This window comes from Paenimyroides marinum (assembly GCF_900108395.1).
In the GTDB taxonomy this organism is placed as follows: domain Bacteria; phylum Bacteroidota; class Bacteroidia; order Flavobacteriales; family Flavobacteriaceae; genus Flavobacterium; species Flavobacterium marinum.
This window is the reverse complement of sequence record NZ_FNXE01000015.1, coordinates 9,791-63,990: the sequence shown is the minus strand read 5'-3', so window position 1 is coordinate 63,990 and position 54,200 is coordinate 9,791. Positions and strand designations below refer to the sequence as shown.

The 54,200-nt window shown below is 34.1% G+C and carries 47 protein-coding genes and 2 pseudogenes; 18 read left to right on the top strand and 31 right to left on the bottom strand.

Going from position 1 to position 54,200, the window contains the following annotated elements; genetic code table 11:
• Together BLW20_RS14570 and BLW20_RS06715 are read right to left on the bottom strand one after the other, a co-directional pair.
• Positions 1-199, bottom strand: a pseudogene (locus BLW20_RS14570) (IS5/IS1182 family transposase); the annotation flags it as partial.
• Positions 200-298: 99 nt separating this feature from the next.
• Positions 299-1,489, bottom strand: coding sequence for a pyridoxal phosphate-dependent aminotransferase (locus BLW20_RS06715; protein WP_091097915.1), 1,191 nt, complete (start codon positions 1,487-1,489; stop codon positions 299-301).
• Between the two features lie 150 nt (positions 1,490-1,639).
• Here BLW20_RS06715 and ccsA point away from each other — a divergent pair, with 150 nt between their 5' ends.
• Both ccsA and BLW20_RS06700 read left to right on the top strand, forming a co-directional pair.
• Positions 1,640-4,807: a cytochrome c biogenesis protein CcsA gene (gene ccsA, locus BLW20_RS06705; RefSeq protein WP_245725286.1), complete on the top strand. Its 3,168-nt coding sequence runs from the start codon at positions 1,640-1,642 to the stop codon at positions 4,805-4,807.
• Positions 4,808-4,983: 176 nt separating this feature from the next.
• A complete protein-coding gene (locus tag BLW20_RS06700; RefSeq protein ID WP_245725287.1) occupies positions 4,984-5,475 on the top strand; it encodes a glutathione peroxidase in 492 nt (163 codons plus the stop codon).
• 157 nt (positions 5,476-5,632) lie between these two features.
• Here BLW20_RS06700 and BLW20_RS06695 read toward each other — a convergent pair whose 3' ends face one another.
• On the bottom strand, positions 5,633-7,372 hold the full coding sequence (locus BLW20_RS06695) for a TonB-dependent receptor (protein WP_091097903.1): 1,740 nt from the start codon (positions 7,370-7,372) through the stop codon (positions 5,633-5,635).
• 99 nt (positions 7,373-7,471) lie between these two features.
• Positions 7,472-10,480: a tetratricopeptide repeat protein gene (locus tag BLW20_RS06690; RefSeq protein ID WP_091097899.1), complete on the bottom strand. Its 3,009-nt coding sequence runs from the start codon at positions 10,478-10,480 to the stop codon at positions 7,472-7,474.
• A gap of 210 nt (positions 10,481-10,690) precedes the next feature.
• Here BLW20_RS06690 and BLW20_RS06685 point away from each other — a divergent pair, with 210 nt between their 5' ends.
• Positions 10,691-10,954, top strand: coding sequence for a putative signal transducing protein (locus BLW20_RS06685; RefSeq protein WP_091097896.1), 264 nt, complete (start codon positions 10,691-10,693; stop codon positions 10,952-10,954).
• Positions 10,955-11,014: 60 nt separating this feature from the next.
• On the opposite strand, the gene BLW20_RS06680 is transcribed toward BLW20_RS06685, so the two are convergent.
• Positions 11,015-12,067 carry an endonuclease gene (locus BLW20_RS06680; protein ID WP_177165044.1) on the bottom strand — a complete coding sequence of 351 codons (1,053 nt, stop codon included), beginning with the start codon at positions 12,065-12,067 and terminating at the stop codon, positions 11,015-11,017.
• A 7-nt stretch (positions 12,068-12,074) separates the two neighbouring features.
• The gene (locus BLW20_RS06675; RefSeq protein ID WP_091097892.1) at positions 12,075-13,289 is read right to left on the bottom strand and encodes an RsmB/NOP family class I SAM-dependent RNA methyltransferase; all 1,215 of its coding nucleotides are present in this window, start codon (positions 13,287-13,289) and stop codon (positions 12,075-12,077) included.
• A gap of 100 nt (positions 13,290-13,389) precedes the next feature.
• Between BLW20_RS06675 and BLW20_RS06670 the strand changes: the two genes are divergently transcribed.
• The 4 genes from BLW20_RS06670 to BLW20_RS06655 all read left to right on the top strand — a co-directional run bounded on the left by BLW20_RS06670 (position 13,390) and on the right by BLW20_RS06655 (position 15,605).
• Positions 13,390-14,046: an HAD family hydrolase gene (locus tag BLW20_RS06670; RefSeq protein WP_091097889.1), complete on the top strand. Its 657-nt coding sequence runs from the start codon at positions 13,390-13,392 to the stop codon at positions 14,044-14,046.
• A 291-nt stretch (positions 14,047-14,337) separates the two neighbouring features.
• The gene (locus BLW20_RS06665) at positions 14,338-14,844 is read left to right on the top strand and encodes a GbsR/MarR family transcriptional regulator (RefSeq protein WP_091097885.1); all 507 of its coding nucleotides are present in this window, start codon (positions 14,338-14,340) and stop codon (positions 14,842-14,844) included.
• Complete coding sequence (locus BLW20_RS06660; protein ID WP_091097881.1) at positions 14,844-15,203, top strand: hypothetical protein; 360 nt, start codon at positions 14,844-14,846, stop codon at positions 15,201-15,203. The genes BLW20_RS06665 and BLW20_RS06660 overlap by 1 nt, the downstream gene beginning before the upstream one ends.
• Before the next feature lie 12 nt (positions 15,204-15,215).
• On the top strand, positions 15,216-15,605 hold the full coding sequence (locus BLW20_RS06655; RefSeq protein ID WP_091097877.1) for a hypothetical protein: 390 nt from the start codon (positions 15,216-15,218) through the stop codon (positions 15,603-15,605).
• Positions 15,606-15,706: 101 nt separating this feature from the next.
• Here the strand turns inward: BLW20_RS06655 and acs are convergent, their stop codons facing one another.
• The 24 genes from acs to gyrA form a co-directional block, all read right to left on the bottom strand.
• Positions 15,707-17,614: an acetate--CoA ligase gene (gene acs / locus BLW20_RS06650; protein WP_091097871.1), complete on the bottom strand. Its 1,908-nt coding sequence runs from the start codon at positions 17,612-17,614 to the stop codon at positions 15,707-15,709.
• A gap of 89 nt (positions 17,615-17,703) precedes the next feature.
• The gene (locus tag BLW20_RS06645; protein WP_091097868.1) at positions 17,704-18,642 is read right to left on the bottom strand and encodes an NAD(P)H-dependent flavin oxidoreductase; all 939 of its coding nucleotides are present in this window, start codon (positions 18,640-18,642) and stop codon (positions 17,704-17,706) included.
• Between the two features lie 12 nt (positions 18,643-18,654).
• Positions 18,655-19,074, bottom strand: a complete 420-nt coding sequence (locus BLW20_RS06640) for a hypothetical protein (protein WP_091097865.1) — start codon at positions 19,072-19,074, stop codon at positions 18,655-18,657.
• Between the two features lie 66 nt (positions 19,075-19,140).
• Positions 19,141-20,337, bottom strand: coding sequence for a tRNA 2-thiouridine(34) synthase MnmA (gene mnmA / locus BLW20_RS06635; RefSeq protein WP_091097862.1), 1,197 nt, complete (start codon positions 20,335-20,337; stop codon positions 19,141-19,143).
• A 48-nt stretch (positions 20,338-20,385) separates the two neighbouring features.
• Complete coding sequence (locus BLW20_RS06630) at positions 20,386-21,018, bottom strand: toxin-antitoxin system YwqK family antitoxin (protein ID WP_091097858.1); 633 nt, start codon at positions 21,016-21,018, stop codon at positions 20,386-20,388.
• Between the two features lie 82 nt (positions 21,019-21,100).
• Positions 21,101-21,625 (bottom strand): hypothetical protein, encoded by a 525-nt coding sequence (locus BLW20_RS06625; protein ID WP_091097855.1) that lies wholly within the window; start codon positions 21,623-21,625, stop codon positions 21,101-21,103.
• Between the two features lie 59 nt (positions 21,626-21,684).
• Positions 21,685-23,559 (bottom strand): membrane protein insertase YidC, encoded by a 1,875-nt coding sequence (gene yidC / locus BLW20_RS06620; RefSeq protein WP_091097851.1) that lies wholly within the window; start codon positions 23,557-23,559, stop codon positions 21,685-21,687.
• A 40-nt stretch (positions 23,560-23,599) separates the two neighbouring features.
• Positions 23,600-25,216, bottom strand: a complete 1,617-nt coding sequence (locus tag BLW20_RS06615) for a CTP synthase (protein WP_091097848.1) — start codon at positions 25,214-25,216, stop codon at positions 23,600-23,602.
• Positions 25,217-25,453: 237 nt separating this feature from the next.
• A complete protein-coding gene (locus BLW20_RS06610) occupies positions 25,454-26,407 on the bottom strand; it encodes a T9SS type A sorting domain-containing protein (protein WP_091097845.1) in 954 nt (317 codons plus the stop codon).
• 187 nt (positions 26,408-26,594) lie between these two features.
• A complete protein-coding gene (locus BLW20_RS06605; RefSeq protein WP_091097842.1) occupies positions 26,595-26,825 on the bottom strand; it encodes a DUF3820 family protein in 231 nt (76 codons plus the stop codon).
• Between the two features lie 71 nt (positions 26,826-26,896).
• On the bottom strand, positions 26,897-27,301 hold the full coding sequence (locus tag BLW20_RS06600) for an OsmC family protein (RefSeq protein ID WP_091097838.1): 405 nt from the start codon (positions 27,299-27,301) through the stop codon (positions 26,897-26,899).
• Positions 27,301-29,178 carry a LysM peptidoglycan-binding domain-containing protein gene (locus BLW20_RS06595; RefSeq protein WP_091097834.1) on the bottom strand — a complete coding sequence of 626 codons (1,878 nt, stop codon included), beginning with the start codon at positions 29,176-29,178 and terminating at the stop codon, positions 27,301-27,303. Before BLW20_RS06595 ends, BLW20_RS06600 begins: the two co-directional genes overlap by 1 nt.
• A gap of 30 nt (positions 29,179-29,208) precedes the next feature.
• Complete coding sequence (rlmF, locus tag BLW20_RS06590; RefSeq protein ID WP_091097830.1) at positions 29,209-30,087, bottom strand: 23S rRNA (adenine(1618)-N(6))-methyltransferase RlmF; 879 nt, start codon at positions 30,085-30,087, stop codon at positions 29,209-29,211.
• A complete protein-coding gene (locus BLW20_RS14960; RefSeq protein ID WP_091097827.1) occupies positions 30,084-30,494 on the bottom strand; it encodes a cbb3-type cytochrome c oxidase subunit I in 411 nt (136 codons plus the stop codon). Before BLW20_RS14960 ends, rlmF begins: the two co-directional genes overlap by 4 nt.
• Positions 30,495-30,511: 17 nt before the next feature.
• The gene (locus BLW20_RS06580) at positions 30,512-31,570 is read right to left on the bottom strand and encodes an o-succinylbenzoate synthase (protein ID WP_091097823.1); all 1,059 of its coding nucleotides are present in this window, start codon (positions 31,568-31,570) and stop codon (positions 30,512-30,514) included.
• A 24-nt stretch (positions 31,571-31,594) separates the two neighbouring features.
• Positions 31,595-31,993, bottom strand: coding sequence for a hypothetical protein (locus BLW20_RS06575; protein ID WP_091097819.1), 399 nt, complete (start codon positions 31,991-31,993; stop codon positions 31,595-31,597).
• Between the two features lie 38 nt (positions 31,994-32,031).
• A complete protein-coding gene (locus BLW20_RS06570; RefSeq protein WP_091097816.1) occupies positions 32,032-32,679 on the bottom strand; it encodes an SH3 domain-containing protein in 648 nt (215 codons plus the stop codon).
• A 213-nt stretch (positions 32,680-32,892) separates the two neighbouring features.
• Entirely contained in the window at positions 32,893-33,570 is a 678-nt protein-coding gene (locus tag BLW20_RS06565; RefSeq protein WP_091097813.1) for a metal-dependent hydrolase, read from the bottom strand.
• A gap of 6 nt (positions 33,571-33,576) precedes the next feature.
• Positions 33,577-34,482, bottom strand: a complete 906-nt coding sequence (locus BLW20_RS06560; protein WP_091097810.1) for a 1,4-dihydroxy-2-naphthoate polyprenyltransferase — start codon at positions 34,480-34,482, stop codon at positions 33,577-33,579.
• Between the two features lie 101 nt (positions 34,483-34,583).
• Positions 34,584-35,360 carry an alpha/beta fold hydrolase gene (locus BLW20_RS06555; RefSeq protein ID WP_091097807.1) on the bottom strand — a complete coding sequence of 259 codons (777 nt, stop codon included), beginning with the start codon at positions 35,358-35,360 and terminating at the stop codon, positions 34,584-34,586.
• Positions 35,351-36,856: a PH domain-containing protein gene (locus tag BLW20_RS06550; protein WP_091097804.1), complete on the bottom strand. Its 1,506-nt coding sequence runs from the start codon at positions 36,854-36,856 to the stop codon at positions 35,351-35,353. The genes BLW20_RS06555 and BLW20_RS06550 overlap by 10 nt, the downstream gene beginning before the upstream one ends.
• Positions 36,837-37,358: a PH domain-containing protein gene (locus tag BLW20_RS06545; protein ID WP_091097800.1), complete on the bottom strand. Its 522-nt coding sequence runs from the start codon at positions 37,356-37,358 to the stop codon at positions 36,837-36,839. The genes BLW20_RS06550 and BLW20_RS06545 overlap by 20 nt, the downstream gene beginning before the upstream one ends.
• A 107-nt stretch (positions 37,359-37,465) precedes the next feature.
• Positions 37,466-38,704, bottom strand: coding sequence for a tetratricopeptide repeat protein (locus BLW20_RS06540; RefSeq protein WP_091097797.1), 1,239 nt, complete (start codon positions 38,702-38,704; stop codon positions 37,466-37,468).
• Complete coding sequence (gene gyrA / locus BLW20_RS06535) at positions 38,694-41,276, bottom strand: DNA gyrase subunit A (RefSeq protein ID WP_091097919.1); 2,583 nt, start codon at positions 41,274-41,276, stop codon at positions 38,694-38,696. The genes BLW20_RS06540 and gyrA overlap by 11 nt, the downstream gene beginning before the upstream one ends.
• Before the next feature lie 244 nt (positions 41,277-41,520).
• Between gyrA and BLW20_RS06530 the strand changes: the two genes are divergently transcribed.
• The 3 genes from BLW20_RS06530 to BLW20_RS06520 are packed head-to-tail and all read left to right on the top strand — an operon-like array spanning position 41,521 to position 43,753.
• Positions 41,521-42,771, top strand: coding sequence for a dihydroorotase (locus tag BLW20_RS06530; RefSeq protein WP_091097793.1), 1,251 nt, complete (start codon positions 41,521-41,523; stop codon positions 42,769-42,771).
• Positions 42,771-43,106 carry a hypothetical protein gene (locus BLW20_RS06525; protein WP_091097790.1) on the top strand — a complete coding sequence of 112 codons (336 nt, stop codon included), beginning with the start codon at positions 42,771-42,773 and terminating at the stop codon, positions 43,104-43,106. Before BLW20_RS06530 ends, BLW20_RS06525 begins: the two co-directional genes overlap by 1 nt.
• Positions 43,106-43,753: an alpha/beta hydrolase gene (locus tag BLW20_RS06520; protein ID WP_091097786.1), complete on the top strand. Its 648-nt coding sequence runs from the start codon at positions 43,106-43,108 to the stop codon at positions 43,751-43,753. The genes BLW20_RS06525 and BLW20_RS06520 overlap by 1 nt, the downstream gene beginning before the upstream one ends.
• A gap of 34 nt (positions 43,754-43,787) precedes the next feature.
• Here BLW20_RS06520 and BLW20_RS06515 read toward each other — a convergent pair whose 3' ends face one another.
• Entirely contained in the window at positions 43,788-44,636 is an 849-nt protein-coding gene (locus BLW20_RS06515) for a universal stress protein (RefSeq protein ID WP_091097783.1), read from the bottom strand.
• A gap of 177 nt (positions 44,637-44,813) precedes the next feature.
• On the opposite strand from BLW20_RS06515, the gene mnmE reads away from it, so the two are divergent.
• The 8 genes and pseudogenes from mnmE to BLW20_RS14670 all read left to right on the top strand — a co-directional run.
• Positions 44,814-46,241, top strand: coding sequence for a tRNA uridine-5-carboxymethylaminomethyl(34) synthesis GTPase MnmE (gene mnmE, locus BLW20_RS06510; protein WP_091097779.1), 1,428 nt, complete (start codon positions 44,814-44,816; stop codon positions 46,239-46,241).
• Between the two features lie 57 nt (positions 46,242-46,298).
• Positions 46,299-46,697: a Fic family protein gene (locus tag BLW20_RS06505; protein WP_091097775.1), complete on the top strand. Its 399-nt coding sequence runs from the start codon at positions 46,299-46,301 to the stop codon at positions 46,695-46,697.
• Between the two features lie 200 nt (positions 46,698-46,897).
• Complete coding sequence (locus BLW20_RS06500; RefSeq protein ID WP_091097771.1) at positions 46,898-48,457, top strand: type I restriction-modification system subunit M; 1,560 nt, start codon at positions 46,898-46,900, stop codon at positions 48,455-48,457.
• The gene (locus BLW20_RS06495) at positions 48,447-49,688 is read left to right on the top strand and encodes a restriction endonuclease subunit S (RefSeq protein ID WP_091097767.1); all 1,242 of its coding nucleotides are present in this window, start codon (positions 48,447-48,449) and stop codon (positions 49,686-49,688) included. The genes BLW20_RS06500 and BLW20_RS06495 overlap by 11 nt, the downstream gene beginning before the upstream one ends.
• A 43-nt stretch (positions 49,689-49,731) precedes the next feature.
• Positions 49,732-50,958 (top strand): SIR2 family protein, encoded by a 1,227-nt coding sequence (locus BLW20_RS06490; protein ID WP_091097764.1) that lies wholly within the window; start codon positions 49,732-49,734, stop codon positions 50,956-50,958.
• Positions 50,942-52,924, top strand: coding sequence for an ATP-binding protein (locus BLW20_RS06485; protein ID WP_091097761.1), 1,983 nt, complete (start codon positions 50,942-50,944; stop codon positions 52,922-52,924). The genes BLW20_RS06490 and BLW20_RS06485 overlap by 17 nt, the downstream gene beginning before the upstream one ends.
• Before the next feature lie 126 nt (positions 52,925-53,050).
• Entirely contained in the window at positions 53,051-53,662 is a 612-nt protein-coding gene (locus BLW20_RS06480; RefSeq protein ID WP_091097758.1) for a DUF6088 family protein, read from the top strand.
• 256 nt (positions 53,663-53,918) lie between these two features.
• A pseudogene (locus BLW20_RS14670) lies at positions 53,919-54,200 on the top strand (hypothetical protein); the annotation flags it as partial.

Here is a 54,200-nt window from a genome sequence, read left to right as displayed (position 1 = left end):
CCAACATTCGTGGGTGGTAACTACTGGTACCTCCGCCTTTGTATTGCTCAATTAAAGCATCCATATTTAATTGGTTGACTACTTCGTTAACCAATCGAACGGGATGGTTTTGAGGAATTTTATTAAAAATATCTTCAGAAAAAAGACTTGGACTATTGGCTGGTAGCGACTTAAAGCGTATTTTTGACTTGTTTATCATACGAGCTCAAGATACATATTTTGAGTGTATAAACACAAAAAAAATCCCGAAAATTTTCGGGATTTTTGCGTTTTGTGACTTTTTAGACAGCCTCTTTTTTTAGTTATTATACACCTTCAGTGCTTCTTTAATAATTTCGGTCGATTTTATTAAATCTTCTTTATTCAATACATAAGCTAAACGCACTTCGTTTAAACCAACACCTGGGGTTGAATAGAAACCGGCTGCAGGTGCGACCATAACCGTTTCGCCGTTCAAATCATACGATTCTAATAGCCATTTGGCAAAATCCTCTGCGTTTTCTACCGGCAGTTTAGCGATGCAATAAAATGCACCTTTTGGCATTGAAACCTGAACACCATCAATTTTATTTAAACCGTTAACCAATGTTTCTCTGCGGTCTTTATACTCGGTGATCACATCATCAAAATAAGATTGTGGAGTGTCTAAAGCCGCTTCAGATGCAATTTGAGCATAGGTTGGCGGTGATAAACGTGCCTGTGCAAATTTCATTGCCGTTGCCATTAATTCTTTATTTTTAGAAACGATACACCCAATACGTGCTCCACACATACTAAAGCGTTTTGAAACTGAATCAATCATGATGGCGTTTTCAGCAATGCTTTCTTCATTCATTACCGAAAAATGCTCATATCCATCATACACAAATTCGCGGTACACTTCATCGGCAATTAAAAACAAATCGTGTTTTTTTACCAATGCAGCCAACTGTTGAATTTCTTCTTTGCTGTATAAATATCCTGTTGGGTTTCCCGGATTACAAATTAAAATAGCTTTTGTTTTTGGGGTAATCAATTTTTCAAAATCGGCGACAGGTGGTAAAGCAAATCCGCTTTCAATTCCCGACATCACCGGAACAACTTTTACTCCGTTTTGAGTAGAAAATCCGTTGTAGTTTGCATAGAAAGGTTCCGGAATAATGATTTCATCACCTTCGTCCATTGTAGATCCCATGGCAAAAATCAATGCTTCAGAGCCACCTGTGGTAATAATAATGTCTTCTTTATTAATTGGCAACCCCTGATTTTGATAATAATGCGCCAATTTTTCGCGGTACGAATCAAATCCGGCAGAATGGCTGTATTCTAAAACCGTAATATCGGCATTTTTAACCGCGCTTAAAGCTACTTCAGGCGTTTTAATATCGGGCTGACCAATATTCAAATGATACACTTTATTCCCTTTTTTCTTTGCTGTTTCAGCAAAAGGAACCAATTTACGTATTGGTGATTCAGGCATTTGCACGCCTTTATGTGAAATTTTAGGCATTATTCTATCATTTTTAAATAAAATACAAATTTAGTTTTTTCTATGAAATCACAATGATTTTTTATTTGTTTAAATAAAGTTAAAATACTGACTGCCCCATTTAATTTAAGTATTTTTGTGCAATTTCTAAGAACACAACAACTATTTACTATGAGCAAAATTATATCGTTTTTGTCATCTACAAAGTTAATGGCTGTTCTATTCATTGTTTTTGCTGCCGTTATGGGTATTGCAACTTTTATAGAAAATGAATACAACACCGACACAGCACGAATTTTAGTTTACAACACCAAATGGTTTGAGGCAATTATGCTGATTTTTGTTTTTAACTTTATTGGCAATATTAAAAGGTATAAGTTGTTCAGCAAAAAAAAGTTAGATACTCTTATTCTACACCTTTCTTTTATTTTGATATTAGTTGGTGCGTTTGTTACAAGATATATCAGTTTTGAAGGAATGATGCCTATACGCGAAGGCGAAACCGTTAACCAGTTTTATTCCGATAAAACGTTTTTATCATTTATGGTTGATGGGGAATATGACGGGGAAATGAAACGCCGTACTTTTGAAGACCAGCGTTTTTTCTCGGCTGCTTTAGACCAGGATAATTTTATCAGCAACTTTGCATCCAATCATTTTAAATTAAAAAAAGACTTTAACAACATTCCGTTTGAAGTAGAGTTTAAAGACTTTATTATGGGTGCCGAAGAAATATTTGAGGAAACACCCGATGGGAAAAGTTATTTAAAATTAGTAGAATCGAGCCACGGCGAACGCCACGAACATTTTATTGAAGAAGGAACTATTGAAAGCATCCACGGCATTTTGTATTCGTACAATCAACAAGCCGAAGGTGCTGTGAATTTTTTTACCGATGAAAACGGCGAAATGCAAATCAACACTCCATTTGCAGGAAATTATATGGTGATGGCAACGCAGGCAAAAGGTGAAGTTGAAGCCAATTCAACCACTCCGTTAAACTATCGTTCTATGTACGATTTAGAGGGTGTTCAGTTTGTAATGGACAGACCAATGAAGGGTAAAAAAGTATTAAAATCGAACGGAGATTTTAAAGCAAAAAATTCTACCGATGCGTTGGTTTTAACTGTCCGTTCCCAAGGCCAGGAAGAAGAAATAACTTTAATGGGATCAAAAGGACAAATGGGTATCCCTCAATCATTTAAATTAGGTGATTTAGAATTTACGTTCATATATGGATCAAAAGTTTATACTACGCCTTTCCAGATAAAACTAAACGATTTCATTGCAGAAAAACGTCCGGGAACCGAAAAAAGTTATTCTTCATTTGAAAGCAAAGTAACGGTTATTGATCCGAATCAGACATTTGATTACCGCATTTATATGAACCACGTTTTAGACCATAAAGGATACCGATTTTTTCAGGCTTCTTACGATCCTGACGAATTAGGAACCCATTTATCCGTAAGCCACGATTTTTGGGGCACCTGGATTACCTATATTGGTTATACCTTATTATATATTGCTATGTTGTGCATTTTATTTACTAAAAACACCCGTTTTAACGATTTAAGAAAAAAACTGAATAAAGTACGAAACAAAAAAGCAGCCTTAACAACCATTGCGTTATTATTTGGATTGGTTTCAGCAACAGCACAGCACCAGCACAACAAACCAACAGCGGAACAAATTGATACTTTGTTAATTAAAACAACCGTATCGCAAGAACATGCCGATTTGTTTGGCTCGATCATTATTCAGGATTATAACGGACGTATGAAACCTATTAATACGTTTTCGTCTGAATTATTGCGTAAAGTAAGTAAAGATGACCATTTCCGCGGTATGGATTCTGATCAGGTAATGTTGTCTATCACACAATTTCCGCAATTGTGGTACCACGTACCAATAATCAATCTTAAAAAAGGAAACGACAGTATCCATTCAGTTATCGGAATTGCTAATGATGCTAAATTTGCTGCATTGGCAGATTTCTTTGATGATAAAGGAAATTACAAGTTGGATCAATATTTAGACGAAGCTTATCAGGCGGCAGTTAAAGATCAGTTTCAAAAAGATTTTATTGCAGCCGACGAAAAAGTTAATCTGTTATATTCAGCAATCAGCGGAAAAATTTTAAAGATTTTCCCTATTCCCGGACATGAAAATAACAAATGGGTTTCGTATTTAGAATTGAATGAAGCCGGAATGCAAGAAACAGATTCTGCTTTCATCTATATGAAAAACATTCTGCCAATGTACACTGCTTCTCTTTTAAATTCAATCGAAACAAAGAATTTTGACACTTCAAATGAGCTTTTAACTTCAATAAAAAACTTTCAAAAATTACAAGGAAGCAACGTAATGCCTTCTGAAAAGAAAATTAAAGCCGAAATTTTATACAACAAATACGACATCTTTAAAAAACTGTTTTCGTATTATATGTATGTTTCTGTATTGCTTTTCGTTGTTGTCATCGTTCGTATTTTTAAAGACAACAAAACACTTAAAGCGGTTACCAAGGTTTTTATCGGCATCAATATTTTGCTTTTTGCACTACATACGGCAGGTTTAATTGCTCGTTGGTATGTTTCCGGACACGCACCGTGGTCCGATGCTTATGAATCAATGATTTATGTAGGTTGGGCAACTATGTTGTTTGGATTGGTATTCGGAAAAAAATCAGAGCTAACCATTGCATCAACCGCTTTTGTTGCCGGTATGATTTTAATGATTGCACATTGGAACTGGATGGATCCTTCGATAGGTAACTTACAACCCGTACTTGATTCGTATTGGTTAATGATTCACGTTGCTATTATCGTAGCAAGTTACGGTCCCTTTACTTTGGGAATGATTTTAGGACTCGTAGCATTGTTCTTAATGATCTTTACGACTAAGAAGAACAAAGCTAAAATGGAATTAAATTTAAAAGAAATTACTTATATTAACGAAATGGCGTTAACCGTAGGTTTGGTTATGCTTACCATTGGAAACTTTTTAGGTGGTCAATGGGCAAACGAAAGCTGGGGACGTTATTGGGGTTGGGATCCTAAAGAAACCTGGGCTTTGATTTCAATTATGGTGTATGCCTTTGTAATTCACATGCGATTTGTTCCTGCATTACGCGGCTTATGGATTTACAATTTGATTTCTGTTCTTGCCTTTTACAGCATTATGATGACCTATTTTGGAGTAAATTTTTACCTAACTGGTTTGCATTCATATGCCAAAGGAGATCAGGTGGTCACACCTTCTTTTGTATGGATTTCGGTTGCTTGCATTACATTACTTGCAATTCCGGCTTATTTTAAATACAAAAAATACTATAAGAAATAACAACAAAGCTTCCGAAAATTCGGGAGCTTTTTTTATCTTTAACAAAACGTTTGATTATGAAAACAACAACAATGAGAAATATTTTATTATCGGTAAGTTCCCTTTTTATGTTTGCCTGTTTTGGCGGCAAAAAAATTTATACGGTAGACGAAACAACAAAAAACAAGATAACAGATATGGAAAACAATAAAACAATTTACGATTTTAAAGTAGAAACCATTACCGGAGAAACTTTTGATTTATCAAGTTTAAAAGGCAAAAAGGTTTTAATTGTAAATACCGCTTCTAAATGCGGATTAACTCCGCAATTTGAACAGTTAGAAGCCTTATATCAAAAATATAAAGATCAAAATTTTGTAATCATCGGATTTCCCACAAATGATTTTATGAGCCAGGATCCGGGAAGCAATGAAGAAATCGCAGAGTTTTGTAAATTGAATTATGGTGTAACTTTTCCAATGATGGCAAAAATTGTAGTAAAAGGAAAAGAAAAACACCCGTTATACCAATACTTAACAGAAAAATCACACAACCAAATTGATGATTTTGATATTGAATGGAATTTTCAAAAATTCTTAATCAACGAAGACGGAACCATTGATAAAGTAATCAGTCCGCGGGTTTTACCAGATGCTAAAGAAATTATAGATTGGATTGAAGGGAAATAGATTAATTTTCATTTAAACAAAATCGGGCTGAAACCCGATTTTGTTATGAGATGAAACTATTTTTTAGATACTTTAATATTCAAGAAAGTTAATTATACAAAATCTTTGGTATCGTTATAACTTATTGGGACAATCATCTTCGGAGTTTTTTATTGTTTTAAAAATCAAACTTATACATTGCTCCGCCTAAAATCTGTAAACCTTGTACACGGTATTGATTGAAACGATAGTAATTTTCATTGACTAAATTCATACCTTTTAAGAACACTGTCCACTGAGCTGTGGGTCTGTAACCTACGGTAAGATTTAAATCATAATAATCGCCTAATTTCAAATCATTAACCGTTCCGCCACCAAACTCATAACGTTGTCCCACGTATCCTAAATCGGCATTTGCAAACCATTGATTGGTAAAATTATACAATACATTTAAATTGATTTTTCCTTGTGGCAAATGAAATGCATTTTCGTAATCTTCTACACTGTAATTATTGTATTCGCCCGAAATTCCGATTTTTGCTTTATCTGAAAAATCAAAGTTCAACTCTCCGAATAAACTCAACGTGTTTACTTTATCATAAATTAAACCAAACGAGTTTCCGTATTGATAGCCTTGTTTGTTGGGTTGATTTATATCATATTGATTAATGGTAAACATCGCCTTATCGTCTTCGGTTTTATAGTTAACACGTACATTATACGATAAATTGTGATACAGCTTCCCTTTCATTCCGGCATAAAGATCGAATTTTGTTTGTGTGGGTCTTAATTCTAAAGAAGGGGCTGCAAACGGATTTTCTTCTGCTAAATCGGCATACGAATTTTGTTTCACGCCACCAACAGCTCCTGCATACGCCTGAACGATATCAGGAACCAGATTAAAGTTTGCCTTAACCATTGGATAAATTACCAGTGCGTTGTCTTCCACTCCCTTTATTTTACCTAATGAATAGGTTAAGCCAGCACCTAATTCTACGGAATAATCTGTATCAAAAAACTTAATACTTGGGTTAACTGATAAATTTAAGTAACTATATTTATCTTGATTATTATCAATACCATTATTAGCAAATTGAGTATTTAAATAATCGGCTTCAAAATTTATGTGTACTGTTTGCTCAGGAAGTTCTACATTAAACTTTGGTGCAAAGATAAATCTGCTTTCTTTACTGCTGTAATCGTCCCAAAAATATTTGTAGGAAACAGCTGCTTTTTCAAAAGCACCTGTATAATTTTCGTAAGAAGCTCCTACATGAACATCGCCGTATTTTTGCAACGGATCTACCATAGCAAAGTTAAAATTCGACACATAAAAATCAGATGGCGTTCCGTACCAGTTGTATTTAGACATCATTGCACCAAACTGGGTACTCCACTGATTGTTTCCATTGTACTGCCCCAAAGTAAAATCTAAATTTGATTTACTGTAAGAATTTTCGAGTTCTACGCCATCTAAATTTTTGTCTCCGTCTGACGAAAGGTGTTTGAACAAACCGCCTATATACATATTTTTAGATCCAATTTGCTCTACAATACCTAATTCTCCGCGAATGGTGTTAAAGTTACCATAACCTAACAACGCATAATTATTGTAAAAATTAGCCAGCGAATCGTTATCAACCGCTGCAGCCTCGCCTTTAGCCGGTGCAAATGTTGAAGCTACCGGAACAGAAAAAATGGTGTATTTTACCTCTTTTTTCTGGTTGATGTCTTCGTCTTCAATTAATGGGTTATCGTTGATTTTAAAAGCATCGTTTAACGTTGCCTGATATTCTGACGTTACGTTAACAACCTCTGTTCCTACTGTATTATTATTTTTGTTTTTATCGTCTTGTGCATTTGCCTGATTGGCATAAAATGCAGCTACTATAGTGATACTTAATAAGTATTTTTTCATATGAAAATATTTATTTTTTTATTGATCATATGGAATCGCTTTATCTTCACTGGTGTTTGTTTACAACAAACAATTTGTTAATGGCGATTTCATAACAATTTATTTTACCGATGAATTACGTTTGGCTTCTTCTGATTTTATTTTAGCTAATTCTGTTTGTGCTTCAGTTACCACATCGGTAAACTCCGCAGCATTGTCAATTACACTTTCTAAAATATAAGTTGCCTGATAGCTGTCTTTTAACTGATAAAAGTTTTTAGCCAGCAACACCAGTCCTTTGGCATTGTAATATTTGTAAGCTGAATATTCTTTAACCAATCGTTCAACTGTTTTGTTAGATGCTTCGTATTTTTTATCTGCATTTTTAAAGTACGCGTCGTAATATAAAGCCTCAGCTTTTAATTCAGCTGTTCCAATGGTATTTAGCTGCTCATATAACTTACGTGTGTTTGCCATATCGTTATTTTTAAGGGCGACACGGGCACTAATTGCGGTCGCATCAGCTTTAATGCGTTTGTCAACTTTGGTATTTGCAGCTAAAATATTTGCATATTTTGCCGCCGTGGTCATATCGCCCTCATCAAACGCTAACTTCATTAAGTTTGATTGCGCAAACAATCTGTTGGAATCGTTACTTGAATTCGTTTCTAACTGACCTAAAACACGTTGTGCATTGGCTTTATCTTTTTCTGCCAGATAGATATTCGACAAGCGAACCAAACTTTGCTCGGTATATTCTGATTTGCCCCGTTTTAAAACATTTTCGTAATTTGTTTTAGCTTCTGAAACCTTGTTTTTTCCGTAATAAATCTCTGCTACGTTAAAATACGCTTTGGTTGCGTGCAGTCCGTTTGGATAATTACTGATGTAATCGTTTAAGCTTTTTAAAGCCGCATCGCTATTGTTTTGAGCCATTTGGTTTTCTGCCGAAGTGTATACATCGTTTTCTAATTCGGCAGTAGAAATATCCACAAAATCTAAATTTTTAACCCAAGCAGCAAATTCATTGGATCTGCCCGAATCTAAGTAAGCAACACGTGCATTTTGAACGGCTTCGATTGCATCTTGCGATCCCGGATAATCATTTACTACTTTTTTGAACCGTTCAATGGCCTGATCTACCTGATTGGCATTGACATAAACCACCCCTTGACGCAAAATGGCTTTTGAAATCAAATTTGATTGCGGATGGTCTGTAATCAACTGATTGAATGTTTCAATAGCCTTGTTGGTTTGATTGGTATTGGCATAGGTACTTCCCAATTCGTAAATAGCATCATCAACCAAACTGGACGATTTATAAGTATTGGCAAATTTTTGTAATTCCTCAATTTTTGTCGGTGTTTTATCTACAAAACCATAAGCAATTGCCTTTTGAAACGCGGCATAATCTTTATAAGCCGAATTGCTCTTTAAAATGGAATTATACATTTCCATAGCCGGCCAATACTGTTTGGTCACAAAATAGCCATCGGCTAAACGAAGTGTAGCATCTGTTTTTTTTGCATCGTCTGTAACAACCGACAAACAACTTTTAAAATGCGTGTTGGCATCGCTGTAATTTTTTAGTTTGTAAGCTGCATATCCCAAATTATAATCTACATTTTTATATTCGGGTGTATTTTTTGCCTGTGGCAACTGTTTAAAAGTGGTAAAGGTTTGATACGCATCGTTAAAACGATTCAGAGCATATTCACTTTCGCCCCGCCAATAAGTGGCACGGGCTACAAAGTTGTTATCCTGACGCTCTGCGATTGATTTGTTAAACATACCGTTTGCCAGACTGAATTTTCCTTCGTTAAAAAATTCCACACCTCGGTAAAAAGTAACTTTCTGGTAAGCCGCTTTGTTTAAGGGTGTACGGTTAGATTCTAACACTTCTAACGCCGCCTGATAATTTTTGGTTGAGATATATGAATCTACCAATAAATCGTTCAGTTCCTGTTTGTAGGGTGTTTCAGGATATTTAACCAAAAAATCGGTAATTACTTCGGGAACGCTTTTATACGGATTACCAATATCGTAACTCAATTTCGCATAATTGGCATACGCATCTTCCTGAATCTTTGCAGAAAAATTCATTTCAGAAGCATTTTTGAACGCGTTTAATGCTTGCGTTTTTTGTTCTAAATTCAAATAGCTTTCTCCTAAATGGTAATAAGCGTTTTGTGCAACAGCATCTTTTCCGCTAATGATTTTATTAAACTCTGAAACCGCTTTGGTGTAGTCTTTTTGTTGATAATAGCAATAACCCAACTGGTAAAAATCAACATTGCTTAGTTTACCCTCTTTCCCTTCATAATCCAATAAATAAGGTAACGCTTTATCGTATTGTTTCAGGTTAAAATAACTTTCGCCAATGATTTTTGAAAGTTCTGATTTTTCCATTTCGGTCGATTTTGGCATTTGAGCCAAACCTTCTTCAATAGCTTTTTCAAAGTTTCCGCTTTTAAACTGCATATCGGCTTTGTAATATCCCATACGCTCTTCGTACTTTTCAACCGATTCCACATTGGCGAAATATTCATTTGCCTGCGCATAATCATTGTTGGCATACGAAATATATCCTAAATAATACTTTGCCTGATTGCCATATTTTCCGTCTAAATCTACTTGTTGCAGATAGGTATTGGCTTTGGCATAATCTTTTTTGGTAAAATACCCGTATCCAATTTGGAAATTCATCCGGTCTTTATCTGCCGGACTTAAAATCGTTTCATTGATTTTTCCGGCATAACGCAATGATTCATCATATTCGCCTTGGGAAAAATAAAAATTGCTCACATCGATATACGCCTGGGCTTGTTTGCTGCTTGTGGGATAATCATAAATGAACTGATTTATTTTTTGTTCTGCTCCGGGTTGTCGCAAACGAATAGCACAATTGGCACTATAATACGCACTTTCTGCCTGAATTTCGTTGTTATTATTTTTAATAGTGGCTTTGTCAAATAAAATCTGAGCCATAGCGTATTGTTGCTCATTGTAAAGATTTACGGCATCGTAAAAATCTTTGTTCTCTTTTGTGTAATTGTAAGATTGCTGTGCCTGTACCGACAATCCGCCCAGCAAAAAAGATAAATATAAAAAATGATTCGCTTTTCGCATTTCAACTATTTTTTTAAGTACCAAATATATTAAAATATCTATAGTTATGTAACGCTTTTTGTTATAATTAATTGTTTCAACTACTTATTTTTATTGAAGTTTTTGTTAGATTTTTTTTGAGTGTGAATATTGAAAGCAAGTATATCACGAAAGTATTTAAAGAGCTTTTTTTGAAATTAAAAAATAATTCTTATATTTAAATAAAAAATTATGGAACAAAAACATATTGAGATTTTTGCCGGAACTGCAATTATGGCTATGGCAGTAAAAAACACATTAGAAGAAAACAACATTTCTTATATTGAACGAAACGATATTGAATCGGCTATAACTGCCGGTTTTGGTTCTGCTGATAAAGCCGTACACATTTTTGTGTTAGAAGAAGACGAAGAAAAAGCACGTTATGCCCTGGTTGAAAAAAACTTTGACGATATTGACGAGGTACAGGATTTAATTGATGAAGATGAAGAATAATTAATTTAATGTAACAAAAAAATCCGGCAGTTGTCGGATTTTTTTGTTTGTTAAACTCTTTTATTTTACTATTAATTTCTTTGTACTTATGTTTTTGCCTGATTTTAAATTAAGGATATACGTACCACTTTTTAATTCCTTGATTTGATAAACATCTTTGGTAAACTGTGGTTTTGTTATCTTTTTAATCAATTTTCCGTCTAAACTGTAAACAGTGATTAACTCTATCTTTTCATCAGTTGAAATAAAAACGGCATTATTTGTAGCCGGATTAGGATAGACATTAAATGTGAATTTATTAAACTTCTCATTACCTAATAATCCCCATTTATCTTCGGCAGGTGCTCCACCCCAAATTTTAGTGGCTATATAAGGGTTGTCAATAAACGGATTTCTATTTCCTTGTGCATACGTACCGTTTCCACCTAAATAATCATTTCGTTGAATTTCAACTGCTGATACCGGATCTTCGATATTCCATTGTAAAAACAGATCAATCATAGCGTCAGGAGTATTAGTCGTAGATCCCACACCAACATTTGAAGGCAGGCATTGTGAACCATAACGCACGTACATATACATCATCATTCGGGCTACATCACCTTTCCATTCATCGCCCGGATACCAGTTAGAACCCACATTGCCTGAATTTCCGCTACCGGAAGCAAATTTTTTATTGCCCCTGTTGTTATTCCATTGCACATCCGAAGCACGAAGATGGTGTGCATCTGCTCCCGGTCCGGATTCGCCTAGATTTGGTGTTCCAATAGATTTGGCATAGGTGTGTTCACGGTTCCATTGACCATTATTCCCTCCGTTATTGTTCTTGTCTCTGCTAAATGCTTGCTGACCGGTTGTGGTACCTACCCAACCATAAACCAATAATACTTTAGAAGTATCGTTAGGGTCTAAATCTGTAATCTTTAAGGCATTCCAAATTTGGCTATAGGTCAATGTGTTGGTATGTGTATTAGTAATTAAGGTGGTTAATTGGTTTTTTAAAGAAACACCGCTCAATGAAAAATCTATTCCGTTATAATAAGCCGGAATATTTTGTCCGAATATACTTATGCTTAAAAATAAAGCTAAAACTGCGAATATATTTTTCTTCATAACTGAATTATTTTACACGTTCCATTAAACACATATAGAAACCGTCAAAACCAGATTGATGTGCCAATACTTTTTCATCTTTCACAAATTTAAAGTTTTGTCCGAAATCGGTTTTTAAGAAATGATTAATTTGTTTTTCGTTTTCTGAAGGTAAAATAGAGCAGGTTGCATAAACCAGTTTGCCGCCTACTTTTACCATTTTTGAATAATTTTCTAAAACTTCACGTTGTGTTTTTTTGATTTCATCAATGAATTCCGGTTGCAATTTCCATTTGCTGTCCGGATTTCTTTTCAGTACACCCAAACCAGAACACGGCGCATCGATCAATACGCGGTCGGCTTTGTCGTGCAATTTTTTGATGACTTTTGTTGAATCTATAATTCGGTATTCTACATTAAAAACTTCATTGCGTTTTGCACGAATTTTTAGTTGTTTCTGTTTGCTTTCGTACAAATCCATTGCAATGATTTGTCCTTTGTTTTCCATTTTAGCGGCAATGTGCAATGTTTTTCCGCCAGCCCCTGCACACGTATCTATTACACGCATTCCCGGTTTTACATCTAACAACGGAACCACTTTTTGCGAAGAAGCATCTTGTACTTCAAACAAACCTTCTTTAAATAAAGGAGTCATAAAAACATTGGCACGTTCCTTTAAAATCAATGCATCGGGATAGTTATCGTCAAAATACGTTTCAATATCCAAATCCATTAATTGGGCACGTAGTTTTTGTCTGGTTGTTTTTAAGGTATTTACACGTAAAACCACCTGTGCCTGTTGGTTTTGAGCCGTTAATTCTTTTGTCCAGATTTCCTCACCTAACTCCTGAACACCTAATTCATCCATCCAGTCGGGAATAGATTCACGGTATTTTCTGATTTTAGACAATTCGTCAAAACGACCTTTTATTCTGCGAACCGGCGTGTTTTCAAAATATTTCCAATCGGGCAAAGTAATACCTCTCAACACTGCCCAAACTGCAAAAATCCTCCAAATAGCATCGCGGGTAAAAGGTTCTTTTACTTCAGCAATTTCGGTGTACAATCGTTTCCAACGAACAATTTCATATATGGTTTCTGCAACAAACTTACGGTCTTTTGCTCCCCAACGAGTATCTCTTTTCAAAGCTTTTGCGACTTCTTTATCGGCATATTCACCTTCGTTAAAAATATTTAGAAGAGAATCGATAACGGCAAAAACCAAATTTCTGTGTAAACGCATTTTAATTAAAATAAGCCTACAAAGTTACAATTTATATGTGGGCTTTGAAATACTTTTTTTACCGCAGCTTTACGTATCTTTGCACAAACGTTTAATTACTATGGTTAAGACCGTTATTTTTGATATGGACGGAGTTATTGTGGATACAGAACCCGTACATAAATACGCTTATTTTAAGCATTTTGACGAATTGGGAATTACTGTTTCCGATGAATTATATGCTACTTTTACAGGGAATTCTACCCGGAATGTTTTTCAAAAGCTGAAAGATCAGTTTGGATTGAATGAAGAAGTGGAAGATTTAATACAAAGAAAACGTTCGTTGTTTAACGATGCTTTTGACACAAAACCCGATTTGGAGCTGATTTCTGGTGTGGAACATTTAATTAAAGATTTGCACGCTAATGGTTTAGAACTGATTTTAGCATCGTCTGCATCAAAAAGTACCATCAGCAGGGTTTTTAACAGGTTTCATCTTGATGATTATTTTTCATACAAGGTAAGTGGTGAAGATTTTCCAAAATCTAAACCCGACCCTACCATTTTTATACATGCCGCTTCGTTGTCTAAAAACACAAAAGAGGAGTGTATTATTATTGAAGACAGTACCAACGGTGTTAAAGCGGCTTGTGCTGCCGGAATTTACTGTTTGGGATACAACAGCGAAAATTCTAAACTCCAAAATCTGGAAGGTGCAAGCATCTTAGTTGACGATTTTTATAAAATTAATGCCGATTTTATAAAGAGGTTGAAATAGCTTTCATAATCTCCAAAAAATAAAAAAAAAGAAGGTGTCCAAAAAGTGTCATTTTGAGCGAAATGGAGTGAAGTCGAAAAATATAAAGTATTGATTATATGAGATTCCTCCTTCGTCGGAATGACAACTAAACTTAATTATTTGACTTTTCGGACAACCTCTTTTTTTGTAACTATCCTCTACTCTTTCTAAATAATCTTAAAAAAATAAATTATTTTATTTTCAATATTTTTTGAAAATACAAAAACTTTAATTATCTTTGAATTGTAAAATTGAATCAAAAAAGAGAAAATGGAATTAGCTGAAGCAAAACAACAATTTATAGATACCTGGGGAGCCTTAGGTTCTGAATGGGGTATTAACAAATCGGTCGCACAGGTACATGCCCTACTTCTTTCATCAGGCAATCCCTTGTCAACAGATGAGATTATGGAACGTCTGGTTATATCAAGAGGTAATGCCAATATGAGTATCAGGCAATTGGTTGAATACGGAATTGTGTATAAAAAACATATTGCCGGCGATAGAAAAGAATATTTTGTTGCAGAAAAAGAAGTGCTTAAATGGGCTATGAAAATTGCCTTAATGCGCAAACAGAAAGAACTGGATCCGGTTATGGATATTTTGAAAGATATTACCGCTGCCACTGAAAAAGATACAACCGATGAGGGCAAAGAATTTCACCAAACGGTAAAAGACATTCAAATTTTAACGGATCAGCTGGAGACTATTGCCAATAAAATTTTCAGTACCAACCGGGGAGAACTTTTGGTAAAACTAATTAAACTTATTATGTGATGAATTACAATATCCTTTCATACGGTATTTTTGCCCTTATTACCTGTTATATTATTATATGGGTAGGCAGGTTATTCCATAGCAACGGAAGGGTATTTATTTTGTCTTTTTTTCATAACCGGAAAGATCTTACCGATACAACCAATAATCTGCTGCTGATTGCTTATTATCTGTTTAATATTGGTTATGCCATTATCCAATTCAGTTATTGGCAAAGAGTTCAAAATGTAACCGAAATGATTAGCAGTATTGCCTCTAAAACCGGAATTTTAATTTTTATTCTGGCGGCATTGCACTATAACAACATGCTTATAATTTATCTTATCTCAAATAAAACACAAAAATCAATTAATCATTAAATCAATAAGATCATGGAAAATTTAACTGTCACCGCTTATTTTATTTATTTACCGGTTGCCGTTGGGCTTACTTATTATGTAGCTTATACATTGTTTAAAAACAGTACGGTTTATATGAACGATATTTTTCAAAACAGACCTGATGTTGCCAGTGCAACCAACAATTTGTTTCGTATTGGATTTTATTTGCTGAATGTGGGTTTTGCATTGTATATCTTAAGAATGCGTCTGCCGTATGATGCCGGTGTACAACAACTTATAGAGCAACTGAGCTATAAAGTTGGTGGATTTAGCATCTATTTAGGAATTATGCTGTTTATTAACATGTATCTTTTTTTCAGAGGAAAAAGAATCGCTAAGCAAAGAAGAGCCACACCACCTGTGTTTCAAGCCAACATGTAAAATTAATAGTAAAGGCTGTTCGTATTATTTGAACAGCCTTTTTTAATATATGGAATTTATTTTATCAGTCCAAGCATTGATTGTAAAAAAGTTCTAAAAGTTTACAACCTGTTTTCGATGATGGTTTGAATAACTTCCGGATTGATCATCGTAGAAGTATCTCCAAAATTATCTAACTGATTGGTAGCGATTGAACGCAGTAATCTGCGCAAAATTTTGCCTGAACGTGTTTTTGGCAAATCATCTACAAACTGGATTTTATCTAATTTTCCAATGGGTCCGTAATGGTTTGCTATTAACTGGTTGATTTCTTTTTTCAAATTTTCGCGGTCACGGCTGCTTCCTTCTACTTTTAACGAAATAAAACCGTAAAGTGCATTTCCTTTAATATCATGCGGAAAACCAACTACTGCCGATTCTGCAACCGCCGGATGTTGGTTTATGGCATCTTCGATAGGTGCTGTTCCTAAATTATGCCCTGAAACAATAACCACATCATCTGCACGGCCTGTAATTCGGTAATATCCTACTTCATCTCGCAAAGCATTATCGCCGGTAAAATACATCCCCGGATAATCAGAAAAATAGGTTTCAATAAACCGTTGGTGATTTCCCCAAATGGTTCGTGCAATAGAAGGCCACGGAAATTTAACGCACAAACTGCCCATTACCTGATTGCCTTCAATTTCATTATTCTTTTCGTCCATTAAAACGGTTTGAATGCCCGGTAAGGGTAAAGTGGCATAAGTGGGTTTGGTTGGAGTGATAAATGCCAGCGGAGAAATCATTATGGAACCGGTTTCAGTTTGCCACCAGGTATCAACAATAGGGCAACGCTTTTTACCGATAAAATCGTTAAACCAATGCCAGGCTTCTTCGTTAATAGGCTCTCCTACCGATCCTAAAACTTTTAACGATGATAAATCATGTGATGCCACATACGAATAATCGGCAGTCATTAATGATCTGATTGCTGTAGGAGCTGTATAAAAATGCGTTACTTTGTATTTATCAATAATATCCCAATATCTTGATGGATTGGGATACGTTGGAACGCCTTCAAAAATCACAGTGGTGGCTCCGTTTAACAAAGCCCCGTATAAAATATACGAATGCCCAGTAATCCAACCCAAATCGGCGGTACACCAAAAAATATCGTCTTTATCAGAATTAAATACATTTTTAAATGTATAAGCAGTTTGAACCATATACCCTGCTGTGGTATGCACCATTCCTTTTGGTTTTCCGGTAGAACCCGATGTGTAAAGAATAAACAACGGATCTTCGGCATCCATAATTTCGGTACGGCTTACAGTGTCGGCTTTTTCGTACAATTCATCAAACCAAACATCAATTTTTTCATTAAAAGCAACGGGTTCATTGGTGCGTTTTACCACCAATACCTTCTCTACTAAAGGCAAGTTTTCAACCGCTTTATCTACCACCTCTTTAGTTTTGATTGTTTTTTCTCCTCTGAACGATCCGTCGGAAGTAACAATAACTTTAGCTCCGCAGTCCTCTACCCTCGATTTGATGGCAGCATCTGAAAATCCTGCGAAAATAACTGAATGAACGGCTCCTATTTGCGCACAAGCCAGCATGGTTATTGCCAGTTCGGGAATCATTGGAAGATAAATACACACGCGGTCGCCTTTTGTAACCCCTAACGATCGCAATACATTTGCTGTTTTTGAAACCCTTGTATAAAGTTCGTTATAAGAAATGTGCTGTGCTTCTTCGTTGGGGTTATTGGGTTCAAAAATAATGGCTGTTTTATCGCCGCGTTTTGACAAATGCCTGTCGATACAGTTTTTTGTAATATTCAGCTTGGCATTTACAAACCATTTAATATCGCCTTTGGTCATGTCAAACTCAAAAACCTTGTCCCAAACCCGGTACCATATAAAATTTTCTTCAGCAATCTTACTCCAAAACTTTCTTGGTTCGCGAACAGATTTTTTATAATGTTTAAAGTATTGTTCTAAATCTTCAATTTTATAATAACTCATAGTGATGATTTCTTTTTAGGAAAATAAATTTAATAAAAAAAAGAATACCTTTTAACGATATTCTTTGATTTTGTTTCGTGAATTAGAATTTAAAATTCATATTGGGTAGCTGCCGATTGCTTGAAATCATTGATAATTTCGGTCATTACATCAGTAACTGATTTTATTTCGTTTATTAATCCTACAATTTGACCTATTTCTAACTCGCCGTCTTCCAAATTGCCTTCAAACATTCCACGTTTTGCACGTGCTCTTCCCAACAATGCTTTTAAATCGTCAACCGATGCACCATTTTGATACGCCGTTTGTACTTCATCAAAAAATTTATTGCGGATTAAACGAACCGGAGCTAATTCTTTCAACGTTAAATAGGTATCGCCTTCTTTTGCTTCTACACAGGCTTTTTTGAAATTTTGATGTGAAGAACTTTCAATCGTCATTGCAAAACGGGTTCCCATTTGTACCCCATCGGCACCCAAAATCATTGCAGCATGCATGGCTTTACCGGTTGCAATACCTCCGGCAGCAATTAATGGAATCTGTACTTGTTGCTTTACCATAGGAATCAGCGTAAAAGTTGTAGTTTCTTCCCTTCCATTGTGTCCGCCGGCTTCAAAACCTTCGGCAACCACTGCATCAACACCGGCTTCTTGTGCTTTTAAAGCAAATTTGGTAGAACTTACCACGTGTACCACCGTTATACCTTTTTCTTTTAACCAGGATGTCCAGGTTTTGGGATTTCCAGCCGAAGTGAATACGATTTTTACGCCTTCTTCGACAATAATATTCATGATCTCTTCTATGTTGGGATACAACATTGGTACGTTAACACCAAAAGGTTTATCGGTCACTTTTTTGCATTTTTGGATGTGTTCCCGCAACACTTCAGGATACATAGACCCTGCCCCTATTAAACCTAATCCTCCGGCATTACTAACGGCTGCTGCTAATTTGTATCCGCTGTTCCAAATCATTCCACCTTGAATAACCGGGTATTTTATATTAAATAGTTGTGTGATTCTGTTCATTTTATTCAGAATTTAATTTTTAAAATCTTTATGACCGTCTTGTACAAAAACTTTGGATATGGTATTAAAAGGAACTTTATACTTAAAACCAGACATAAATCTGGATCTGCTTCCTATTAATGTGTCGTTTTTAATTACAACAGTATCAAAATACATTGTAAATTTTTCGCCTTCAAAATTTATAAGACGCATTTCTATAGACGGTGAATTTTGCAAGTAATATCTATTTCCTTTTTTATCGAAAACTTCTAAAGAATCAAGGCTAACCGCCATATAATTTGAATTAAAAAAAATAGATGCGTTATTTAAATGAATGTCTTTTTTTTCTAACGAACTATTTTCTAACTGATTTTTTAAACTTAAAGGTGTAAGTTCATACGTTTTGCAAGAAACAAAACTGGTTAAAACACAAATAGATACTATTTTTTTCAAGGCGTAAAAATTAAAAAACCAAACTAAAAAAATTAGTTTGGTTTTGCAATTTTATTTCAATTTAATTTACAACTTCGAAATAACTCCAGATCCTATCAATTCTTCGCCTATGTGCCAAGATACGAACTGCCCCTCGGTAATGGCTGATTGCGGATTATCAAATCTTACGAACAAGCCTTTTTCTGTTTGGTGTAATGTTGCTTTTTGCAATGGCTGACGGTAGCGAATGCGTGCCATAACGTCCATTGTTTCATTGTTTTTCAACTTTAAATCTTCACGAATCCAGTGTATTTCGTGCGGTTGTACCAACAGCGTTTTGCGGAACAATCCCGGGTGTTCGTTACCTTGCCCAGTGTAAATGGTATTCTCGGTTACATTGGTATCGATAATAAACAAAGGTTCTTGAGTACCGCCTACATTCAACCCTTTGCGCTGACCAATGGTAAAATAATGAGCCCCATTATGTTCGGCAACTTTTTTACCCATTTCCGGTGTATATTTTACAGAAGTTGCTTCCCAAGTTAACTCATCTGTTAATGAATCAAACAGAGGTTTCTCAGCTGTATAAACCAAATGTTCATTTGAAACTTCGTAAATGATTCCTTTTTTGGGTTTTAACTGTTGCTGTAAAAATTCGGGCAAGCGTACTTTTCCGATAAAACACAGGCCTTGTGAATCTTTCTTTTCGGCTGTAACCAAGTCATATTTCGCAGCGATTTCGCGTACTTCGGGTTTTAAATATTCACCAATTGGGAACAAAGCCTTTGCCAGCTGTTCTTGCGACAACTGACATAAAAAATAAGATTGATCTTTGTTGGGATCTTTTCCTGCCAATAATTTATAAACAGGTTTGCCATTGATTGTTTCTTCTTCTTTACGGCAATAATGTCCGGTGGCAACATAATCAGCCCCTAAATCTAATGCGATTTTCATAAACACATCAAATTTAATTTCACGGTTGCACAAAACATCCGGATTTGGCGTACGACCATTCTCGTATTCGTTAAACATATAGTCTACAATACGTTCTTTATATTCTTCGCTTAAATCTACCGTTTGAAAAGGAATTCCTAATTTTTCGGCTACTAAAAGTGCATCATTACTGTCTTCTAACCACGGGCATTCATCGGAAATAGTAACCGAATCATCATGCCAGTTTTTCATAAACAAACCAATAACTTCATATCCCTGCTCTATCAGCAATTGTGCTGCCACACTGGAATCTACTCCGCCGGAAAGACCTACTACTACTCGTTTTTTCATTGTTTAAAAATAGAACTGCAAAGTTACAACAATTGACCGAGTTGCGATTTATTTCTTATCTTTTTTAGGTACAATTAGCTTTCCGTTAACATATTTGGCTTCGTCGGTAATTTTTCCGGTTTCATCACGAATGATGATTTTTCCTTCTAATATTCCGTTTTTATGTTGTGTTTCTTTAATTTTCACGCCATTTTCAGCGTATTGATTAGAAATACCGTCTTCTATTCCGTTTTTGTATTCAATTTCTTCGGATAATTTTCCCGATGGATAATATATTTTCTTTATGCCGTGTACTTTGTCATTTGTATAAGGTTCTTCAGCCATCACACTTTGCCCGTCAAAATGATATGTTTTCCAGATTCCTTCTTTCTGTTTATTGACATAAACACCTTCAGACATTTTCTTTTTCCCGTTAAAAAAAACAGCGTAAACAGAACCATCTGCCTTAAATTCTTTGGTAGCGACTAATTTTTTTTCAGGTTCATCGGCATAAAATTTAAAGGTTCCGGTTTCTTTACCGTTTTTAAAAGTTCCTTCGTATTTTACGTAATTGGTATTCGGGTAATATCCTATCCAGGTACCTTCTCGCTCTCCCTGTGCATTGGTTTTATTGACATCTTGTGCATAAACCGCCACAACGGATGCCAATACGGTTAATGATGTTAATATATATTGTTTCATTTTTCTGCTTGATTTTATTTGTTTCAAAAATACGTTTTATGGTTTAGGTATTGCAATTTTTTTGCCAAAGTTTTTGAGCAATTTAATAGACACGATTATCTTCATTCTTATATGCAAAATTCTCTTTCAGATAAATAAATTTCTCTTTAAATAAATCTACATTAAGACGTTGTTTTTCAACATTAATTGAATTATAATATTTAGTGATAATTTGATCATTAATATAGCAAGCATCGTGTAAGACTTTAATACTTTGCACATCAAGAAGACCGCCTCCAAAAAAATCATAACTTCCTTTTCTTTCTGATGAAAAATATGCTGTTACTTCAATATATCCGCTCCATTCAATTGAAATATTAAATTTTTCTAAACCTGTTTTTGATTCGTATAAGAATAGTGCCTTATTCATTGCTTTTATATCACAATCCTCTACGGTTGAATAAATGGCTCTGCCTTCTTTATGTCTATTATCAAAATATCCTTTAACAGTTACATAGGTATGATGATATTTTGTTGGTTTTTTTAAAATTTCGCTTATAGAAACTTCCTCTTGACCAAAACCTATAAAAGAGTTAAATAAAAATAATAAAACGAATATTTTTTGCATACCACATAATTAAAAAAAGCACCCTAATATAGGGTGCTTTAAATATAATCAAAAATAAATTACTTTTTCTTTTGAGCATTTTGCTGTTGCTGTGCCTGATCCATCATTTGTTGCATTTTTTGCTGGAATTTAGATTTTGGCTTTTCTTTTGACTTGTTGGTTTCGATAATCGTTTTTACTTTATCTTCTGTAACAATTTTGTTTTTAATCACGTACATAATTCCAATTGTGATTAAGTTCGAGATAAAATAGTATAACGATAAACCGGAAGCGTAATTATTAAAGAAGAACAACATCATGATTGGCGAAATGTAAATCATTACCTTCATTAATTTGCTCATATCCGGCATACCTTCTTGTTGTGGAGTCATTGCTGCCTGATCGCCTGTAGTCATTTTCATATAGACAAAAGTTGCCAAAGCCGCCAAAATTGGAAACAAAGCTACGTGATTTCCATAAAAAGGAATTTTAAACGGTAAGGTAAACACGCTGTCGTAAGATGATAAATCGTCTGCCCAAAGGAATGCTTTTTGTCTTAAATCAAACGCTGACGGGAAGAAACTGAACAATGCGTAGAAAACCGGCAACTGAATAAACATTGGAATACAACCTGCCATTGGATTTACTCCGGCTTTGTTGTACAGCTTCATTGTTTCCTGTTGTTTTTTCATTGGATCTTTCGAATACTTTTCGTTGATTTCGTTTACTTCAGGACGAATAACTTTCATTTTTGCCTGCGATACATACGATTTGTATTGAATTGGCGACATAATTAAACGGATCACAATGGTAAACAATACAATGGCAATTCCGTGTGGAATTAAATTTGTTAACAAAGTGAACAAAGGAATGATGATTAATTTGTTTAACCAACCAAAGATTCCCCAACCTAACGGAACAATTTCGTCTAAGTTTCTATCGTATTTGTTTAACACGTTATAATCGGTAGGCCCCATATACAAATTCATATTGTATGTTAGCTCACCACCTTTATATTCTAACGGTAACACGGCTTCAAAATCTTTTAAATAAGCATCGTCGTTTTCTTCTTTTACTAAATTTTGCTGACTTAATTTTGCTGTTTTAATAGCTGTATCAGTCAATAAAACCGATGTGAACAAGTGTTGTTTAAATGCTACATAAGTTACCTCTTTTGCTTCTTCGGTAGTGGTTTTAGCAGGATTTAAATAATCGTCTTTACCACCATCGTATTCATAAACAATTTCAGCATAACGATTTTCGTAGGTATTCGATTTTTCGTTGCGTGTTGCTTTTAACTGCCATGTTAATTCTGCCGGATTTGCCGTATTTAAAACCGAACTTAAACCTACTGATTTTATGCTTAAATCTAACATATAATCATCCGGTTTCAACACATAACGGTATTCTAAATAAGCTGTTTCAGAAGTTTTTAATTTCATTGAAACTACCGTGTTTTCGCCTTCTTTTGTTACAGTTGGTTCAAACAACATGTCTTTTGTATTAAGAACACGATTGTCTTTTGTAGCAATTTTTAAATCTAACTTTGAATTATTGTTCGCAATGATTTTTACCAAATCATCGTTAGTGCTTGAAATTCTTTTTTGATTGTTAACCGTAGCTTCTTTGATGTAACCGCCTTTATTAGAAAAAACAATTTTTAACACACCGTTATCAACTTCAACGTCTTTAGCATTTGCAACACTTGGCAACGTAGCACCGTATGCAAACAAACCTAATTCATTCTTTAATTGTTCGTGAGCCAATGTATCGTTTTGTGCCGTTGCAGCCAATTGGTCAATTGGTGTTTTAGCAACCGTTTCGGTAGTTGTTGTTTCTTTTGTTTTATCGTCTTTTTTATCAGAAAACATATTTCCCGACATCATCCAAACCAATAAAACGGTGATTAAAGCCATTCCAATCAGGCTACTTTTGTCTAATTTTTTTTCTTCCATTCTTGAGAAAATTTTTACTTTTTAAAATAGAGTAAGCGAACTATGAATTTAATTTTTTATCAACCGCTGCTTTTACAAAATTCACAAATAGTGGATGCGGGTTCGCTACGGTACTTTTATATTCCGGGTGGTACTGAGCAGCCACAAAAAACGGATGGTTTGGCAATTCGATAATTTCAACCAGTTTTGTTTCAGGATTTACACCCGAAAACACCATTCCGGCTGTTTCAAAAGCTTCCTGATAATAATTGTTAAACTCGTAACGGTGGCGGTGGCGTTCGTTAATCAAAGTGTTTCCGTAAATATCAAAGGCTTTGGTATCCTCTTTAATTTCACAGTCCCAACCGCCTAAACGCATGGTTCCCCCCTTATCGGTAATTGTTTTTTGCTCTTCCATAAACGTAATTACCGGATACGGTGTGTTATCGTTCATTTCTGTAGAATTGGCATTTTCATATCCCAAAACATTTCGGGCATATTCAATAACCGCCATTTGCATTCCCAAACAAATTCCCATAAACGGAATGTTGTTTTCGCGGGCATAACGAACGGTTTCTATCTTTCCTTCGATACCTCTTGAACCAAAACCGGGTGCTACCAAAATACCGTCTAAATTTTTCATTTTGTCTGCAACGTTTTTAGTTGTTAAATATTCTGAATGAATACTTACTACGTTTACTTTGGCAAAATTCGATGCCCCCGCGTGAACGAACGATTCTAAAATAGATTTATAAGAGTCTTGTAATTCTACATATTTTCCAACCAAACCAATGTTAATGGTATGTTTCGGATTTTTTAAACGATGTAAGAAATCGTTCCATTTGGTTAAATCAGGTAATCCTTTTTCAGGAAGATCTAATTTTTTCAATGCCACAGTATCCAGACCTTCTTCTAACATATTGTTTGGCACTTCGTAAATGGTTGATGCATCTAACGATTGGATAACCGATTCTTGTGACACATTGCAAAAAGCTGCCAGTTTTCGCTTAATGTCTGAGGATAATTCGTGCTCTGTTCTGCAAACCAGGATATCGGCTTTAATACCGCTTTCCATCAAGGTTTTTACAGAATGCTGCGTTGGTTTTGTTTTTAACTCACCTGCAGCAGCCAAATAAGGCACTAAAGTTAAATGAACAACAATCGCGTTTTTATCACCTAAATCCCAAACCAATTGGCGTACCGATTCAATGTAAGGTAACGATTCAATATCGCCCACTGTACCACCAATTTCGGTAATTACAATATCGTAATCGCCCGATTTGCCTAACAGTTGCATACGTTCTTTAATCTCGTTGGTAATGTGCGGAACCACCTGAACGGTTTTTCCTAAAAATTCGCCACGGCGTTCTTTTTCAATTACCGATAAATACACCCGACCGGTGGTAACATTATTAGCTTGTGAAGTGGGAACATTCAAAAAACGTTCGTAATGCCCCAAATCCAGATCGGTTTCGGCACCGTCGTTGGTAACGAAACATTCGCCGTGTTCATAAGGGTTTAACGTTCCCGGATCTACGTTGATGTAAGGATCAAATTTTTGTATTGTGGTTCGGTATCCTCTGGCTTGTAACAATTTTGCCAAAGATGCTGCTATAATTCCTTTTCCAAGTGATGAAGTTACACCGCCGGTAACGAAAATATATTTACATTGTTTCATTGTGATAAGTGTGTTGCGTTGTTGTATTCTAAACCCGGCAAAAATACAATTATAATTTGGGTTATGAAAGTTTTCGTTTTTGAATATTCCGTCCTTTTTTATTTACAAAACTTTTCATCGATTGATAAACTTAAAAAAGAAAATAAAAAGGTGCATTTATTCTTACAATAAAAAATGAATAAAAACAAAATGAGCCCGATATGATATCGAACTCATTTTGCTTAATTTCATACCGTTTTATTCAATTACCAACTTTGATGAAGATACTCCTTTATTGGTTGATAATCGTACTACATAAGTTCCTTTTGACAATCCTTGTACCGAAAAATTTCGTGTAACGTTTTTATCTGTCCGGACTGTTTTGCCATTCATATCAATTAATTCTGCCTTATAAATTTGAATAGTATCTTCCAAATCAAAATACACCATGTCTTTCGCCGGATTAGGATACATTTTGATAGAGGATTGACTAAAAGACGGTGTAGAAGCGGTACACTGAGAATAATCATCAATGAAAGATAAATTTATATTATTATCTCCAATCAGCCAATTTGAATAAGGATATCCCATGTTTTGAGCCGTAACAGCATCGTCAACAATGATACAAACGGAGTTCCAAATATAAGTCACGGGGTCTTCCCAGCAATGAGGACAGCCTACCCAAATCTTCATATTTTCATTATTATTGCCGTTTTTTAAATTAACCAGATCAGTTCCGCTTGCCTCCAAATGATTAATATTGGGATTGTTGCTTAAATCTATTTCCAATATATGGTTAATTGGGTAAACATCGCCTACACTGTCCATTCTCAGATATTCCAGCAAAATATTATTAGAAACATCGAGCGAAGTAAGCATATTGTCATTAACATCTAAATATTTAAGCTGGCTTAAAGTACTAAGGTTTAAACTGCTAATTTCCGTAAAATTAATTTTTAGCGTATCAATATTGACAAAAGCCTCAATTCCTGTAACATCATGTATAAAAGAATTTGGCGATGATGACGTTATATCCAAATGGGTAACCTGTAAAGCATCGGCAGTTAGTATCTGTCCGTTTATTGTTCCGTCTGAATCTATGCCAAGATTAATCAAAACCTGTTCAAAACCTGCATCGGGTATGGCTGTGGTTTGCGATTGGGCAGTTAACCCAACTACAAACAGAAGGAGTGTAATAAATTTTGTTTTCATAAGTATATAATGATTTGAAACATTGCTACATATAAAGAATATTATAGTATCAAATATAAGATTTTTTGGTAAATACCAGTTTAAATATAATAAACAAAACCACCTAATATGGGTGGTTTGTTCAATCTTAATAGTCTTTTCTCCAATAAATGTGGAAAAATATCAAATACACTTCCGCAGAATTATTTTATCCCTTTGAAAATTTATCTTTAATATTCCGAATCATTGTTTCCAAGCAGTTCAATTTAATTTCGTACATCATTGCCAGTTGTTTCCCTAATTTACCTGCCGGAAAGCCTTTGTTTTTGTACCAAACGTAATACGGTTCGGGTATGTCAACCAAAAAACGCCCTTTGAATTTTCCAAAAGGCATTTTTGCATGTGCTAATTCTATTAATTCTTTGTTTTGATCTTCCATATTATGTGTCACAGATACACAGATTTTGTATAAACTGCCGGCGTTCAATTTTAAACTTTTTACAATAATGTTTACTTCCAGTTAAAACTAACCGTTTTTTTAATATCGGGATGCAGACTTAAAAACACCGGGCAGGTCATTGCAGCACGTTCTAAAATGGTTTTCGATTTTTCATCAACAACTGCATTCATTTCAAACGAAACAATAATTTCACTGATTTTTCTGGGTTCTGCCTGCATTATTTTTGTTACTTCGGCGGTAGAATCCTCTATCCGAATATCCATTGCTTTTGCCTTAATTCCCATAATGCTGAACATACAGGTTGCCAGTGAATTTGCTACCATATCGGTTGGCGAAAAGGCTTCGCCGCGTCCGTGGTTATCTGTTGGTGCATCGGTTAAAATGATTGTTCCCGATTGCAAATGGGTCGATTCGGTTCTTAAATCACCTTTATATATTACTTTACTTGTACTCATTATTTTGCTTCTTTAATGGTTAAATCTTTATCGTAATACAAAATGTAAACCGCGTTGTTATACACGCCGCCGTTTTCATTTATGTAGGCAAACTTGTTTTCTATTTGCTGTGATCCGTAATCAAAAATATTCGAATTTTCGTCAGATTCAAACATTCTTGTAATGATATCATAGGTTACATCATAACCTCTGGTTGCAAAACGACTTGGATTTTTCTTGTAAATTGTTCGGTATTGTTTTACAAAAGCGGCTTTTTTATTATTGTCTGCATCATTTGTAACCGACGGAAAGGTATATTTTAAAGCAATTAAATCATTCATTTGAATATCAGACGAATCTAAAATGTCTAATTTTTCTAAAGTTACCAATTGAATTTGATATTCTTTTTGCAACGATTTTAAAGTACTTATTAATTCTATCGTAGTTGTCAGTGAAGAGGCATCGTACACTATGTAATTCATTTCGGTTTCAGAAAGCAGGTTTTTCAATACCGTTGGACTTACCTTTTCGTCGGTTTTTACTGTTAATGTTGTAATTGACGGATAATTGGTAGTAAAGTACGTTGCCGGTGTTTTCTTACCATCGGTAATGGCTACTACCCTGTCTTGTTTAGAAACCACGTATTCTAACAACTCTCTTTTTACAATATCGGTATTGGGCATGGTGTGTACCTGTCGCGGATATGGTTTTCCTTTATCGGTAGAAAGCGGCGAAACAATGATTGTTTGCTGGTCTTTAAACGATTCGGAAACGGCATCTACATTTTTCTGAAAAAACGGACCGATAATAACATCGGTAGATGAAAAATCAAAATCGTTTTTTAAAGTACTTACGTCCAATGCCCGATTCGTTTCTTTTGAATCGACAAATTTTACATTTAAATTATAATTTTTATCTTTTAAATGTTCAATTGCCAATTTAGCGCCCGAATAGAAATCGAGTGTCATATTCAAAAACACATTTTCTTTGATGTTTTGATTAATCGACGGATTATTAAAATTGTTCTGTGCCACATTAAAAGGCAACAACAAAACCAGATTTCTGATTGATCCATCGTTTGGTAATGTTAGATCGATACCTTTTTTAGTAAAATTTGCCTTACTGTTTTCATTAACCGGCAACAGAACTGTTTTATCATCTGTTTCGTTATATCCTACAATAACTACAGCACCTTCTTTCAGACCATTTTTCAAATCAGGATTCCATTGTAATAACTGTTCCTGCGAAACGCCATACGCTTTCGCAATACTGTAAAGGGTTTCTTTTGGTTGAATAGTAATGGTTTTTGGTTTTGTTGCAGGTTTAGAAGCCGTTTCCGTTTGTTTGTCTCCTACGGGAATATTAATAGGCTGCCCTACTTTTAATCCGTTTTGCTGCAAACCAGGATTCAGTTCATACAAAACAGAAACCGTGGTATTGTTTTTAACGGCAATACCGTAAATGGTTTCGCCTTTTTCAACAATTACGGTTGAAGCATTTGGTTTTCCTGTTAATTGCTGAACATTCTTTATTGCTGTTGTTTCAGTAAGGTTCAGTTGTTGTCCAATTTTTAAACCATATTCTTTCAATCCCGGATTTAAATCGTACAGCTTTTCAATAGCAATATTATATTGCTTGGCAATGCCGTAAACCGTTTCTTTAGATTTTACTGTGTGTTGAATATCACTTGTGGTAGGAATCTTTAAAATCTGATTTTCACTAAGCCCGTCAACAGCCTCCGGATTTAACAGAAACAATACATTATTGGTAGTATTATATTTTTTTGCAATTTGCGTAATGGTTTCGCCCTTAGCAACCACGTGCGTTTTTGTAATTGTTTGTGCAAACAAGGCGGTTACACAAAACAAGGCAGATAATGTAAAAAATATTCTTTTCATAGTAACAAATATAAAAACAAAACTTCTGTATTAAAACTTCCAAGCTAAAATCCGACTTTTTTTATTGCCTTGTGCCATATCAATTACCCTAATTTCTCTGGTCGATTTTTTTAGCTGCACCTGCAAAGGCTCTAAATGATCTTCGTTAGATATTAAACTTGTAAACCAGCCAACCTGCTTTTTATACAGCACACTTTCTGTTATATAGTTCAATACAAACGATAATTCGCCACCATTACACCACAGTTCATTGCTTTTGCCCGAAAAGTTGTGAATTAGTTTTAAGGTTTTTCGTTTATCTAATCCTTTTAATTTGCGAATGGTTTGTGCTTCGGCTTCTTTCTTCGATTTAAAAAACGGCGGATTGCACATTACCGCATCAAAATAATCATCTTTAGTAATAATTCCTGAAAGTATATTCTTGTTATTTGATTGAAGCCGTAACGTAATTTTTGAGGTTAAATGAGGATTTTTATTGATAATTGCCCGGGCAACTTCTAATGATTTAGATTCGATATCTGTTGCAACAAAATTCCAATGATAAACCGAAGCTCCAATTAACGGATATACCAAACTTGCACCTGTGCCAATATCTAAAATAGTAGTTTTATCAGCATTATTAGTATTCAACAAATCGGCTAAATAGTGAACATAGTCTGCCCTGCCCGGAATTGGCGGTGTCAAATTTTGATCGGGAATATCCCAATAATTTAAATGATAAAAATGTAGCAACAAGGCTTTGTTTAAAAAATAAACCGCTTTGGGATCAGAAAATAAAACCGTATCATTTCCCCTTTTATTTTTAATGATCAACTGTTTTAACTCGGGAACTTTTACAGTTAATTCCTGAAAATTATAAGGTTTGTTATGAAAACTACGCGGATGCAATTTATCTTTCGAATGATTCATATTTTCTTTCTATTTAAAACAGAGAATAGCAAGTTAATTGTCGGAATTAAAATACTGCCTAAAAAAGCAATAACAATACCGATATTAAACCACATTAAATTAGCATAATTACTTTCAAAATTCAAAAGAAATAATAGTATTGAAAGAAAAATGACCACAAACAAAAAATGCAGTTTTATGAGTAATGAATAAAGTTTTAAGTTCAGTTTTTCAATTATCAAATACAATAATCCTTGAAATAATACAAAAATCGATATTGTTATTAATAAATGTACATTTGATATAACAAAATAAGTATCGTGTACATTTATATCAATAGTAGAATTTAAATCTGCAGAGAAAATCACCGAAATTAAAAAATAACAAATGAAACCGATAAAGAACAGATAGGGTGTTTTTATATTCATTAAAGATGTTTTAAAACTTAGTTAGATTCTAATTGATTTATGATTTTACCGGCAGAAATCTCTTTAAAATCTTCACACCACAAATGTCCGTTTTTTACAACTAAATTACTTTCGAAATTATTGGTAAACAAACCGCCTGTACCTAATCCTTGAGGCATTGAATTATTTAAAGTAAATGTCCATTGTGCGATAGCGTTTAACCCAATATTAGATTCTAAAGCCGATGTTACCCACCAACCGATGTTTAATTTTTCGGCAATTTCTATCCATTCTAGCGAACCTTTAAAACCACCTACCAAACTTGGCTTTAAAATGATGTATTTCGGGCGTATTTTTAGCAATAGATTTTCTTTATCGTTGTAATTTACAACACCGATTAACTCCTCGTCTAATGCTATTGGAATTGGAGTTACCTTACACAAATCTGACATACTGTCATATTGTTTCTTTTTAATAGGTTGCTCTATACTATGTAATTTATATTCAGACAATTGATTTATTTTATATAAAGCATTACTTTTATCAAAACCACCGTTAGCATCTACCCTTATTTCTATCTTTTCCGGCGAAAATTCTTTTCGTATGTTTGCTATTAACCGTAGTTCTTGGTTAAAATCAATCGCTCCAATTTTAAGTTTGATACAATTAAAACCTTCTTGTATTTTCTCACTGATTTGTTGGCTCATAAATTCGGGTGTTCCCATCCAAACCAGTCCGTTTATAGAGATTGCTTTTTGTCCTTTTGTGAATGCACTCGGAAAAAGAATCATTGGATGATCGCTTTCTAACGACAAGAACGCCTGTTCCACACCAAATTGTATCGAAGGCCATTGTCTTAATGCTTCCCAAAGCGTATTTTTTCCTAAATGAATATTATTACACACCCACTCCAATTTGTCTGAATAATCCAACTTATCATCATAAGACAATCCTCTGAACAAACCGCACTCACCTATCCCCCTTTTACCGTTTTTTTCAATAATTAAGAAATACGTTTCTTTGGTAGTTAACACACCGCGCGAAGTACCTGACGGCTGTTTAAAGTTTAATATGTATTTTTTAAAATGTGCTTTCATAGTTGGTTTATTAGTTGTCAGTAATCAGTTTTTAGCCGGCAGTCTTTTTTCTAATTTGAAGAAAATTCCGGTAACTAAAGAAGTGAGCATATAAGCAAGAGTTGCAGGAAAATATATATCAGGAAAAATAAGAGTAAATGTTATAAAAATACCCACAACCGAAATGGCTATTAATATTCTTTTTGAAAAAATTAGACTAAACTGTTTTTTCTTTAGGTAATAAAAAACAATCGAATAAACAGCATAAGTTGGAATTGAAAAAAGAAAACTCAACCATATAATAATTGGGTACACTTCAACAAAACCACCTATTTTATGATTATTAGGATCTATATAAAACAACAAATCTGTCAAAAAAGGTGCAATCAACAAAGTTGCAAACCAATGTTTAAATAAATAACTCCATTGCATTTTTGATTTCATCTGATGTTGATTTTAATGAGAAATATATAGCGCTATTTTTATATTTCATCTATTACTCGTTGAATTATTTTTCCGTCTTTTACAACCCAAGTTATTTCATAAAACCCTGCTCCGTCACCGCATTTTTGCTTTATAAAATATACATCATCACTTTTATATATAGAAAATTTATCATTTATAGCATTAGGATAATTTCCCTCCTCAAATGATATATTATATATGTCATTAAAAAATTTTTGATCTTGTTCTATTAACTTGTCTTTCCACTTCAGAAACATTTTTTCAATACTAAATGATGAATCTAATATTTTTATCCCATATTTTTTATTCCCAATATTACCCCTTGATAGATCAACTTTTACGATTCTAAACGACAATGACACATCTTCTGAACTATCAATTTGTAAATTATCAACCAAATGGATTTTTGATTTCGATATAAAGCCGGTAATATTATTATGATTTTTAGATAATTTATCACTATTAATTTCAATTTCTACCCAATCAGAATTGTCCTCTATAATCAAAAACACTTCGTTCTTGTGAAGAGTAAATTCGATTTTCGATTTAATAGAAGGCTTACTATAAACTATTTCTTTATCTTCTAAAATAATTGCTTCATCTTGTTTTTGAGCATATAAAGTCATTTGAAAAATCCAAAGTAAAAAGAATAAATATTTTTTCATTGTTTTAGAAAATTATCATTAACAGTTTATAAATGATTAACTCTTGGTTTCCGCTGGCACGGTTTTTAGTAAGAAATATAATTATCCAAAATCATCATTTGTCATTCTACTATGAAACGAAGTGGAATGAAGAATCTAAATAGATTCCTCGTCGCTCATTCTTCACTCTGTTGAAATGACAACGTTAAATACTTTTTGGACAATTTCTATCATTTATAGCCCTATTGAATCGCCAATTGGCAATAAAATCAACTCTTTCTTTTTGTTGGCAAATTTTTGTTTCGCTGCTTCGTGGTCTATTTTTATGTATCCAAACGTATCATAATGATAGCCTAAAACAGTAGTTACTTCCAAATATTCAGCGGCAATTGCGGCATCATCCACATCCATTGTGAAATTGCTTCCGATAGGCAAAACTGCCAAATCCAAAGGGTTTTTCATCGGGATTAACTTCATATCGTAGGTCAAAGCGGTATCTCCGGCAATATAGATATTTTTTTCTTCGGCTTCAATCACAAAACCGCCGGGCTGTCCGCCGTAAGTTCCATCAGGGAAACTACTTGAGTGAATAGCGTTGACATATTTTACTTTTCCAAAATCAAATTCCCACGTTCCGCCGTGGTTCATCGGGTGCGTTGTAAAACCTTTGGCTTCGTAATAGCCAGCGATTTCGGCATTGGAAACAATCACTGCTCCGGTGTTTTTTGCAATTGTTTCTACGTCCAAGATATGGTCACCGTGAGCGTGCGTAATCAAGATATAATCGGCTTTTAAAGCATTTATATCAATATGTTTTGCCAGTTCATTAGCTGATATAAACGGATCTACAATGATGTTTTTACCCGCTATTTCAAGTCCTAATGCTGCATGACCGTAATAAGTTATTTTCATAATTCTTTAGTTTAAAATTAGTGCAATTGATAACAATAAAGATATTAAAAATGTTGTTAGCGAGATGCGTTTTAACTCAGGATCTAACAATCGGGGATTTTTTGTTTTGCTAACTACTCTGATATTTTTCAGCAACGGAATAAATCCGATGATATAAATAAATTGATACCACTTTGAGAAAGTGTTCATTGCGTAGATATTAAATGAAATTGCTGCTATTAAAATCAACCAGAAATGATATTGTTTGGCTTTTTCGTAACCCATTTTTACCACCATCGTTTTTTTGCCCATGACAGTATCATTTTCTACATCACGCATATTGTTCATATTCAACACCGCCATACTTAGTAAACCTATTCCGACAGCAGGAAAAACGATTTTCCAATCCATAGAATGCCCGAATAAATAATAAGTTCCCAGCGTGCTGACCAATCCGAAAAAGATGAAAACAAACATATCGCCTAATCCTTTATAACCATAAGCCGAGTTTCCTACGGTATATTTAATTGCTGCACCCACACAAGCGATTGCCAATACAAAATAGATGATTGCCGATATAAAATTATCACTGCCAAACGACGCATAAATCACTCCGACAGAAGTAATCAACGACAAAACAGAAGTAATGATGATGGCGTTTTTCATCTGTTTTTTGGTAATTTCGCCACTCTGCACCGCTCGTTTTGGTCCTACTCTGTTTTCATTATCGGTTCCTTTGATTGCATCGCCGTAATCATTGGCGTAATTGGACAAAACCTGAAAAAACAAGGTCGTCAGCAAGCATAAAATCACGATAATGTAATAATTTGGTTGTGTGTGGTAGTTTTGATATGCCGCCGCACTTCCGACCAAAATTCCGGAAATCGACAAAGGCAATGTGCGTAATCGGGCGGCTTTAATCCATTTTTTCATTTCTAATTATTTTACAGTTGTCATTCTGAACGTAATGAAAATGGAGTGAAGAATCTTGGATTATCATAGATTCCTCCTTCGTCGGAATGACAATAATTTTTTTATAGTGTCTTCACAAATTTCACAATAGTATCAAAAACCAACGGTTTAGCATCTTTATGTGCCGTGTGTCCGGCTTTAGGAACAATTAGCTTTTCAACTTTTGCCATTGCTTTATCAAAAGCATTGACCTGATTCATTGTACCGAATTCGTCCAGTTCTCCCTGAATAATCAAAATAGGAACCTGGATTTTCGGGATAAAATGTTCAATATTCCACGATTGATGTTCATCAGAAAGCCACGTTTTTGTCCAGGCATAATACAAATCAAAAACTTTATCGCCGTGGTATTTTGCCAATGCTTTGGAAATATTAGTTGTTTCCAAAGTTTTTTGTGCTTCCCGAACGCCTTGCAAAGTTACTTCTTCAATCAATACGTGTACACCTTCAATGATTAATCCATTTATTTTTTCGGGAAACATTCCTGCATAAATTGTTGCTACTGAAGCACCGTCGCTAAATCCAAATAATATTGGTTTTTCTACCTGCCAGTGAGCCAATAAATCATTTAAAATTTCGGCTTCCTGCTCTAAATAATCAATGGGTCTTTTTACCGTATAATTGTCAGACTTTCCATAACCTCTTCGGTCATAAGAAATGACATTGAAATTTAATACTTTTGCAAATTCTTCGCCCCATTCCCGCCACAAAGCCGTGCAACCCAGCGAATCGTGCAACAGAATAATAGTGTTTTGCGGATTTTCAACTTCCCACTTTTTATAATATATGTTCGATGTCTGTACAAAAACAGTATGTTCACTTGAACGGATTACATCCATAAACGATTATTTTTTTCAATTTTATAAAGAATTTCGTTTGCCAAAGGTTGCAACATTGTAAAATCGTAATAATACATAGTAACTGTTCCGGCAGCAGTGTGCAAATTTAAAGAGCCTATTTGACTTTTTTGCTGAAAATAACTCTGAGTTATCGTTACTTTTTGAATTTTATCAACCGGAAGATACATCGTAGAAATATCCCAAATACCTTTTTTTAACACTATGAAATCGTTTTTAAAGACCATTTTTTCGTTTTTATATCCAATGCATATCAGTACAAAAAACAACACAAAAAAGAGTAAAACGATCCATACAAAAGAAAACGAACCGGTAAAATACAACACCGTTAAAGCAATAGAAAATGGTACACACAACCAAAGAAATTTTATCAGCAACACTCTTTGATTGGGTTTGTAAAAGCTGCTAAAATCAATTAAATTATCACCAAAGATAACGCGGAATATTTTATTTAATTCCAACTGATTCGCTCCAGGAATTATCAACCCTTTTTTCTTTTTATTATCTTCGCTTGATTCTACCTGTTTGATTTTCACCTCAAACAGATTCATTACTTTTTGAAAATAATTTTGCTGAAACTGGAACATCTGAACTTTATTGGCAGGCACCGAAACAATGTGTGAATCGGTCAAGCCGTAGGAAGCCGTAAGATGCTTATCTTTTAAATTTAACTGATAGTTGAAATAAGTCAACAAGGTTCTGACCAAATTAAAAGCTATGATTAAAATGATCAATCCCAAAAAGAGCACAATTCCCAAAATGCCCAAATATTCCTGATACGAATTATTTATAATATTGTCGTAAACCGAAGTGTCGTCTTCATAAAAAAAGTCCTGTAACTGCTCAATTATCTGAAACGAAAAAGCGATCATTAAACCAAAAGTCTGCAAATAATTTCTCGTAAGTCCGATTTTTATCAAACTGAAAAGATCAATCTTTATCTTATCGTTTGAAGCTGTCTGGTTTGGAATATCTTCTTCCAAAATATCTGAATCACTTTCAACCTCAACCTTTTGTGCTAAAACATCTTTTAATGCCAGTGCTTTTTTAAAATCGATTCCGTTGATTTCGATCTCGGTTTTACTGCTACCAGCCGTATCAATATTTACGAGATACAATCCAATGAGTTTATGAATGAATTTTTGATTCAGATTTATTTCATGAATTTTATCTAATTTAATAACCGTGGTTGATTTATTAAGCCATCCCTTTTTTATAACAAGCTCGTCATGTACCACCTGATACGAAAAGTAAAAATAGTTGATTGAAACCCTTATAAAAACTAACACCACAACACCAGCCGCCACAAGAGATACCCACCATGCATCGGCAGGAAATCCTTTAATGGCAAATAACGCAAAAATGGGCCAAAAACCTTTGAACATTGCCCAGAGTGCCTTACTTAAAACTAAAAAAAGAGCTTTGCGTTCTAATTTATTGGGTTGCGAAAAATCGTAATTAGCGTTCAGATTCATCATTTAATTCTTGAATGCGGTTTAATAAAAAACTTTTCCAGCGTTCAGCTTCTGCCAAGGTAAGTCCGGGAATGGAAATATCAGAAAAATTATTTGCAGCCGTATAGATTGCCAACGTTGCCAGACCTAATTTTTTTGCATACCATCCTTGTTTAATAACTACATGTTGTAAACGAATATAAGGTGTGATATGTGTGGTTTGAACAATTAATCCCTTTTTAAAAATGACATCGTGCTGGCGAAAAGCATATTTTTTCTTTTTGTAAGCCAACAACGAAAACACGGCAAGCCAGATTGTACCAAGAAACACAGGAATAATGGCATAAAACTTTTCGTTGTCATCTATGGTAAAAAATAACAAACAGCATATTGCCAACCCAATTATTATAGTCAGCAAGGTATTCAGAATCACTAGTTTTTTGTAATCTTTATGCAAATCAGACAGTTCTACGTCTTGATATTTTGGAATATGATCTATTGATAAGAGGTTGTTTTCGAACATCATTTATTTTTAAAAGAATATATGGTAAAGTTAAGGAATTTTGTATGCTATGAAAAATTAAAAACGACATTCAGTTACATAGAAAAGTCGGCTGTTTGCCGACTTTTCTTTTAATTTTTATCTAAAAAATCCTGAATTTGCGTGATTAATTCGTTTAAACTTTCGTCTTTATCATTTACAGCTTTTGCTTGTTGGTAATATTCTAAAGCATTTATATAAACCGTTCGTTTTTCTTGCATTAATTGGTTACGTTTTTTATCTGCTGATGCTGTATTAGGCAGCGCATTGATCTTATTAGTTACCTCGGCATCTTTTTGTAATTCAAGGTTTCCAAGGGTTTTTAGCGCATCAAAATTGTTTTTATTCAATGTCAATATTTTGTTGAGATAATTTACCGCCTGTTCGTTTTCATTATTTTTTATGTGAATAACAGCCAAATTATAAAGTAGCAACTCATTTTTAGGGAATTTTTCAACACCTTCATTCGCATATTCTTCATATTTATCCAAACGATTGGTATTGTAATACAAATACAGAACGTTCAATAAGTTATTGATATTTTCTTTATCCAGATCGTATGCTTTTAACGCATATTCTTCCGCTTCAGAATAATTTTCCTTATTTAATAAAATATGGGTTAAGCTATTGTAAATTGTAGGCAAGGCACTTTTATTAAAAATGGTTTCGGGGGCTGAATGTGTTCCGCTCTTAACAGCTAAATCGCGTACTTTTTTATCGATACCGAACGATTCTACTTTACCTGTAGTTTGCGAGGTAGCTACATAAGTCTTTGATTTTCCGTTATATTTCAGGGCGATCAACTCTTTAAATTTTGTTTCGGCAAAATCATAGTCTTTGGCGTTTACGGCATCATTTGCAGCATTGTACAAATATACCGTGTCCACGTTATTTAAATTATAGGCTTGTTCAAACAATCTGCTTGACTTTTTATAATTTTTATTTCGATTGTTATCAATGGCATCATCGACCAATTCTGCAAGCAAGTTGTTTTTTACCGGTAGAATTTCAGTAGTATATTTCTTGCTTTTGGTTTCGTTTTCAAATTTGATTAACTGATTGATTGAACGAACTGCCTTAGACCGGTTTTCATTAAAGTCAATTCCGTTTTTTGCCAAGTTAACTTCGTTTTTTGCTTTAAAAAAATAGTATGCTGCCTTTTGATCATCTGTAGCTTCGGGCAACATTGTTTCAACTTTTTCAAGCAATTTCACCACTTCGGTGGTATTGTTTTTTTTTACGAGTTTTTCTATTTCCTTTAACTCATTTTTTTGAGCAAAAGAAGAAGAGCATGTTATAAACATGCTCATCATTATTAAATTATTCTTCATTTGTTTCTTCTGAATCTTCTTCTAAATCATCATCTTCTTCTTCGATTTCATCAACCACATCTTCAATAATGTCGTTTTCATCTACTGCTAAAAGATCTTTTTTCAATTCATCGTCCATTTCATTTTCTTCGTCTTCGTCACGCATTACTTTAGCAACGGCAGCAATAGAATCGTTTCCTTTGATATTGATTAAACGAACTCCTTGTGTATTACGCCCCATTACACGTAAATCAGACACGCGTAAACGAATCGTTAAGCCCGATTTGTTGATGATCATTAGGTCATCGTTGTCAGTAACTGAATTAATAGATATTAAGGCTCCGGTTTTATCAGTAATATTCATTGCTTTAACTCCTTTACCTCCACGGTTTGTTTCGCGGTATGCTTCTAAAGAAGAGCGTTTTCCGTAACCGTTTTCAGAAACCACTAAAATTTCAGAATTTAAATCGGAAACAGTCACCAAACCAATCACTTCATCGTTTTCACCCGCTAATTTAATACCGCGAACTCCTGATGCTGTTCTACCCATTGGTCGGGTTTTAGATTCATCAAAACGTACCATTTTACCATTTTTGGCAGCTACAAGCACTTTTGAATTTCCATCGGTTAATTTAGCTTCTAACAATTCATCGCCTTCTTTAATAGTAATAGCGTTGATACCGTTTTGGCGCGGACGGGAATATTGCTCTAAAGCCGTTTTTTTCACCTGCCCCTGTTTGGTACACATTACGATATAATGGTTATTGATGTATTCTTCGTCACGTAAATCTTGCGTACAGATAAATGCTTTAACCTTATCGTCGTTTTCGATATTGATTAAGTTTTGAATTGCACGACCTTTGGCTTGTTTTGTCCCTTCAGGAATTTCGTACACACGCAACCAGAAACATTTTCCTTTTTGTGTAAAGAACAGCATATACTGGTGGTTTGTAGCCACATACATGTGCTCTAAGAAATCTTGATCGCGTGTTCCTGCCGATTTTTGTCCAACGCCACCTCTATTCTGTGTTTTGTATTCAGATAAAGGTGTGCGTTTGATATATCCCGCATGCGAAATGGTAATGACCACTTGTTCATCGGCAATTAAATCTTCAATATTCATTTCGCCGCCGGCATATTCAATATCCGAACGACGGTCATCTCCGTATTTATCGCGAATTTCGGTTAATTCTTCTTTAATAAGATTCATTCGCATTTCTTTACTCGCCAATAATTCTTGTAAACGAGCAATTAACTTCATAATTTCATCAAATTCTGCACGAAGTTTCTCTTGTTCCAATCCGGTTAGCTGGCGTAAACGCATTTCAACAATGGCACGTGCCTGAATTTCAGATAACGAGAAACGTTCAATTAAACGTTCACGAGCTTCATCGGCATTTTTAGAACTACGGATAATTGCAATTACTTCATCTATATTATCAGAAGCAATGATTAATCCTTCTAAAATATGTGCACGTTCCTGAGCTTTTCTCAATTCGTATTCTGCACGACGCGTTACTACATCGTGGCGGTGTTCCACAAAATAATGAATCAACTCTTTTAAGTTCAACAACTGCGGACGACCGTTTACCAACGCGATATTATTGATACTGAACGACGATTGCAACTGTGTAAACTTGTACAACATATTCAGCACAATATTTGGAACCGCTTCACGTTTCAACACGTAAACAATACGCATTCCTTTACGGTCAGATTCATCGCGAATGGTAGAAATTCCTTCGATTTTTTTATCGTTAACCAATTCAGCCGTTTTTTTAATCATTTCGGCCTTATTTACCTGATAAGGAATTTCGGTTACAACAATGCACTCTTTGCCATCTACCTCTTCAAAATTGGCTTTGGCACGCATTACTACACGTCCGCGACCTGTTTTATAGGCTTCTTTAACACCTTCATAACCATAGATGATTCCACCTGTTGGAAAATCGGGAGCTTTGATGTGTTGCATCAATTCATCGATTTCTATATCGTTATTATCAATATATGCCAACGTTCCGTTAATAACTTCTGTTAAGTTGTGTGGTGCCATATTTGTTGCCATACCCACAGCGATACCCGATGCTCCGTTTACCAATAAAGTAGGTATTTTGGTAGGCATTACTTTAGGTTCTTCTAAAGTATCATCGAAGTTTAACTGGAAATCAACCGTTTCTTTATCGATATCCGCTAAAATTTCTTCGGCAAGTTTTTTCATTCTGGCTTCGGTATAACGCATAGCAGCAGGATCATCGCCATCAACAGATCCAAAGTTTCCTTGTCCGTCAACCAATAAATAACGTAAGCTCCATTCTTGTGCCATACGAACCATGGCATCGTAAACAGATTTATCGCCGTGAGGGTGGTATTTACCCAATACCTCACCTACAATTCTTGCAGATTTTTTGTGTGCTTTGCTTGCTGTAACACCCAGTTCGTACATTCCGAATAATACACGGCGGTGAACCGGTTTTAAACCATCGCGAACATCTGGCAATGCTCTGGAAACAATAACAGACATTGAATAATCAATGTATGCCGATTTCATTTCTTCTTCGATGTTAATAGGAATCAATTTTTCTCCGTCAGAGATCATATATAACTATTTTTAGTTCTAAAATTAACGTGCTAATATACTCTTTTTTTGCGGGCTGACCTAACATTCATCTATAAATAAAACTTTTTGTGTATGAATAGTTGAAAATTAAGGTTTTATATATTTTTAAAAAATAATATGAAAGTAAAATCATTTTCAAAATATCGCAATTTTTATATATAGAATATTGTTTATATATGTAATTTTGTAAGATTTTAAAAACAACACAACCATTCACACAATGAATATCGTTATAAAAAATGCTACAATTGTAGATGCTTCAAATGAATTTCACCAAAAACAAGTCGATATTAAAATAGAGAACGGCGTTATTACTGAAATTGCTCCGGAAATCAATCACGGTGATTTTGACACACTTTTTTTAGAAAACCTTCATATTTCGGGCGGTTGGATGGATGCCTCGGTATCGTTTGGCGAACCCGGTTTTGAAGACCGTGAAACCATTGACAACGGTTTAACAACTGCCGCTAAAAGTGGTTTTACACACATTGCCTATCAGCCCAACACGTCACCGGTTATTGATAATCAATCGGTTGTAAGTTTTGTTCAATCAAAAGCAACTCATCACGCAACCAGCCTTCATCCTATCGGAGCTTTTACAAAAAATCAGGAAGGAAACGACTTATCAGAAATGTTTGATATGCAAAATGCCGGTTCCATTGCTTTTGGCGATTACAAAAAAAGCATTACAAACGCCAATTTATTAAAGATTGGATTACAATATGTTCAGGATTTTAACGGAACTGTAATCGCTTTTTGTAACGATGCAACCATTAAAGGAAAAGGTGTGGTTCACGAAGGTATTGTATCTACCAAATTGGGATTAAAAGGAATTCCGCCATTGGCAGAAGAAGTGGTTTTAGCCCGCAATTTATTCCTTTTAGAATATACCGGCGGCAAAATGCACATTCCTACTATTTCAACGGCACAATCTGTTGCGATGATTAAAGAAGCAAAAGCCAAAGGATTGAATGTTACTTGCAGTGTTGCAGTACATAATCTGGTGTTAACAGACGAAGTTTTATCAAATTTCGATACGCGTTTTAAGGTGAATCCTCCCCTACGTAATGCTTTTCATCAACAAGCATTGATTAATGGTGTTTTAGATGGAACTATTGATGTGATTACATCAGACCACTGTGCCATAGATATTGAACACAAAAAGATGGAATTTGATATGGCAAAGGATGGAACCATTGGTTTAGAATCTGCTTTTGGAGCATTGCTGGAAATTCTTCCTTTAAATATTGTTATTGAAAAACTACAAGCTGCAAAACATTTGTTTTTAAAAGAATCTAACGGAATAAAAGTAGGACAAAAAGCTGATTTAACGCTGTTTGATCCTTCAAAAAAATGGACGTTTACCAAAAATGATATTTTATCCAAATCAAAAAACACTGCCTTTTTAAATCATCCAATGAAAGGGGTTGTTTACGGAATTTATCACAACAACAAGCTGATTATCAAATAATGAAAGAACATAATATCTCAAAAGACGGAAAATTAGCAGCAATCATCGCTCATTTAACATTTATTGGACCAATTATTGCGTGGTTTATCAATCAGGAAGAGAGAGATTCTTTTGGTTCTTTTTATATTAAGCAATCTTTTGGGTTAGTATGTCTTTATTTTTTACTGGGATCACTCGTTGCAATGATTCCTAATATGTACGCCTTTATTGGTTTCAATCTCTTTTTATTTATTTTATGGATTTACAGTTTTTCGGGAGCTATATCTAACCAATACAAGCTGTTACCCGTAATTGGAAATTTCATTCAAAAAGCATTAACATCAAAGAAAAAATAATGGAAAACGGATTATTGAATTACCTGATACAACCACCAAAACAGGTGAAAGACAAAAACCCATTGCTCCTTTTAATACATGGTTATGGCAGCAATGAAGAAGATTTATTTTCATTTGCTCCGGAGTTACCTGACGATTATTATGTAATTTCTGTTCAGGCTCCTTATCAGCTTCCACCTTATGGCTTTGCGTGGTATGCCATTACTTTTGATGCCGATATGAACAAATTCAGCAATGACCAACAAGCCATACAATCTCGTGATTTGCTGACACGGTTTATTGATGAATTATGCCAAAAATATCCTATTGATATTAATAACATAAATTTGGCAGGTTTTAGTCAAGGTGCTATTTTAAGTTACGCCATAGCCATTACCTATCCCGAAAAAATCAATAAAGTAGCAGCATTAAGCGGCTATTTTCATAAAGAAATTATGACGCCAAAGACAGATATTTCTGCTTATCATCATTTAAAAATATTTGGTTCACACGGAACGGTTGATCAAGTGATTCCGGTAGAATGGGCACGCCAAACAGCTGATTTTTTGAAACCCTATAATATTTCTTTTGAGTATAAAGAGTATCCTGTGGGGCATGGTGTATCCCCACAAAACTTTTTTGACTTTAAGTCTTTTTTAATGAGTTAAAAAGAAAGTCACCTCCTTCTCAATATTGAAAATATTAATTATTTTTAGGCTCTTTCAACACCAAAACCGGTACATCGGCATGGTAAGACAGTTGTTTGCTTAAGCTGGTGGTAAACAATTTTTCAAAAAAATTCAAATGTCGTTTTACAATACACATCACATCAATCAATTGGTCGTCTATAAAAAAGAACACGCTGTCTTCTAATTTTTCGTTTAATACGGTATGAAAACTAACATTTGATTCATTAAATTCTTTTTTCCAATCTTCTAAAACTTCCATCGTCTTTGGGTTTTCTTTCCGCAAAACGTGCAATATCTTCATGTCAGCATTTAATGATTGTGCAATTTTAATAATCTGGCGTAATCCCGGTTTGTCGCTTTCTCTTAACATTGTGGCAAATCCAAAATTATTTAAACGTTTAAATTCTGCTTTCCGCGGTACGCTTAAAATAGGAATATCTACATTTTCCATTACATGAACGGTATTAGAACCCAGCAATTTTTTCTCAAATCCCGAATTTCCATTGGTTCCCATTACAATAAAATCAATTGCTTCCTGACTGATTATTTTCTGGATGATTGAAAGCATAATTCCTTCTTCAAAAATAAATGTTAGTTTGATATCCGGGCAATCAATTTGTTCAGCAATGTTTCGCAATTTAGGAACCTCTTTCTTATAATTTTCAAAATGATTCAGTTCAATAGAATTATACACGTTTTGAATCAGTTCGGGTTGTCCAGCAGAGGTTGTCGAAATAACCGGCATTTCATAAGTATTTAATACATATATTTCGGCACCAATGCTTTTAGCCAGTTTTAAGGCATAAACAAAAGCATTGTTTGCCGTTTCTGAGAAATCTGTTGGAAATAATATCTTTTTCATAATAAAAAAAGGTTTTAATTAGGCGTTATTAAATTACAAAAAATAATGTAAACTGTATGCTAATTTTGAAAAAAATAATGTAAACTGTATGCTAATTTTGAAAAAAATAATAACAGCGGGTATAAATTGGCAAAGTATATAAAGTTAGCTTAAATTTGTAATTCAAAATTCGTTTGTATGATTTTAAAAGATACCATTGTAGCATTAGCCACTCCATCGGGCGCCGGAGCTGTTGCCATTGTACGTGTTTCAGGTCCCAAAGCTATTGAGTCTGTAGCAGATGTATTTGAGTCTGTTAAAAATAAAGATTTGCGTAAACAAAAAACGCATACGCTGCATTTGGGATACATTAAAGACGGAGAAAAAATCATCGATCAGGTGTTAGTGTCTTTATTCAAAGGCACAAATTCTTATACCGGAGAACCGACTGTGGAAATTTCCTGTCACGGTTCTACGTTTATTCAGCAGCAAATCATACAATTATTATTGCGTAAAGGTTGCAGAATGGCGACTGCCGGTGAATTTACAATGCGTTCGTTTTTAAATGGAAAAATGGATTTATCCCAAGCCGAAGCGGTGGCTGATTTGATTGCATCGGACAACGAAGCGGCACACCAATTGGCAATGCAGCAAATGCGTGGCGGTTTTTCAAATGAAATTGCCAGATTGCGTGAAGAATTATTAAATTTTGCCTCATTGATTGAACTGGAATTGGATTTTTCAGAAGAAGACGTCGAGTTTGCAGACCGTTCTGCTTTTCGTGATTTAATAAACCGAATTCAATTTGTACTGAAACGTTTGATCGATTCTTTTGCCGTAGGAAACGTGATTAAAAACGGAATTCCAGTAGCGATTGTGGGCGAACCAAACGTAGGAAAATCTACTTTATTAAACGCCATATTAAACGAAGAACGAGCCATTGTATCAAACATCGCCGGAACAACCCGTGATACGATCGAAGACGAATTGGTCATTGACGGGATCGGTTTTCGTTTTATTGACACTGCCGGAATCCGTGAGACTAAGGATGTGGTAGAATCTATCGGAATTCAAAAAACCTTTGAGAAAATTGAACAGGCACAGGTTGTTCTTTATTTGTTTGATAGTTTAAAGTTCAAAGTTCAAAGTTCGGAATATATAATTGAAATTGAGAAAATCAAAAATAAATATCCTTTAAAACCATTGGTTGTAATTATCAACAAAGTTGATTTATTATCTGAAGGTGAACTTAATGAGATAACATCTCAACTTGAAACTTTAAACCTGAAACTTGACCCGAGCGGAGCGAATTGGCATTTGCAAACTATTTCTGCCAAGCAAAATATCGGAATTGAAGAACTCAAAAACGCGCTTTTATCTTTTGTAAACACCGGTGCTTTACGTAATAATGAAACCATAGTAACCAACACCCGTCATTACGATTCGTTACTCAAAGCTTTAGAGGAAATTCAAAAAGTACAATACGGATTGGATATGGGAATTTCTGCTGATTTGATGGCTATTGATATTAGACAAGCCCTATTCTATTTTGGTGAAATAACAGGACAGGTAACCAATGACGAACTATTAGGAAATATTTTTGCTAATTTTTGTATCGGGAAGTAAATTATGATTGGTATTGTAAGTTGTAACGAAATGTAAATCATCAGAAACAAAGAATTGATGCGTATTTTCAAGGATTTAGATTTGGTAGAGCAATTAGGTTCAGGTATTCCAAGAATTTTACAGGCTTATGCACAAGATTCTTTTCATTTTTCCGAAAACTTTTTAAGAGTTACATTGCTTTCAACGGAATCTGTAACACGAATCGAACAAGATACCGAACAAGATACCGAACAAGTTCGATTATTAATTTCGAGTATGGCAGATAAGAAATATAGCAGTGTAGAATTAATGGAACTTGTTGGTATAAAGCATCGTCCTACATTTTTATATAATTATTTACAACCAGCACTAGAATCAGGTTTAATAGCCTTGACCATTCCTGATAAACCAACAAGCAGAAATCAAAAGTATTATTTAACAAACAAGGGAAAAGGAGTATTGAAAAGCTTAGAGTAGTAGTATCTAAGCTTTTTTCTTTCTTTAGCTTTATTTTATTTTTTTGTTCAAAACGACAGATAACGACGTGTAAAATGCTTTTATTTGAACAAAAAGACAAATACCTTACCCGTTAGAAAGCAATGCGTATATTTTCCTTTGCTTTACTTTCGGTTATTATTTAACATTTTATTATATTTACGCCAAACATCAATAAATTCATGGCTAAAAAAGTCCAAACCAAAAGTACAGAAGAAATCCTTTGGGATGCAGCAAATAAATTACGTGGTTCGATAGAACCATCCGAATATAAACACGTGGTATTGAGTTTAATCTTCTTGAAATTTGCAAGTGATAAATTCATTAAACGCAGGTCAGCATTGATTGCAGAAGGTAAAGAAGCCTTCTTAGAAATACCAGAATTTTATCAGGCAGAAAATGTATTCTATTTACCTGAAGAATCTCGTTGGGATTACATTATTGAAAATGCCAAACAAGAAGATATTACGCTTAAAGTAGATACCGCACTTAAAACCATAGAACGTACCAATAAATCTTTAGAAGGTGCCTTGCCAGATAACTATTTCTCTCGCTTGGGATTGGATCAATCTAAGTTTTCGGCTTTATTGGATACCATCAACAACATCGATACACTTCGTGATGAAGCCCAAGATATTGTGGGGCGTGTGTACGAATATTTCTTGAGCAAGTTTGCCATTGCCGAAGGAAAAGGGAAAGGTGAATTCTATACCCCGAAGTCGATTGTAAATTTGATTGCCGAAATGACAGAACCCTACAAAGGGAAAATCTATGACCCTTCTTGTGGTTCGGGTGGTATGTTTGTGCAGTCGTTGAAGTTTATTGAGAAACACCAAGGAAATAAAAAAGACATTTCGATTTATGGACAAGAGTTAACGAATACCACGTTTAAACTGGCAAAAATGAATTTAGCCATTCGTGGGATTTCTGCCAATTTAGGAAACAAAGCAGCCGATACATTTCACGATGACCAGCACAAGGAACTGAAAGCCGATTACATCATGGCCAATCCTCCGTTCAATTTAAAAGATTGGCGCGCTGAAAACGAATTAACGGACGATCCACGTTGGACGGGTTACGAAGTTCCTCCAAAATCCAATGCCAACTATGCGTGGATTTTGAACATGATTTCGAAATTGTCGCAAAACGGTGTGGCTGGTTTTATCTTAGCCAATGGCGCTCTTTCGGGTGGTGGTGAAGAATACAAAATCCGTAAACAAATTATAGAAAACGACTTGGTAGAAGCGATTGTGATTCTTCCTCAAGATATGTTTTACTCTACAAATATTTCGGTGACGCTTTGGATTTTGAACCGAAATAAAACTGAACGCACCGTAGAAGTTAATGATGGCGTAAAAAACTACCGTAATCGCGAAGGTGAAGTCTTGTTTATGGATTTACGCCAAAAGGGAGAACCTTTTGAAAAGAAATTCATTCAGTTTTCTGAACAAGATATTGATCAGATTGCAGCAACGTATCATAACTGGCAACAGAAAGATTTTGAAACGACTTACTCCAACGAACCTGAATATTGTTACAGTGCAACCTTAGAAGAAATTCGTAAAAAAGATTATTCGTTAGTGCCAAGTAAATACATAGCGTTTGTCAACCGTGACGAAAACATCGATTACGATACGCAAATGGAAACGTTGCAAACCGAATTGAAAGACTTGTTTCAGCAAGAAGAAGCCTTGAAACAAGAAGTAGCAAACGTGTTTAAATCGTTGGGCTATGAGTTATAGAAAAATTGGTGATTTAATCCAATTGGTTGATGTTAGAAACAAAGATTTAAGCATTACACATCTTGTTGGATTAACAATAAATAAAAAGTTCATTCCTTCCGTAGCCAACACTATTGGAACTGATATGAGTAATTATAAAATTATTCGTAAAAACCAATTTGCTTGTAGTACGATGCAAGTTCGAAGAGATAAGAAAATGCCTGTTGCTTTGTTAAAGCAGTTAGATGTAGCTATTATATCTCAAGCATATCCTGTATTTGAAGTGATTGATGAAAAGGAACTACTACCTGAATATTTGATGCTGTGGTTTTCAAGAAGTGAATTTGATAGAGAAGCTTGTTTCCATGCTGTTGGTGGAGTTCGTGGTAGTTTAGAATGGGAAGATTTCTGTAATATGGAATTACCCATTCCATCCATCGAAAAGCAACGCAAAATTGTAGCCCAATACCAAGCGGTAGCAAACAAAATAAAAGTCAACGAACAAATCTGCGAGAAGCTGGAAGCCACTGCTCAGACCTTGTACAAGCAATGGTTTGTCGATTTTGAATTCCCCAACGAAGAAGGAAAACCTTACAAATCTTCCGGCGGTAAAATGGTATGGAATGAGGAATTAGAAAAAGAAATTCCTGAGGGTTGGGAGGTGAAGAAGATTAATTCAATTGCAAAAGTTAAACATGGTTACGCTTTTTTAGGAGAAGATTTTTCTGAAGTTGAAACTGAAAAAGTTCTTGTGTCTCCTGGGAATTTTAAAATATCAGGAGGTTTTAATTTTGAAAAAAATAAGTTTTATACAGGGAAGACCAATGAAAATTATATTCTGAAAGAAAAAGATTTGGTTGTGAATATGACAGACTTAAGTAAGGCTGGTGATACTTTAGGGAATACAGCTTTTATACCTAATATTTCATTTAAAATTTTACTTCACAACCAACGTGTTGGTTTATTCTGTTTTAATGAGAATTTTTATAACTATTACGTCTATTTACTAACTCAAACTAAGGAATATAAGCATTATATTTTAGGTACAGCAACTGGAACTACTGTTCGTCATACATCACCTGATAGAATATGTGATTATGATTTTGTAAAACCTAGTAAAAATATATTAATCACATTTAATAATATAATTGAACCAATATTGAATAAAATAGGGTTACAAATTTCAATAAAATATAAACTCTTTCAACTACAATCGTTGTTGTTAAGTCGCTTAGCAACGTTGGAGGGGTAAAGTAAAACGAAACTACTAATAACCAAAGGAAATACTATGAATTATGGATAAGGGTATACTTAAATATGATGATTTAAAAAAAATTATAGAAAGTTGTCATTTAAATTTTTTGATAGGTTCTGGATTATCAGCACCATATTTATCTATACTAGGTAAAATTGAAGAACTATTGACAGCAAATGAATCCTCTGATCAACCCAATAAAATTATCGAAGTATCAATTAAAAAATTCTATTTTGATCAATGTATAAAAGGGAATTTAGCACTTTTAGACACCTCTTTATGTGAGAAGAGTAAAAAAGACGAATTCAAGAAAGCAAATGAAAATTATTGTAATTTCATTAAATCTTTACACACTATTTTATCATATCGAGAGTCTAATATTGTAAGTAAACAAGTAAATTTATTTACAACAAATATGGATTTGTTTTTAGATAAAACGATTGAAGATTTAGGATTTGTGTTAAATGATGGTTTTTCAGGAAGAATCAATCCAAAATTTGGTACTGAAAATTTTCACAATTCGATTCATAAATACAGTTCACATTACGAGTACAAATCAGAGTTGCCTCTTTTTAATCTTTTCAAAATGCATGGTAGTGTAAATTGGAAAAGAATTAATGAAAATACTGCAAACCGCACTTATGAAATTACTAATGACAGTTATTTAGAAATACTAAAAAACATATCTAATATTGATATTAAGGAAGAGCATGTTACACCAATCATTACGGGAGATAAAGATAAAAATGGCAGAGATATTTCTTTCACTTATGAAGAGCTCTTGCAAAATATTGCTAGCATAGAAAAGAAAGAAATTCATGATGAATATTTGAAGTATTATGGTGAATTGGTCATGATCAATCCAACTAAAGATAAATTTAGAGATACAACTTCTAATTTTTATTTCTATGAGCTGTTAAGAATGTATGCAAATCATTTAGAGAAGGAAAACTCCGTTCTTTTCGTCATTGGTTTTTCTTTTGCAGACGAACATATAAAAGAAATTACAAAACGAGTTTTAAAATCTAATCCAACTTTAATAATAGTCATATTTTGTAAAAAAGGGGACAAAGAAGGGTTTACAAATATGTTCAATAATGTTAATAATGTTGTGTGTCTGTCACCCGAGGATGATAATCATTATAGTTTAGATAAAGTCAATGACTTTTTATTTGAGGAACTCTCGCATGATTTAAAATTTGGAATAACCAAATCCAAGTATATTGAAATGAAAAAACAAGTGGCAGAGAATGGAGAATCAAATTAATAAATCAAAAGAGGTATTAAGAGTTGGAAAAGTTGTTTCTGTAAGAGGAAGAACTATCGAAGTATTAGTAGATAAAACTAAAAATAATTCTCATTTGTTATTTGAAGGACAATTGGTGAGAAATGTTTCTGTTGGTAGCTATGTAAAAATAACGAAAGGTTTTGAGCAATTAGTTGGTAAAATAGAAAGCGAGTTTGTTGTAGAAGATAAAACTTATTCTCAGTCTTTGTACAAGAAAGAAAGCGATAAGGTAAAACGAACACTTTCTATAAGTCTAGTTGGCTATTTTGAAACGAATAGTTTTGAGCAAGGTATTAAAGAATTACCTTTAATTGATAATGAGTGTTTTATCTTAACAAAACTTGAATATGATCGTGTACATGCTTTTGTAAAAGATGGTGAGGATAAAATTAACATTGGTGTTTTGTCTTCTGAAACGTCTAAAGAAATTGAATTAAGTGTAAATAGTTTATTTGCAAGTCATATTGGAATTTTTGGAAATACAGGAAGTGGAAAATCATATTCGTTAGCAAGTTTATATCATTCGCTGTTTAAAAAGTACGAAAAGAACTCAGGGTTTAAAAGGAATGCTAAGTTTTTGCTGATTGATTTTAATGGTGAATATATAAGTGAAAATATTAAGTCTGATGAAGAAGATCTTACAATTTTTAATATTAATAAAGCAAGATTTAATTTATCAACTGATTCTGAAGGAACTTTGAATAAATTGCCAATTTCAAGTGATACAATTAAAGATCACACATTTTGGAGTATTTTACTTCAAGCTACAGAGAAAACTCAAATGCCTTTTATTCAAAGTGCTTTATCAAGTCTTTATTTGAAAGATAAATTAAAATCAGAAGAAGGATTAAAGGATTCTATTAAATCTACAATAAAGTTAATTACCACAAGTATAACTCCTAATCAAGAAAAAAATTTAGTAGAGACATTTCTAGATGAGTTACAGAAGTTTGGGTTAGATTTGGTTATAACCGGAATTGACACATTAAAAAAATATTACTCAGAGAATCTTAATTTCTTTGCAGGAAAAGAAGATAGAAGATATTATTGTACAATAGAAGGTCAAACTTACAATAGTAATAAAGATGAAGGTTTTTATGAAAATGTTATTAGCAATAAAGTTGATGAGTATGTGAAAATTGAATTTAAAGAAATCGAATCTAATGAATTATTAAAAATTAAGTTGATTTTTAATTTTCATTACTATTATGTAATACAAAAAGGTTATTATCATAAAGAGCATATTGGTCATATTATAGGCCGTTTAGATAATAGATTAAAAGATTTAAATAAATTAGTAAAGATTGATTCTGAGCCTTTCTTTGATAAAACATTATCTATAATCTCATTAAAGAATGTGAATGTTCAAATGCGAAAATTGATTCCTCTATTAATTTGTCATCAGGTCTATAAAGAAAAAAAGAAAAACAATAGAAAAGATGAATATTTGAATATAATCATCGATGAGGCACATAATATACTTTCTACTAATTCGGTAAGAGAAAGTGAGATATGGAAAGATTATCGTTTAGAAACTTTTGAGGAAATAATAAAAGAAGGTAGAAAATTTGGAACTTTTCTAACACTGGCAAGTCAAAGACCTTCTGATATTTCTTCAACAATTATTTCGCAGTTACACAATTATTTTCTACATCGATTAATCAATAATAAAGATATTGAAGCAATTGAAAAAACAGTGTCATATTTAGATAAAATATCGTTCGAATCTTTACCTATACTTCCTACAGGAACTTGTATTATTGCTGGTTTGGCTGCAAAATTACCAGTAGTTGTAAAAATGAGTCCTTTAGATGAAGAATTTCAACCTAATAGTCAGACAATAGAATTGACGAAATATTGGGGAAATATCGAAGAGAAAGAAAGTAATAAGGAGATTGAAGATTTGGAGACTTTAAATGAGGAAGATGATGATTTGCCATTTTAGCCCCATAAAATACACCGAATCACAATTAGAACAAGCATTAAACAGTCGTTTTAACCAAAAAATACAAAAGTAATTTTTGTAACAAATTTTCACTAAATTTGTTACAAAATAAAAAGATAAAACCAAGTGAAATCATCTAAAAATCAAATAGAAAAAAAGATTATAAAATCATCTTTAGGCGAAATATTTTTCGCTGAAGATTTCTATGCGTATGGTTCAGCAGGTAATATCCGTTTAACGCTTTTTCGTTTGGTCAATGAAGGCATATTAGAACGTTTGGCTCAGGGCATTTATCTAAAACCCAAAAAAGATCCTTTGTTAGGTACAATTTATCCTACCACAGAAGAAATAGCCAAGCAAATAGCACAACGCGACAAAGCACGTATTGCCCCAACAGGAGTATTCGCTTTGTATTTGTTGGGGCTTACCACACAAGTTCCTCTTAAAGCGGTGTATCTGACCGATGGTTCACAACGAGAAATTAAAATAGGAAACCGTAGCATTCAATTCAAAAAAACGGTTCCTAAAAGTTTTGCCATAAAAGATGAATTGTTGCATTTGATCGTGCAAGCATTTAAAGAGGTGGGCCAAAACAACGTAACCGAAGAATTTATAGCGAAAATAAAACCTTCTGTAATGCAGCTCGATTCTCAAGTGGTCCAAAAGCAGGTAAAATATGCACCGGTATGGATACAGAAATACATCAATAACCTTTATACAAAATGTCAAAAATTGTAACACGTTATTTTTTTATGTTACAAAAAGTCGAAAATTGTAACACGTTCTACTATTTCAATTACCAAAACCAAAAAACATAACTTGAAAAAGTTATTATGAAATACACTGAATCACAATTAGAACAAACATTTATTAGCCTTTTGGTGATAGAGAAGTAATCAAATTTTTTGAAACAGTGGGCGAAGTTAGTATGTGCGAATTGCAATTCGCCCCAACAAAAAACTATCAGTATATTATACTTTTAAATAGCTAAGCTATGAAACAATACAACCCCAAAAAACACCATCGCAAGTCGATACGTTTAGTTGGCTATGATTATAGCCAGGCGGGATTGTATTTTGTTACGATTTGTTGTAAGGATAAAATTTGTCGTTTTGGACAGGTTAAAAACGGTACAATGGTTTTGAATGAATATGGGCAAATTGCCCATGATGAATGGGTGAAAACCGCCCAAATTCGTCCCAATGTACAATTGCATGAATTTGTGGTAATGCCAAACCATATACATGGCATCATTCAATTGTTGGATATCGGTAGG

Excerpts from the sequence above, each read along its gene's own strand:
- BLW20_RS06485 (WP_091097761.1), top strand. The coding sequence starts at position 50,942 with ATGGAGAATCAAATTAATAAATCAAAAGAGGTATTAAGAGTTGGAAAA.
- BLW20_RS06605 (WP_091097842.1), bottom strand. The coding sequence starts at position 26,825 with ATGGAAGATCAAAACAAAGAATTAATAGAATTAGCACATGCAAAAATG.
- BLW20_RS06520 (WP_091097786.1), top strand. The coding sequence starts at position 43,106 with ATGGAAAACGGATTATTGAATTACCTGATACAACCACCAAAACAGGTG.
- BLW20_RS06500 (WP_091097771.1), top strand. The coding sequence starts at position 46,898 with ATGGCTAAAAAAGTCCAAACCAAAAGTACAGAAGAAATCCTTTGGGAT.
- acs (WP_091097871.1), bottom strand. The coding sequence starts at position 17,614 with ATGAGTTATTATAAAATTGAAGATTTAGAACAATACTTTAAACATTAT.
- ccsA (WP_245725286.1), top strand. The coding sequence starts at position 1,640 with ATGAGCAAAATTATATCGTTTTTGTCATCTACAAAGTTAATGGCTGTT.
- yidC (WP_091097851.1), bottom strand. The coding sequence starts at position 23,559 with ATGGAAGAAAAAAAATTAGACAAAAGTAGCCTGATTGGAATGGCTTTA.
- BLW20_RS06630 (WP_091097858.1), bottom strand. The coding sequence starts at position 21,018 with ATGAAACAATATATATTAACATCATTAACCGTATTGGCATCCGTTGTG.
- BLW20_RS06625 (WP_091097855.1), bottom strand. The coding sequence starts at position 21,625 with ATGCAAAAAATATTCGTTTTATTATTTTTATTTAACTCTTTTATAGGT.
- BLW20_RS06505 (WP_091097775.1), top strand. The coding sequence starts at position 46,299 with ATGCGTATTTTCAAGGATTTAGATTTGGTAGAGCAATTAGGTTCAGGT.
- BLW20_RS06660 (WP_091097881.1), top strand. The coding sequence starts at position 14,844 with ATGAATTACAATATCCTTTCATACGGTATTTTTGCCCTTATTACCTGT.
- BLW20_RS14960 (WP_091097827.1), bottom strand. The coding sequence starts at position 30,494 with ATGAATATAAAAACACCCTATCTGTTCTTTATCGGTTTCATTTGTTAT.
- BLW20_RS06655 (WP_091097877.1), top strand. The coding sequence starts at position 15,216 with ATGGAAAATTTAACTGTCACCGCTTATTTTATTTATTTACCGGTTGCC.
- BLW20_RS06550 (WP_091097804.1), bottom strand. The coding sequence starts at position 36,856 with ATGATGAATCTGAACGCTAATTACGATTTTTCGCAACCCAATAAATTA.
- BLW20_RS06555 (WP_091097807.1), bottom strand. The coding sequence starts at position 35,360 with ATGGATGTAATCCGTTCAAGTGAACATACTGTTTTTGTACAGACATCG.
- mnmE (WP_091097779.1), top strand. The coding sequence starts at position 44,814 with ATGATTTTAAAAGATACCATTGTAGCATTAGCCACTCCATCGGGCGCC.
- BLW20_RS06615 (WP_091097848.1), bottom strand. The coding sequence starts at position 25,216 with ATGAAACAATGTAAATATATTTTCGTTACCGGCGGTGTAACTTCATCA.
- BLW20_RS06675 (WP_091097892.1), bottom strand. The coding sequence starts at position 13,289 with ATGCGTTTACACAGAAATTTGGTTTTTGCCGTTATCGATTCTCTTCTA.
- BLW20_RS06685 (WP_091097896.1), top strand. The coding sequence starts at position 10,691 with ATGGAACAAAAACATATTGAGATTTTTGCCGGAACTGCAATTATGGCT.
- BLW20_RS06540 (WP_091097797.1), bottom strand. The coding sequence starts at position 38,704 with ATGAAGAATAATTTAATAATGATGAGCATGTTTATAACATGCTCTTCT.
- BLW20_RS06495 (WP_091097767.1), top strand. The coding sequence starts at position 48,447 with ATGAGTTATAGAAAAATTGGTGATTTAATCCAATTGGTTGATGTTAGA.
- BLW20_RS06715 (WP_091097915.1), bottom strand. The coding sequence starts at position 1,489 with ATGCCTAAAATTTCACATAAAGGCGTGCAAATGCCTGAATCACCAATA.
- rlmF (WP_091097830.1), bottom strand. The coding sequence starts at position 30,087 with ATGAATCATTCGAAAGATAAATTGCATCCGCGTAGTTTTCATAACAAA.
- BLW20_RS06595 (WP_091097834.1), bottom strand. The coding sequence starts at position 29,178 with ATGAAAAGAATATTTTTTACATTATCTGCCTTGTTTTGTGTAACCGCC.
- BLW20_RS06680 (WP_177165044.1), bottom strand. The coding sequence starts at position 12,067 with ATGAAGAAAAATATATTCGCAGTTTTAGCTTTATTTTTAAGCATAAGT.
- BLW20_RS06515 (WP_091097783.1), bottom strand. The coding sequence starts at position 44,636 with ATGAAAAAGATATTATTTCCAACAGATTTCTCAGAAACGGCAAACAAT.
- BLW20_RS06565 (WP_091097813.1), bottom strand. The coding sequence starts at position 33,570 with ATGAAAATAACTTATTACGGTCATGCAGCATTAGGACTTGAAATAGCG.
- BLW20_RS06645 (WP_091097868.1), bottom strand. The coding sequence starts at position 18,642 with ATGAACAGAATCACACAACTATTTAATATAAAATACCCGGTTATTCAA.
- BLW20_RS06575 (WP_091097819.1), bottom strand. The coding sequence starts at position 31,993 with ATGAAATCAAAAATGCAATGGAGTTATTTATTTAAACATTGGTTTGCA.
- BLW20_RS06690 (WP_091097899.1), bottom strand. The coding sequence starts at position 10,480 with ATGCGAAAAGCGAATCATTTTTTATATTTATCTTTTTTGCTGGGCGGA.
- BLW20_RS06560 (WP_091097810.1), bottom strand. The coding sequence starts at position 34,482 with ATGAAAAAATGGATTAAAGCCGCCCGATTACGCACATTGCCTTTGTCG.
- mnmA (WP_091097862.1), bottom strand. The coding sequence starts at position 20,337 with ATGAAAAAACGAGTAGTAGTAGGTCTTTCCGGCGGAGTAGATTCCAGT.
- BLW20_RS06545 (WP_091097800.1), bottom strand. The coding sequence starts at position 37,358 with ATGATGTTCGAAAACAACCTCTTATCAATAGATCATATTCCAAAATAT.
- BLW20_RS06525 (WP_091097790.1), top strand. The coding sequence starts at position 42,771 with ATGAAAGAACATAATATCTCAAAAGACGGAAAATTAGCAGCAATCATC.
- BLW20_RS06695 (WP_091097903.1), bottom strand. The coding sequence starts at position 7,372 with ATGAAAAAATACTTATTAAGTATCACTATAGTAGCTGCATTTTATGCC.
- BLW20_RS06490 (WP_091097764.1), top strand. The coding sequence starts at position 49,732 with ATGGATAAGGGTATACTTAAATATGATGATTTAAAAAAAATTATAGAA.
- BLW20_RS06670 (WP_091097889.1), top strand. The coding sequence starts at position 13,390 with ATGGTTAAGACCGTTATTTTTGATATGGACGGAGTTATTGTGGATACA.
- BLW20_RS06610 (WP_091097845.1), bottom strand. The coding sequence starts at position 26,407 with ATGAAAACAAAATTTATTACACTCCTTCTGTTTGTAGTTGGGTTAACT.
- BLW20_RS06700 (WP_245725287.1), top strand. The coding sequence starts at position 4,984 with ATGGAAAACAATAAAACAATTTACGATTTTAAAGTAGAAACCATTACC.
- BLW20_RS06600 (WP_091097838.1), bottom strand. The coding sequence starts at position 27,301 with ATGAGTACAAGTAAAGTAATATATAAAGGTGATTTAAGAACCGAATCG.
- BLW20_RS06570 (WP_091097816.1), bottom strand. The coding sequence starts at position 32,679 with ATGAAAAAATATTTATTCTTTTTACTTTGGATTTTTCAAATGACTTTA.
- BLW20_RS06580 (WP_091097823.1), bottom strand. The coding sequence starts at position 31,570 with ATGAAAGCACATTTTAAAAAATACATATTAAACTTTAAACAGCCGTCA.
- BLW20_RS06665 (WP_091097885.1), top strand. The coding sequence starts at position 14,338 with ATGGAATTAGCTGAAGCAAAACAACAATTTATAGATACCTGGGGAGCC.
- BLW20_RS06530 (WP_091097793.1), top strand. The coding sequence starts at position 41,521 with ATGAATATCGTTATAAAAAATGCTACAATTGTAGATGCTTCAAATGAA.